Source organism: Morganella sp. HSTU-ASny43 (genome assembly GCF_022819185.1).
Lineage (GTDB): Bacteria > Pseudomonadota > Gammaproteobacteria > Enterobacterales > Enterobacteriaceae > Morganella > Morganella morganii.
The window spans coordinates 57,672-115,342 of sequence record NZ_WSPG01000011.1; the positions used below are offsets into that span (position 1 = coordinate 57,672).

Genomic DNA, 57,671 nt, shown 5'->3' on the forward strand with positions numbered 1-57,671 from the left:
ACACAGGCCCCGGCGGTTCCCCGGTAAATTTCACGGATTTCTGTTGTATTCACATGAATTTTTTCTATCGTTTTACCGATAAACGAAGACCCCTGAGGGCGGACATCATAAACCAGCCATTGGCTATCCGGCGTCCATACATTAATATTAGTAAGCTGATGATGACGGGGTGTTGTTGTTATCTGATATTCATTCATTAGAGTGATACTCTCTTTTTATACCATCAGTTCGGATAACCTCAGGTAATCCGATTGGGTCAGACTAAAAAAACTCAGTCGAGACTTTCGGCTGTGCTGACTATGCTAACCTTCCGATAAACCGGCAATGATAAGACTATGTTACTCAGTATCCTGTACATTATTGGTATTACCGCTGAAGCCATGACCGGAGCACTGGCCGCCGGCCGCCGGAAAATGGATGTTTTCGGCGTAATTATTATCGCCTCCGCCACTGCTATCGGCGGCGGATCTGTCCGCGATATGCTGCTGGGCCATTACCCGCTGGGCTGGGTAAAACATCCTGAATATATTATTACGGTTGCCTGTGCTGCCGTTATTACTATCTGGGTTGCGCCGATGATGAAGCATCTGCGCCGCCTTTTCCTGATCCTGGATGCTATCGGGCTGATGGTATTTTCCATTATCGGCGCTCAGATAGCACTCGATATGAACTACGGGCCGATCATTGCGGCTATTGCCGCCGTTATCACCGGTGTTTTCGGTGGTGTGCTGCGCGATATGCTGTGTAACACCATTCCGCTGGTTTTCCAGAAAGAATTATATGCCGGTATCTCCTTTGCCGCTGCCTGGCTCTATATGGGATTACTGTTTTACACGCCGCTGCCGCGCGATGCCGTCATTATTATTACCCTGGTGGCCGGCCTGACGTCCCGGTTAATTGCCATCCGCTACCGCCTCGGGTTACCGGTCTTTAATTACGAAAATCAGGATTAACGGCAATAACCGCTCACCCGGAACCGGACAATACCGGTTCCGGTTCTGCTTATCTGCCCTGTTTGTCTGTTTTTTCCTGTTGTCCCGCACTGTCATGTAACTGACGGGTATATGCATACATTTTTATTCCGCCGGTGCGGAAAAATGAAACATCCGTATTCATCTGCCCGGAAAAATAAGAAATTTTCAGCAGATAATCACCTGAACGCTGCATGTCGCTGCGCGTGTGTGTATACTATATGCGGGGATTTATTCCCCGAGGCTTTTTCAACCCCCAATCAGACAAGACATCAACAATGACCCAAGGTACGTTATATATTGTCTCTGCGCCGAGTGGTGCGGGAAAATCGAGTCTTATTCAGGCATTACTGAAAACACAGCCTTTATATGACACCCAGGTTTCTGTTTCGCACACCACCCGTGGTATCCGCCCGGGCGAAGTGCACGGAGAGCATTATTTCTTCACCACTGAAGATGAATTCAAAAGCATGATCGGCCGTAATGAGTTTCTCGAACATGCCTGTGTCTTCGGAAATTACTACGGTACCGCCCGTAAAACAGTGGAAGATATCCTGAACTCCGGTGTTGATGTATTTCTTGATATTGACTGGCAGGGAGCCCGCCAGATCCGGGAACAGATGCCGGCAGCCCGCAGTATCTTTATTCTGCCGCCGTCCCGTGAGGAATTGCTGCGCCGCCTGCGCGGCCGTGGTCAGGACACTGACGAAGTCATTGCCGGACGTATGGCACAGGCGGTCAGTGAAATGCAGCACTATGGCGAGTACGATTATCTGATTGTGAACGATGATTTTAATGTCGCGCTGACCGATTTACAGACGATTATCCGTGCGGAACGTCTGCGTTCAGGTCGCCAGGTTCAGCGACATGATGCTTTAATCGCCAAATTATTGGCACAGTGATACAACTTTCAGTATCATGCCGAGTCATTTATTTATCTGTGGAGTAGCACACCTATGGCACGCGTAACAGTCCAGGACGCAGTAGAAAAAATTGGTAACCGTTTTGACCTCGTATTAGTGGCAGCACGCCGTGCGCGTCAGTTACAGGCCGGCGGCAAAGAGCCTCTGGTTCCGGAAGAAAACGATAAAGTCACCGTGATCGCCCTGCGCGAAATCGAAGAAAATCTGATCAACGGCCAGATCCTTGACGCCCGTGAGCGCCAGGAACAACAGGAGCAGGAAGCTGCTGAAATGCAAGCGGTTTCTGCAATCGCCGAAGGACGTCGTTAAGTTAAGGTAGGTCTGCCTTGTACCTGTTTGAAAGCCTGAACCATATTGTTAAGGATTATCTGCCGAAAGAGCAGATTGATCTGTTAAAACAAGCCTATATCGTTGCGCGGGATGCTCACGAAGGGCAGACCCGCTCCAGTGGCGAACCGTATATTACCCATCCGGTCGCTGTTGCCTGTATCCTGGCCGAGATGCGTCTCGACCTCGAAACACTGATGGCAGCACTGCTGCACGACGTTATTGAAGATACGCCTGCCACCTTTCAGGATATTGAACAACTGTTCGGCACCACGGTTGCCGGGCTGGTGGAAGGGGTATCGAAGTTAGACAAACTGAACTTCCGCGATAAAAAAGAAGCTCAGGCTGAAAACTTCCGCAAAATGGTCATGGCGATGGTGAAAGACATCCGTGTCATTCTCATCAAGCTGGCAGACCGCACGCATAACATGCGCACGCTCGGGTCTCTGCGTCCCGATAAGCGTCGTCGTATTGCGCGCGAAACCCTTGAAATCTACAGTCCTCTGGCTCACCGTCTCGGTATTCACCATATCAAAACGGAGCTTGAGGAGCTGGGATTCGAAGCCCTTTACCCGAACCGCTACCGCGTCATCAAAGAAGTGGTGAAAGCCGCGCGCGGCAACCGTAAAGAGATGATCCAGAAGATTTTATCCGAAATCGAAGGGCGTCTGACGGAAGCCGGGATCAGCTGCAAAGTCAGCGGACGGGAAAAACATCTCTACTCCATCTACCGGAAAATGCACCTGAAAGAGCAGCGTTTTCACTCGATCATGGACATTTATGCATTCCGCGTGATTGTAAGCACTGTCGACACCTGTTACCGCGTATTAGGTCAGGTTCACGGCCTGTACAAACCGCGTCCCGGCCGCGTCAAAGATTATATCGCCATCCCGAAAGCCAACGGCTATCAGTCATTACACACCTCCCTTATCGGCCCTCACGGGGTGCCGGTGGAAGTGCAGATCCGGACCGAAGATATGGATCAGATGGCGGAAATGGGGGTGGCTGCACACTGGGCTTATAAAGAGCACGGTGAATCCGGCACCACCGCACAGGTGCGTGCCCACCGCTGGATGCAGAGCCTGATAGAACTTCAGCAAAGCACCGGCAACACCTTTGAATTTATTGAGAGCGTGAAATCCGATCTCTTCCCGGATGAGATTTATGTCTTCACGCCGGAAGGCCGGATTGTGGAACTGCCGACCGGCGCCACTCCGGTGGATTTCGCCTATGCCGTGCATACGGACATCGGCCACTCCTGTGTCGGCGCGCGCGTTGACCGCCAGCCGTATCCGCTCTCCCAGCAACTGACCAGCGGACAAACCGTTGAAATTATTACCGCACCGGGCGCACGGCCGAATGCCGCGTGGCTGAACTTTGTTGTCAGCTCAAAAGCCCGGGCGAAAATCCGTCAGTTACTGAAAAACCTCAAAAGGGATGATTCTGTCAACCTGGGCCGCCGTCTGCTCAACCATGCACTCGGTAACGGCCGTAAGATCACAGATATCCCTCAGGAAAATATCAGCCGTGAGCTGGTGCGGATGAAACTGGCGACTCTGGATGACCTGCTGGCGGAAATCGGCCTGGGGAATGCCATGAGTGTGGTGGTTGCCCGTAACCTGCTGAACGAGCCGGAAAGTAATACCGAAGAGAGCACCACCCGCAAGCTGCCGATCAAAGGCGCGGACGGAGTGCTTATCACCTTCGCCAAATGCTGCCGTCCGGTACCGGGTGACCCGATTATCGCCCATATCAGTCCGGGTAAAGGGCTGGTTATCCACCATGAATCCTGCCGTAATATCCGCGGATATGAAAAAGAACCGGAAAAATTCATGGCTGTTGAGTGGGATAATGATATCGACACCGATTTTATTGCTGAAATCAAAGTGGATATGTTTAACCACCAGGGCGCACTGGCTAACCTGACTGCCGCAATTAATGATGCCAACTCCAGTATTCAGAGCATGAATACCGAGGAGAAAGATGGCCGCGTTTACTGCGCCTTTATCCGCCTGACCGCAAAAGACCGTATCCAGCTTGCGAATATTATGCGTAAGATCCGCATTATGCCGGATGTCCTGCGCGTCAGCCGTAACCGGAATTAATCACACGGTATGAATTCCCAACGTTATGAGCGCATCTGCCGGATGATGGCGATGCGCCAGCCTGACCTCACCCTGTGTCTCGAGGAAGTGCATAAGCCGCACAATGTCTCGGCGGTGATCCGCAGCGCGGATGCTGTCGGTATCCATGATCTGCATGCGGTCTGGCCGGAAAAAATCAAAACCCTGGTCTCTTCCGCCGCCGGCAGCAACAGCTGGGTAAATGTGCATAACCACGACACACTCGCTGGTGCCGTGACCCTCCTGAAATCACAGGGTATGCAGATTCTTGCCACTCATCTGTCTGACAGCGCGGTGGATTTCCGGGCGATCGATTTTACCCGCCCGACCTGCATTATCATGGGCTCGGAGAAAACCGGCATATCTCAGGAAGCCATCCGGCTGGCAGATCAGCATATTATGATCCCGATGTCCGGCATGGTACAGTCACTGAATGTGTCTGTTGCCGCCGCCGTGATCCTCTATGAGGCACAACGCCAGCGTGAAGCTGCCGGTCTCTATGAGCATCCCCGTTGTGCCCTGGCACAGGATGAACAGCAGCGCCTGCTGTTTGAACGCGGTTATCCGGTGCTGGCCCAGGTCGCCCGCGAGAAAAAACTGCCCCGTCCGCAGATTGATGAACAGGGTCATATTATTGCGCCGGACAGCTGGTGGGCTGCCATGCAACAGAAGAAACCATCCGCCTGATACGAAACGGAGCAGAAAATGAAAGGTCAACTGCTTGATGCTATCCCACTCACGACTTTACACGGCGTCGGGGCCGGGCAGGCGGGCAAACTGGCCGGTATCGGTCTGCACACCCTTCAGGATCTGCTTTTCCATCTGCCGCTGCGTTATGAAGACCAGACCCGGCTTTATACCATTACCGATCTGTTACCCGGGATTTATGCCACCGTCAGCGGCGAAGTGCTGCGCACCGATGTGGTCTTTGGCCGCAAGCGGATGATGACCTGCCAGATAAGCGACGGTACCGGCATCTTAACCCTGCGTTTCTTTAACTTTTCAGCGGCGATGAAAAATGCGCTGGTGGCCGGAAAACAGGTCACCGCTTACGGTGAAATCCGGCGCGGCAAAAATGGCCCGGAGATTTTCCACCCCGAATACAAAGTCCGCCAGAGTGATACTTCCGTTGAATTACAGGAAACACTCACCCCTATCTACCCGACCACCGAAGGTGTCCGCCAGGCCACACTCCGCAAACTGCTCGATCAGGCGCTGGAGTTGCTCGATACCTGCGCCATTAATGAATTACTGCCGCCGGAACTGACCCGCTCTATGATGAGCCTGCCGCAGGCGCTGAAAACGCTGCACCGGCCACCGGCGGATACACAGCTTGCCGAACTGGAAAGCGGGCAGCATCCGGCACTGAAACGGATTGTGCTGGAAGAACTGCTGGCGCATCACCTCAGCATGCTGGCGGTCAGAGCAGGGGCACAGCGTTATCACGCACTGCCGCTGTCACCGCAGGAAACACTGAAAAATCAGTTTCTGGCACAACTTCCCTTCTCACCAACCAATGCCCAGCAGCGCGTGGTGGCGGAAATAGAGCAGGATCTGGAAAAACCGGTACCGATGATGCGCCTGATTCAGGGGGATGTCGGCTCAGGGAAAACGCTGGTCGCCGCGCTGGCGGCACTTCGCGCTATCGCACACGGCAGACAGGTGGCTCTGATGGCACCGACAGAATTGCTGGCTGAACAACACGCCAATACTTTCCGTCAGTGGCTGGAGCCGCTGGGTATCAGTGTCGGCTGGGTTGCCGGGAAACAGAAAGGCAAGGCACGACAGGCACAGGAAGACGCCATTGCTGCCGGTGATGTGGCCATGGTTATCGGCACACACGCCATTTTTCAGGAACATATCCGTTTTCATTCCCTGGCGCTGGTGATTATCGATGAACAACACCGCTTTGGTGTCCACCAGCGGCTGGCATTGTGGGAAAAAGGCGAACAGCAGGGATTCCATCCACATCAGCTGATCATGACCGCCACGCCGATCCCGCGTACTCTGGCCATGACTGCCTATGCAGATCTCGATACCTCGGTTATCGACGAACTGCCGCCCGGCAGAACCCCGGTGACCACGGTGGCGATTCCGGACAACCGCCGCCATGAGATTATTGAGCGGGTGCGCAATGCCTGTCAGGATGAAAAACGTCAGGCTTACTGGGTCTGTACCCTGATCGATGAATCGGATTTGCTGGAAGCCCAGGCGGCTCAGGTCACGTTTGATGAGCTGTCCGCCACGCTACCGGATCTGCGGGTCGGGATGGTTCACGGCCGCATGAAACCGGCAGAAAAACAGGCGGTAATGGCACAGTTTAAGGCCGGTGAGCTGGATCTGCTGGTTGCCACCACGGTGATTGAAGTCGGGGTGGATGTACCGAACGCCAGCCTGATGATTATCGAAAACCCGGAACGGCTCGGGCTGGCACAGCTGCATCAGCTGCGCGGCCGGGTCGGGCGCGGCTCTGCGGTCTCCCACTGTGTGCTGCTGTATAAAACCCCGCTCACCCAGACAGCAAAACTGCGTCTTCAGGTACTGCGGGACAGCAACGACGGCTTTGTTATCGCGCAGAAAGACCTGGAAATCCGCGGGCCGGGGGAACTGCTCGGCACACGCCAGACTGGCAATGCGGAATTTAAAGTGGCGGATTTACTGCGCGACCAGGGCATGCTGCCGGAAGTACAGCGCGTTGCACGGCATCTGCACCAAAACTATCCGGAACAGGCAAAAGCCCTGATAGAACGCTGGCTGCCGGAACGCACACAATACACCAACGTATAACGAAAAAAGCCACCCGGAGGGGTGGCTTGCCTGCTTTAAGAACTGTTCTGTTACCCGCCCGCAGCCGGGAAGATAGGTAACGCCAGGAAGAACGGAATAACCAGTGCGTTAATCAGATCCAGGAAGAACGCCCCCACCATCGGTACCACCAGGAAGGCCACATGGGAAGGACCGAAGCGATCAGTTACCGCCTGCATGTTGGCAATCGCGGTTGGTGTCGCGCCCATCCCGAAGCCACAGTGACCGGCAGCCAGTACCGCCGCATCATAGTTTTTCCCCATCACACGGTAAGTGACGAAGACGGCATACAGCGCCATCACCACGGTCTGTACCGCCAGAATCACCAGCATCGGTACCGCCAGAGAGGCGATTTCCCACAGTTTCAGGCTCATCAGTGCCATCGCCAGGAACAGTGACAGACTGACGTTACCCAGCACCGACACCGCCCGTTCAAACACACGGTAGAAGCCCATCAGTGACAGACTGTTGCTCAGGATAACCCCGATAAACAGCACACACACGAACGCCGGGATCTGGAACTTCCACTGCATCGACGTGAAGAAATCCGTCAGAACACCATACAGATACGTCCCTGCCAGCAAACAGATAGCAATCAGTGCAATTGTTTCAAGCAGAACCATTGAAGTGATCATGCGTCCGGCCTGCGGTTTTTCAAACGCGGTCGGTGCTTCATCATCCTGTAATTTCACATCGCTCATGGCTGTCTTTTTGATCAGGAAACGGGCCACCGGACCACCAATCAGGCCGCCGAGCACCAGACCAAATGTGGCACAGGCAATCGCAATTTCTGTTGCAGAGGTGAAACCATAGCTGTCGCTGAAAATTTTACCCCATGCCGCCCCGGTACCGTGACCACCGGAAAGTGTGATAGAACCGGCCAGCAGACCAATCAGCGGGTCAAGCCCCATCATTTTCGCCAGGGAAATACCGACACTGTTCTGCACAATCAGTAAGCCCACAACGGCAATCACAAAGATAAATAATGTTTTACCGCCCGCCTTCAGGCTGGCTAAGTTGGCGTTTAAGCCGATGGTGGCGAAGAACGCCAGCATCAGCGGGTCTTTCAGTGAATCATCAAATTTCACTTCCAGATCCATACCGGATTTGAGCCCCAATAATACAATCGCGACCAGAAGACCACCGGCCACAGGCTCAGGAATAGTATACTTTTCGAGGAATGGTACAGTTTTTACGAGTTTACGTCCCAGTAATAGGACGAGTGTGGCCGCAACCAGCGTGCCGTAAACGTCGAGTTGATACATTCACGTACCCCTTTTATTGTTGGTATTTGTTACATCAGTATCGCGTTAATAACGTCCTTATTACGCAAGAAAAAAAGCAGGTATCGGGATTAAAGAAAAAAAAGCGGATAAAGACAAGTTAAAATAAATAAAACTGTGATTATATTCCGCTATAAAAAATAACATCTCATCCGCGCAAACGATTGCTTTTGTGCCGCAGATCATTAAAATACGGAAATTGCTTATCCCGGACCTGTTGACATGAACTCTGCAATTTCTGACAAAACCAGTGTAACTCCCGCGACTAACACAAATAGTGAACTCATCTACCGTCTGGAAGATCGTCCGCCGCTGCCGCAGACCCTCTTTGCCGCCTGCCAGCATCTGCTGGCGATGTTTGTGGCGGTGATTACGCCGGGGTTGCTTATCGCTCAGGCGCTTGGCCTTTCCGCCCATGATACCCAGCGGATTATCAGTATGTCGCTGTTCGCTTCCGGGCTGGCCTCACTGCTGCAAATCCGTACCTGGGGGCCGGTCGGCTCAGGGCTGCTCTCTATCCAGGGCACCAGCTTTAACTTTGTTGCCCCGCTGATTATGGGGGGTATGGCACTGAAAAATAATGGTGTGGATACGGAAGGAATGATGGCGGCGCTGTTCGGCACACTGATGCTGGCGGCGATGACAGAAGTGATCCTCTCCCGTTTCCTGCATCTGGCTCGCCGTATTATCACACCGCTGGTCTCCGGTGTGGTGGTGATGATTATCGGCCTGTCATTAATTCAGGTCGGGCTGACCTCCATCGGCGGCGGTTATGGCGCAATGGCGGATAACACCTTCGGCTCTGCCGATAACCTGATCCTCGCCGGTATTGTGCTGGCGGTGATTGTGCTGCTGAACCGCCAGAAAAACCCGTATCTGCGCGTCGCTTCACTGGTACTGGCGATGACCGCGGGCTATCTGGCCGCCTGGTGGATGGGCATGCTGCCGGATAACCATGCAGAAATTCCAAAAGAAATGATTGTGATCCCGGCACCGCTCTATTACGGCTTATCCATTGACTGGAACCTGCTGCTGCCGCTGATCCTGATCTTTATGGTGACCTCGCTGGAAACCATCGGTGATATTACCGCGACGTCCGATGTCTCCGAACAACCGGTGTCCGGCCCGCTCTATATGAAGCGCCTGAAAGGCGGCGTGCTGGCAAACGGTCTCAATTCCGCCCTGTCTGCGGTCTTTAACACCTTCCCGAACTCCTGTTTCGGGCAGAATAATGGTGTGATCCAACTGACCGGCGTTGCCAGCCGTTATGTCGGTTATGTGGTGGCACTGATGCTGATCGTGCTGGGGCTGTTCCCGGCCGTAGCCGGTTTTGTGCAGCACATTCCGGAGCCGGTACTCGGCGGTGCAACCATTGTGATGTTCGGGACGATTGCGGCATCCGGGGTGCGGATTGTTTCCCGCGAAACCCTGAACCGCCGGGCAATTATGATTATTGCGCTGTCGCTGGCTGTCGGCATGGGGGTTTCCCAGCAGCCGCTGATCCTGCAGTTCGCACCGGACTGGCTGAAAACCCTGCTTTCTTCAGGAATTGCGGCGGGCGGTCTGACCGCGATAGCCCTGAACCTGATTTTTCCGCCGGAGAAATAATCATCTGTTTAACCGCGTGACCGGAAACGGTCACGCGGGCTGCTCTGTGCGGAAAAACCGCGATAATCCTTGTCACCATAAAGAGCCTCACGCTAGTATGCCCTCAGGATTATCTATCGGGGAGCGCATTATGAAATGGTTGGGACGGGCTGTTTTCTGGCTGATAACACTGGTCATTATTCTTATCGTTGCCACGGCCCTTGTGGTGCAGACATCATGGGGTACAAAACAGGTTTCAGCCCTTATCAGTGACAACACACGCTACAAAGTCTCGCTTTCCGCGATAAGTCACTCGCTCTCATCTCCCTCACTTATTTCACTCAGTGATGTCAGCATCAGCACGGTTTCCGGTGATTTTGCCCTGGAAGCGGCCAATGTTGAGCTGACCCTGGACTGGCGCAGTTTTTCTGAACCCGGCTGGTTTGCCCGTATCATTGTGCAGAAAGGGGATATCGAAATTTCTGATGCTGCTGACAGCAGCACCCTGCCGGTCAGTGCCGGGTTATTACAGCTCAATCAGACCGCACTCCGCCGCACCGACGGCAACCGGGTAATTGACGCGGAAGGTGTTACCGGCGGGATCACACCGTGGCAGCCGCAGGGCAGTGACCTGACCGGAAACGGCAAATACCAGTTTTCCGCCAACAGCCTGAATTACTACGGGCTGCCGCTGAAAAATATCCTGACACAGGGCGAGGTCAGCGGAAAACAATTCACGTTTGATAACCTGACCGCCACACTGGAAAACGGCCTGATCACCGCCACCGGACGCCGCAGCGCCGAAGGTCAGTGGCAGCTGGATAACCTGTTGCTTAATGATATCCGCTGGCAGACACCGCAAACACTGACACAGCTGGCAGACAGCACAGAAAACCTGCCGGATATTCAGGCCAGGAATATCACCGCCACCAATATCAAGCTCGAAGGTCATCAGTGGGCGGTAAACTATCTGGAAGGCACGGTCAAAAATCTGGCCTTTAAACAAGGGCGCTGGCAGACGGACAACGGACAGGCAGATATCGCCGCAGCAGATCTGACACTCAGCGGGCAGCATTTTTCTGACATTATCAGCACCCTGGAACTGCGCGGCGATCAGATTGCGGTCAACCGTCTGACCGGCCGCTATGACAAGAGTATTCTGCGCTTTACCGGGGAGTGGAACCGCGCCACCCGGACACTGGATATCACCAGCGGTGTCGCCGACAACCTGCTGTACAGCCTCCCGGAACAGTGGTTCGCCGCATTACAGGAAGCCGCCCCGCAGGGAATTGATGCTATCCGCCTGCAGGATATTAAAGTCTCCAATGCCCTGCTGATTGATACACAGCCGGTTTTCCCGTTCCAGCTCACCAATGTGAACGGCTACATCAAAACCATGCAGATCCTGAAATCCGGTCAGTGGGGATTATGGGACGGCGAGCTTTCTGTCAGTGCCGGCAATGCCACCTTTAACCGGGTCGAACTGCACCGCCCGTATCTGACTCTGACTGCCGGAACTGACAGCGCGGCAACCACACAATTTGCCGCCTCTGCCGAGGAAGGGTTGCTGAAAATGCAGTTTCAGGCCACGCCATCCGGTACTGTGCCTTTCAGTTTCACATTACAGGCAACCGGTGCGGACAGTCAGATCCTGTCACAATGGGGCTGGCAACCTGCTCCGCTGACCGGCAGCGCCAATTACACCCTGCGTCTGAACGGGCAGTTGCGGGCAGAGGATATCCGCAGCACACTGAGCGGCATGCTCTCCGGACAGGATAAACAGGGAAATCAGATAAACCGGGCTATCACGCAGGGACAGATGAGCAACACCCCGGGATCCGCAGAGCCGGTACCTTCTGCCCCGCCTGCACAGCGGGTGATCCCGGATAACAGCGAAACCGGAGAAATTCTGTAACCTTTGCTGATACAAAAACAGCGCCGTAAGGCGCTGTAGCGTCATCCATGACGCGCATGCTTTTCGTCCGCCTGCCCGTTATCACCGCCGTATCTGACCAATTGTCCTCTCTGTCAGCCACAGCGAAAGAAATGTGTTTTACCTCTCACTCCGCGCTGTGTTTCTGGCCGGGCAGCACCATATAGGTACCGGTAAAGACCGCGCCGACTTCATCCCCCTGCCCGACAGTCACTTCCAGCTTAATCCGCGCTTTACTGCCGCGTGCCAGACGATCCAGGTCGCCGCTGAGTTTATCGCGGGAAGCAATGGCTTCTGGTCTGCCTGCCACGGCCTTGCGGTAACGGATATTGGCATCCACCAGCACAATATCGCCGTCCAGGGAGTTTTCCTGTAACAGCAGCCAGATAAGTCCCCAGCCGGTCAGTGTCGCCATCGAGAACTGGCTGCCGGCAAAAATGGTCTGATGCAGGTTCTGGTTCGGGCCTTCCGGCATGGTGGTCATAAATTCCTGACCGGTGTACTGCGTAATGCGGATCCCCATTTTTTCGCTCAGGGGAATGGTTTCATACCATGCTTTCTGTAATTCAGCACACCAGTCAGGACGATGCAGGATCGCATCGAGGGTTTCAACGGATTTAATCATAAAAAAATGACGAACAGGCGTCGTTTGCGGGCCTGTAATCGGTCCTCTGTTTTCAAAACCTGATTTTTCAAAAAATGCGACCGCTTCCTCACGGGCACTGCAGACAATCCGCTTAACACCTTCCTGACGCGCCACGGACTCCAGTGCGCGTGCAATCAGTGTGCCCAGCCCGCGTCCCTGCATCTGCGGATCAACTGCCAGAAAGCGGATCGCGCCTTCATTTTCTGCATTGATATACAAACGGCCGACAGCCACAGGCTGCCCGGTTTCGTCCACCACCATCTGATGATGTGCATAGGTATCATAACCGTCCTTTTCCGATCCCTGCGGCTGATTCAGCGGCTTGCGCAGCATCGCCCAGCGGAAATGAAAATAGCTTTCCAGCTCCTGATCGGTTTTTGGTACACGTAAATGATACATCGCACTTTCTCCTGTCAGTGGTAACCGGTGACCGGCCTGAGACTGTTGTATCATACCTGCAGCCAGAAAGTGACCGGACCATCGTTTGTCAGACTGACCTGCATATCAGCCGCAAACCGGCCTGTTTCCGTCACCATTCCGGCTGCACGGCACTGCGCTACAAAGTGCTCATATAAGGCATTGGCTTTTTCCGGTGCCGCGCCGTTTGAAAATCCCGGGCGCATTCCTTTTTGTGTTTCCGCTGCTAAGGTGAACTGTGACACCACCAGCAGCTGACCGCCGGACTGCGCCACATTCAGGTTCATTTTTCCGTCCGCATCACTGAAAATGCGGTAACCCATCACTTTCTCACTCAGGCGTTTTGATTTTTGTTCGTCGTCATCCCGCTCAACACCCAGAAGAACCAGCAATCCGGGACCGATTTCACCGGCAATTTCCCCGGCGATCCGGACATCCGCGCGGGTCACACGCTGTATTAATGCAATCATGTCATATCCGTTTAAAAAACAATCACACCTGAATTACTCAGTCACTTCTGCTGAAAAATCATACTCTGCAAAATAACGGGAGACTGTGTCACGATCGGTGACCAACACGCCTTTGATACCGAGTGCCACTGCCGTATCCACGTTTTCGCGGACATCATCAAAGAACACGGCATCCTGCGGCTCAAACTCTTCGGTTTCAAGCACATACTGATAGATATCCGGGTCCGGCTTGCGCAGTCCCAGATCCTGGGAGAGATACAGGAAATCCGCAGAAGCGGCGATTTCCGGATAGTGCTGCGGCCAGTAATCCTGATGCAGACGGTTAGTGTTAGAGAGCACCACCACGCGGTGTCCCTGCTCACGCAGCCTGTTCATGATATCAATCACATCAGGGCGGACAGAGATAAAGATAGCCTGCCAGCCTTCGGCAAACTCATCAAAACTCAGCGACATATCCAGCTGGTCATTAATAGCTTCAGCAAATTCAACATCGGAAATTTTGCCGCATTCATGCTGTTTAAAGGTTTCACCGTGAATAAAATCACTACTCAGTTCGGACAGCGGCTTGCCGCTCAGATTACTCCAGACTGATAAAACACGTTTAAAATCAATATCAATAATGACATTACCCATGTCAAAAATATAAAGCATACCATCCCTCCGGGTTGATGAATTATTTTTACTCTACCCGCAGAGTCCCTTCCTGAACAGAGTGAAAACCATTTTCGGTGAGAAAAAATATCCGGGAGTGCGATCCCGCCCGTATTTCAGTGCGGTTATCAGCCTGTGACCGGTATGTAATCAGCACGCAGAAAAAGCTCAGGGCGCCCGGAGGCGCCCTGAGTGGCATGAATCAAAACAACCGGCAGAGATTAATCTTTGCTGCGGTGTGCGCGTTTGCGGTCGTTTTCAGTCAGGTGGCGTTTACGCAGACGGATAGACTTCGGCGTTACTTCCACTAATTCGTCGTCATCGATAAATTCTAACGCCTGTTCCAGGGTTTTCTCGATAAACGGAGTCAGTGTGGTCGCTTCATCAGTACCGGATGCACGCATGTTGGTCAGTTTCTTACCGGTCAGGCAGTTAACTGTCAGGTCGTTTGAACGTGAGTGAATACCGATCAGCTGGCCTTCATACACTTCAGTACCGTGACCGACAAACAGCTTACCGCGATCCTGCAGGCTGTACAGTGCGTATGCAACTGCTTTACCCTGACCGTTGGAAATCATCACACCGTTCTGACGGCGGCCGATTTCACCCTGTTTAACATCATCATAGTGACTGAATGTGGCATACAGTAAACCGGTACCGGAAGTCATGGTCATGAATTCAGTACGGAAACCAATCAGACCACGGCTCGGGATGCTGTAATCCAGACGTACGCGGCCTTTGCCATCCGGCATCATGTCACGCAGTTCGCCTTTACGCTCACCCAGTGCCATCATCACGTCACCCTGGTGCTGTTCTTCAATATCCAGAGTCACCTGCTCGAACGGCTCCTGTTTACGGCCGTCGATATCGCGGAAGATAACGCGCGGACGGGATACCGCCAGCTCAAAACCTTCACGGCGCATGTTTTCGATCAGAACAGATAAGTGCAGCTCACCACGGCCTGATACACGGAATGCATCCGGGTCTTCAGTTTCTTCAACGCGCAGTGCCACGTTGTGAACCAGCTCTTTCTTCAGACGGTCAAGGATCTGACGGGAAGTCACATATTTCCCTTCTTTACCGCAGAATGGTGAGGTGTTAACGCAGAAATACATGCTGACGGTCGGTTCATCAACGGCCAGTGGTTTTAATGCTTCAACACAGTTGGTGTCACAGATAGTATCTGAGATATTCAGTTCACCCAGACCGGTCAGCGCGATGATATCACCGGCTTCAGCAACTTCCGTTTCGATACGGTCCAGACCTAAATGTCCGAGAACCTTACCGATTTTACCGTTACGGGTTTTACCTTCCGCATCGATAACAGTAACCTGCTGGTTTGGTTTGACTTTACCGCGCTTGATGCGGCCAATCCCGATAACACCTAAATAGTTGTTGTAATCGAGCTGGGAGATCTGCATCTGGAACGGGCCGTCGAGGTCAACCTGAGGCGGCTCAACATACTTAACAATAGCTTCGTACAGCGGAGTCATATCATCCGCCATATCGTTATAATCGGTGCCCGCAATACCATTCAGCGCAGATGCATAAATGATAGGGAAGTCGAGCTGCTCGTCAGTTGCGCCGAGGTTGTCAAACAGGTCAAACACCTGGTCGATAACCCAGTCAGGACGTGCGCCCGGACGGTCAATTTTGTTGATAACGACGATTGGTTTCAGACCGTTTGCAAACGCTTTCTGCGTTACAAAGCGGGTCTGCGGCATAGGACCGTCCATCGCATCTACCAGCAGCAGTACGCTGTCAACCATGGACATCACACGTTCTACTTCACCACCGAAATCGGCGTGCCCCGGGGTGTCAACGATGTTGATGTGATAGTCGTTCCACGTAATCGCGGTATTTTTTGCAAGAATAGTAATGCCGCGCTCTCTTTCCAGATCGCCGGAGTCCATTACACGCTCTTCCGGTTTTGAACGCTCATCAAACGTACCGGACTGCTGTAATAATTTATCGACCAGCGTGGTCTTGCCATGGTCAACGTGAGCGATGATGGCAATATTTCTTAATTTCTCGATAGACAAAGACTTGTACCGTTTTCGTTAATGGATGGGAATTACGTCACAGATAGCATTCTTTTCAACAACGCCCATCTATGGTGTAGATGTTTGGTGGTATTTTACACGTTCTCTGAGGCAAGTGAAAGAAGTGTGATACATCTCACTTAAAAAATAAATGATTATAAAACATGGAGATAAAATTCATCCTGCCATTTTTTTACAAAATCAGCGGCGCATACCACGCTCAGCGACGAATTCAGAGGGGCATATCATAAACCTATTCAGGATAAAAGAGATACTTTTTTTGCGTTTGTGGCCGGGAAACGGTGCACTGATTTCATTGCACCATAACAGTGCATCGCGGATCTGCAAGCTGAATCAAAAATGCACCAATATGGTGCAATTCACCCTGTTTCCGCTATCCTTATCTGAGTAACCCGCAGCAGTAACGCGGCTTACCCCCTTTTAAAAAAGTTGGCACGCTTTTCGCTTTATGTTTATCAAGCAATGTGAGAACCGCAATCAGTGTCCCTCCGGGTGACCACCAGAGGATTGACGGAACATCCCAAACCAGGAGATCTGAATATGTCTGTTGAACATGTATTGACCATGATGGAAGAGTACAACGTTAAATTCGTGGACTTACGCTTTACCGATACCAAAGGCAAGGAACAGCATGTGTCGATCCCTGCTCATCAGGTAGATGAAGATTTCTTCGAAGACGGAAAAATGTTTGACGGTTCCTCAATGGCCGGCTGGAAAGGCATCAACGAATCTGACATGGTACTGATGCCGATTGCGGAATCCGCCCTGATCGACCCGTTCTTTGAAGTCCCGACACTGGTTCTGCGCTGTGATGTGTTAGAGCCGAACACCATGCAGGGTTATGACCGCGACCCGCGCTCTATCGCAAAACGTGCTGAAGATTTCCTGCGCACCAGCGGTATTGCGGATACCGTCCTGTTCGGGCCTGAACCTGAGTTTTTCCTGTTTGATGACATCCGTTTCGGTGCCGATATCTCCGGTGCTTACTATCATATCAATGATATTGAAGCTGCCTGGAACACCGGTACTGTCTATCCGGAAGGTAACAAAGGCCACCGTCCGCGCGTGAAAGGCGGCTACTTCCCGCTGCCGCCGGTCGATTCCTCACAGGATCTGCGTTCTGAAATGTGTCTGGTCATGGAAGAGATGGGTCTGGTCGTGGAAGCACATCACCACGAAGTCGGTACTGCCGGCCAGAACGAAATCGCTACCCGTTTCAATACCATGACGCTGAAAGCGGACGAAACCCAGATGTACAAATATGTGGTGCAGAATGTGGCGCACCGCTACGGCAAAACCGCGACCTTTATGCCAAAACCGCTGGTCGGCGATAACGGTTCCGGTATGCACTGCCATATGTCTCTGTCAAAAGACGGCGTTAACCTGTTCTCCGGGGATAAATATGCCGGTCTGTCAGAAATGGCGCTCTATTACATCGGCGGGATCATCAAACACGCCCGTGCCCTGAACGCCTTTACCAACCCGACCACCAACTCTTACAAACGTCTGGTGCCGGGCTACGAAGCACCGGTCATGCTGGCTTACTCTGCACGTAACCGTTCGGCCTCAATCCGTATTCCGATTGTGTCCAGCGCGAAAGCCCGCCGTATTGAAGTCCGCTTCCCGGACCCGGCTGCTAACCCGTATCTGGCCTTTGCCGCACAGCTGATGGCCGGTCTGGACGGCATCATCAATAAAATTCATCCGGGCGATGCCATGGATAAAAACCTGTATGACCTGCCGCCGGAAGAAGCGAAAGAAATCCCGACAGTTGCACCGTCTCTGGGCGATGCACTGGATGCGCTGGCAGCGGATCATGAGTTCCTGGTACGCGGCGGTGTGTTTACCGAAGATGCGATTAACACCTATATCGACCTGCTGCGTGCTGATGTTCAGCGCCTGAATATGACGCCGCATCCGGTTGAGTTTGATATGTATTACAGCGTGTGATTCTGATAGTGCCGCCGTTTGGCGGCACTCAGAGTGACAGGTTCCGGTTTATTTTGTTGCCGTGAAGCACTTGACCCGCCGTTGGGCGGGTCCTTTTCTCCTGCGGGGTAAATACGCTACAATGCACCAAATTGGTGCAAAGAGGTGGATAATATGAACCCGGATAACAAACCGCAGGCAGAGCAGCTCCTTGATTCACTGATCAACTGTGTCCTGCTGCTGGATAATGATTTGATTATCCGTTACGCCAATCAGTCGGCCATGCAGTTATTCGCCCAGAGTGCCCGTAAACTCACCGGCACACCGCTCCCTATTTTATACAGCTACCTTTCCCTCGATACCGCCACATTGCAGGCCACACTGGCAGAAGGCCACAGCTTTACTGACAACGATGTGACCCTGGTGGTAAATAACCAAATGCACGCTCTTTCGCTGAGTGCCCAGCCGGTATCCGGCGATTTTATTCTGCTGGAACTGACACCGCTGGACAGTCACCGGCGCATTACTCAGGAACAATTACAGCAGGCGCAGCAGGCCGCCGCCCGTGATCTGGTGCGCGGACTGGCGCACGAAATCAAAAATCCGCTCGGCGGGTTACGCGGTGCCGCACAGCTGTTATCCCGCGCGCTGCCGGACCCGGCACTGCAGGAATACACACAGGTGATTATCGAACAGGCCGATCGCCTGCGGGCGCTGGTTGATCGCCTTCTCGGCCCTCAGCATCCGGGGCAGAAAAGTATGCAGAGCATTCACCATGTGGCGGAGCGCGTTTTTCAGCTCATCAATCTGGAAAAACCGGACAATATCACGCTGGTTAAAGACTACGATCCCAGTTTGCCGGAGTTGTCGCATTATCCCGACCAGATCGAGCAGGTTATCCTCAATATTATGCGCAATGCCCTGGAAGCCCTGCATTCCGCAGGCGGCACCATTATTCTGCGCACCCGCACCGCATTCCAGGTAATGCTGCACGGTGAACGCTACCGGCTGGCCGCCAGGATTGATATTGAGGACAACGGCCCGGGTATTCCGCCGCATATCCTGGATACCCTGTTCTACCCGATGGTCAGCGGCCGCGAAGGCGGCTCCGGGCTGGGTTTATCCATTGCCCGCAATCTTATCGATCAGCATAACGGCAAAATTGAGTTCAGCAGCTGGCCGGGTCACACCTTATTTTCACTTTATCTGCCAATCCGTCAGTAAGCCTGTTGAGGAGGTCATATGCAGCCGGGAAAAATCTGGGTCGTTGATGATGACAGCGCGATCCGCTGGGTGCTTGAGCGCGCACTGAGCAGCGCCGGTTATGCCTGTGTCTGTTTTGACAGTGCTGAAAATGCCCTTGCGGCCCTGAACAGCGGACAGCCGGACGTGCTGATCTCCGATATCCGGATGCCGGGCATGGACGGCCTGTCTCTGCTGGCGGCGGTCAAACAGCATAACCCGTTACTGCCGGTGATTATTATGACCGCCCATTCCGACCTGGATGCCGCAGTGAATGCTTACCAGCAGGGCGCGTTTGATTATCTGCCGAAACCGTTTGATATAGATGATGCGGTCACACTGGTGGCCCGCGCCCTGGAACATTACCGCGAGCAGCATCTGCCGGTACGGCAGGAAGCGGCCGCCGATCCGGTGTCCGGCATTATCGGTGAATCCGCTGCCATGCAGGAGGTATACCGGGTGATAGGCCGGTTATCCCGTTCCTCCATCAGTGTGCTGATTAACGGCGAATCCGGGACCGGGAAGGAGCTGGTGGCTCACGCCCTGCACCATCACAGCCCGCGGGCGGATGCACCGTTTATTGCTCTCAATATGGCGGCGATCCCGAAAGATTTGATTGAATCGGAACTCTTCGGCCATGAAAAAGGGGCATTTACCGGGGCATCACAGGTGCGCCGGGGGCGTTTTGAGCAGGCGGACGGCGGCTCGCTGTTTCTTGATGAAATCGGCGATATGCCGCTCGATATTCAGACACGGCTGCTGCGTGTGCTGGCGGAAGGCCAGTTTTACCGCGTCGGCGGTTACGCACCGGTGAAAGTGGATGTGAGGATTATTGCCGCCACCCATCAGGATCTGGAGCGGCTGGTGGCGGAAGGTAAATTCCGTGAAGACCTGTTCCACCGCCTGAATGTGATCCGCATGCAGCTGCCGCCGCTGCGGGAACGGCCGGGGGACATTCCGCGTCTGACACGCCATTTTCTGCAGAAAACCGCAAAAGAGCTGGGAACAGAAGCGAAAAGCCTGCATCCGGATACCGAAGCACTGCTGATGCAGTTGCCGTGGTCCGGCAACGTCCGCCAGCTGGAAAACGTCTGCCGCTGGCTGACCGTGATGTCCGCCACCCAGGAAGTGCTGCCGCAGGATCTGCCTGCCGACCTGACCATGACCGCCGCCGGAGAACATATCCGCAGTGAGCACAGCCATAATCCGGCAGCCGGAAACTGGGATCAGCAGCTGGCGCAGTGGGCGGATGCACAGTTACGGGCCGGGAAAACCGATCTGCTGGCGGATGCTCTGCCGCTGTTTGAACGCACCCTGTTACAGTGCGCACTGAATTACAGCAACGGACACAAGCAGGACGCGGCCCGCCTGCTGGGCTGGGGGCGCAATACGCTGACGCGGAAACTGAAAGAAGCCGGGATTGATGACACTGCATCAACCCCGGAAACAGATTAAATCACGCGGGAGAACTGACGCTGACGCATCTGGTTGCGCAGATAAGTATCGAAACACATACAGATATTACGGATAAGCAGCCGTCCGCGCGGTGTAACCACCAGAGCATCGTCGCGGATCTCAACCAGCCCGTCATCCGCCATCGGCTGCAATAATTGCAAATCTTCGGCGAAATGGGTTTTAAAATCCAGGTTATACTGCTTTTCAATCTGCGGATAATCCAGCCGGAAGTTGCAGATCAGCGCCTTAATCACATCGCGGCGCAGGCAATCTTCCTCAGTCAGCACCAGACCGCGGCACAACCCGTTGCCGCGCTCTTCCACCTGTGCATACCAGGTTTTCAGGTCTTTCTGGTTCTGGGCATAGTGATCACCCAGCATGCTGATCGCAGAGACACCAAAGCCCAGCAAATCGCACTCCTCATGAGTGGTGTACCCCTGGAAATTACGGTGCAGGATGCCGTTATTCTGTGCGACCGCCAGCTCATCATCCGGTTTGGCGAAGTGATCCATCCCGATAAACTGATAACCGCTGCCGGTCAGGTTTTCAATCGTCTGCTGTAAAATTGTCAGTTTCTGCTCTGCGGAAGGCAGGTCTTCATCTTTGATTTTCCGCTGGGCGGCAAACAGGTCCGGCAGATGGGCATAGTTAAAGACACTCAGGCGATCCGGTGACAGTTCCGCCACCCGTTTCAGGGTAAAAGCAAAACTTTCCGGCGTCTGTTTCGGCAGCCCGTATATCAGGTCGATACTGACGGATTCAAACCCGGTTGCACGGGCACGCTCCACCAGCGCAAAAATCGTCGCTTCATCCTGCTCGCGGTTGACCAGGCGCTGCACTTCTTTGTTGAAATCCTGCACCCCCATGCTCAGGCGGTTAAATCCTTCCGCCCGCAGATGGTCGATAACGTCCAATTCTATTTCACGCGGGTCGATTTCAATGGAAAGCTCGGCATCCGGCGCAAAGCGGAAATGCTGACGCAGCATACCGGTCAGACGGCTGATCTGTGCTTTATCGAGATAGGTCGGCGTACCGCCGCCCCAGTGCATCTGATGCACTTCGCGTCCGGCAAACAACGGGGCACGGGCGGCGATTTCTTTCTCCAGCACGGCCAGGTATTCATCCGCCTTATGCTTCTGACGGGTGACTAATTTATTACAGCCGCAGAAGTAACATAATTTATGGCAGAACGGGATATGCACATATAACGACAGCGGGCGCTCCGGATAACGGTTTGCTGAGGCGATAAAATCACTGTCACTGTACTGCTGATTAAATTCCAGTGCGGTCGGATACGAAGTGTATCGCGGACCGGAATAGTTATATTTCCGGATCAATGCCAGATCCCAGATGATCGCGTCAGACATGCTCTCCCCTTTGCCTCACCATTGCAGAATTAATGTATTTCCGTTCTCTGACGGTTTTGTGTGCCGCACAGTTTATCGGATCTGCCGCCCGATTAATATGATCGTGCCACAGACGGATAATCAGACGGATCACTATAATGCAGTCAGCATCGCCGCCAGCCCGAACAGGACACCGGGGGCATTGGCGACCGCAACCGGCAGATCTTTCACTTTAAGGCCGTAAATCACCCAAAGTGTACAGTTAAATGCGGCAGCCAGCGGCTGCAGCGGTGACGTTTTATGTCCCGCCAGATTATCCATAATCTGTGGAATATAGGAGACATACATACAAAATGCCGTAAAGGTTGCCACCCAGCCGAGGCAGCGGATAAAGCGGCTGTGATCGTGCGGCGGACGTTTTGTATCACTCATTGGTTTCTCCCGGTGAACAGCATCAGCATAATCCCGTATTACTCTTCAGAATTATTTATTATTCTCAGTAAGATATCTGCCATAACTGTCACAGAAAAACCGCCGCACGGCGCTGTTTAATCCTCTGTTAAGGCAGATAACACGGCAAACACGTAGGCTTAAAATAAGAAAACCGGCATAACAGTCGCCCGTTACGCCGGTTTTGATGCAGTACCGCCGGTTTCAGTAAAATAACTGAGGATCAGCGCCCTTTCAGCAGTTGCATGATGTCGTCGGTTTTCTCTTCATCATCATCTTCATCAAGAGAAATACCGAGTTTTTCCATCAGCGCGTCGATACGTTCCAGCATGGTATCAACGTAGGTGTTTTCTTCTGCGGTCAGGGTTTCGTTGTTCTCCAGGCGCAGCAACAGTGCATCGAGACGCTCGTCATTCTCGAGTTTTGCCAGTTCCTCTTCAGGAGACAGTCTGGCTTTGACCGGCTCAGCCGGTTTTTTTACCGCCGGTTTGACGGAGGTTTTACCTTCCGCAAACAGCGGAACCGGTTTTTTACTGCCGATACGCGGATCAGCAACCGCATTCTCCGCACCACGGCCGGTCTTGCGGGCATCATCCTGCTGACGGGCACCGGACGGATTACCGCGGTGTTTTTTCTGCCGTTTGCGTTCACGGCCTTCCGCGTTGAGCTCCTCACGGCTTTTCTTTGGTGTCCGTGACCGGGCTGGTTTTTTTGAAATAGCGGCCATATACCTTACTCGCTTAAAAATAACTGATTAATTTGTGTTAACATTTACCACGTAAATGAACAGTACAAAACTATATTCATGGCTTCCGGGCTGCCCGCAGCCATGACAATGATTCGCTGGCGGCTAGTTTACCCTGATTTCCGTCAAAACGATCTATCATTTCGCCTCCGGGTGAATAATGAACACAGCCATTATTTTAACCAAGATATAGAATTATGCACTTTTCACAACAAACGTCGCACCGCCCTGTCTGGTTTTGGGTCGCTGCTTATGTCACGCTCTGGATTATTGTCAGCTACGGATTGGATCCGACGGTGCCCTACGATGCCGTGGAAGCCCTGAACTGGGGCAAAACCGGTGAATGGGGTGCACCGAAAAATCCGTGGCTGGTCGGTATGCTGATGTACCCGGTCATCGCCTTCCCTGACCTGATTGCTGCCGATTTTTACTGGTACTTCATTCATTTTACCGGCATCGGTATTGGTATGTGCGGGGTGTGGTATCTGACACACCGCCTCACACAGCGTTCTGATTACGCCTGGCTGGCACTGTTGTCACTGAATCTGTCGGGGATCATTAATTTCGATTTAATCCCTTATAATGATAACTATATCCTGGTCACCTTCTGGCCGTGGATGCTGTACTTTTTTGTCCGCGCCGTTTATGACAACCCGGCCTGGTGGATTGGTTTTGCACTGACATCCGGGCTGGCGACCATGGGGAAATATTCCACGCTCGCACTCACCGGGATGGTCTTTATCTTCACCCTGTTTGTGCCGAAAGCGCGGGAAAGTTACCGTTCCCCCTGGTTTTATGCTGCGATAGCCATCTGGTTTGCACTGGTCATTCCGAATGTTATCTGGCTGATGAATAATGATTTTGCCGCCTTTAAATGGGTCGATTCACAGATTAAAACCGGCCTGACCCTGAAAACCACCGGTTCACTGTTTACGGTGTTCTATCCGCTGATCATTATTGCCGTCATTATCCGCCTGAAAGGCGGCCGTTTCGGCTGGCCGGAAGAGCAGGCAAAACGGCTTATCAATATTATGATTCTGGCACCACTCGCGGTGATTTATGTCTGGTTCACCTTCCATCAGGGCGGACGTATTACCGAGTGGCTGCAGCCTTTTGTTCTGCTGTGTATTCCGGCACTGATCTGCTCTGTGGTCACACCGCCGGTAAAACCGCTGAAAAACGTGATGAACGGGCTGATAGTCTTTGCCGTCATTGTGATTACGGGCTATGCCGCAGTGATGGGATTCAACATCCGTGACGCCGGACAAAAAAATATCGGGATGAAAACCTTTACGGCGGAGGCAGAAAGCTGGTGGGAACAGGAAACCGGAAAACCGCTGAAATACACCGGCGGGGAATATCTGCATGAATGGGTAACGTTTTACGGTAAACATCAGCCGGAAACACTTCAGCCGTGGATCAATGAGTTCGGCCATGATTACCGGGCAACCAATATTTATAATCTGCATGTCACCCGGGATGATATCCGCCGTCACGGTGCGCTGCTGATCGGCAAAATAAACCGGACCTGTGCCGATGAGCCGTTTACCGGTGCCCTGGAAGACTGGCCGGATCTGGTTATCGTGAAGCGTAAACAGGTGGTCTATCAGTCACAGCCGGGCGCAAAAGAAGAGGCGGTCTGCCTGGGGATTGTCCGGCCGGAACAATAAAGCAGACACAAAAAACCCCCGGCAGCGGGTTGCCACCGGGGGTATGTTCAGTAAATTGCCGCGATTACTCTGTCACTTCATCCTGCCCGGTGGCACGGCGCTGTTTCATCGCCCGGTAGAGCCACAACGCGATAATCACAATAAAGACGGCAGAAAAGTAGTTTGATCCGGCTTCCGGATATTCTGCGCGCATCAGGGCGTTATAGGAGAACAGACCCAGGAAGAACGTACCGGTTACCAGTTTCGGCATGCCTTCCGGCAGCATCTGGTTGAGGTAACGCTGATGGAAACAATAGACCGCAAGGCACAATGCCAGAACCGGAAAAACCGAAAAATGGACTGCGGAATTAAAAAGTGCTGAAAAAGTACCGTGTACTGAAAGCCCGACAATAAAAGCGAGCAGTAAGGTTCCTTTGTCACGGCGATGTTGTTCCGTCATAACGTTCTCCTTGGTGATAAGTGTCAGATTAATGGGGTGTAATCGGAGTCATGCATTTTCTCTTGTTCGCGGCGGTACCAGTAATACGCGCCTCTGGCGATCATCCGCAGCTGTAATACCAGCCGCTCTTCCAGGTGCGCCCGCTTTTCCAAATCAATATCCAGTGCTTCCGCACCGGCGCTGAAAACGATGGTCACCATCGATTCTGCCTGCAATTCAGTAAACTGACGCGGCATTTTACTTTCCAGTTCCAGATAGTCTGCCAGTTCTGCAATAAAATGCTGGATTTCCCGTGCGACCGCTGCACGGAATTCCGCGGATGTGCCGGAGCGCTCACGCAATAATAACCTGAAAGCGTTGGGGTTATTACCGATAAACTCCATAAATGTCGCAACTGATGTCCGGATCACACTCCCGCCTTTGGCGATACGCTGACGCGCCTGACGCATCAGCTGGCGCAGCATCAGCCCGCTCTCATCCACCATCGTCAGCCCCAGTTCATCCACATCTTTGAAATGGCGATAAAAAGAGGTCGGGGCGATCCCGGCTTCACGGGCAACCTCGCGCAGGCTCAGACTGGTGAAGCTGCGCTCAGCGCTGAGCTGACTGAAGGCAGCTTCAATCAGGGCCCGGCGGGTTTTTTCTTTCTGTTTTGCTCTTACACCAATCACGTTACTCACGGAATTCAGACTCTCAATTTATTCAGACGGATCAATATAACAAACTTAATACTTTTTTCAGTGATGATTAGCTTATGGCCGGTGAAATTCCTGAAAAAAAGATTTCCTGAAGTGTGACCTGTAAACCTTACTAATCATAGGTTGATTTTCCATCTGATGTTAAGATGATGTTGTTAACTTATGTATAAACAGGTTACTTCTCATATGCAACAGAACCAGTTTGATGCCATTGTCATCGGCTCCGGCCCGGGTGGTGAAGGTGTGGCAATGGGACTTGTGAAGCAGGGAAAACGGGTTGCCGTAATTGAGCGTTATGATGACGTCGGCGGCGGCTGTACCCACTGGGGAACGATTCCTTCCAAAGCGCTGCGCCACGCGGTCAGCCGTATTATCGAATTTAACCAGAATCCGCTGTACAGTGATAACTCCCGGGTTCTGAAATCTTCATTTTCCGAAATCCTGGCTCACGCCGGCCGGGTTATTACCCAGCAGACCGGCATGCGCCGTGGTTTTTACGAGCGCAACGGCTGTACCATGTTCTGCGGCGAAGCTAAATTCACCGAGGAGGGTGATGTCCGTGTGCGCTACAGTGACGGCAGCTGCGATATTCTCCGTGCGGAGAATGTGGTTATCGCCACCGGTTCGCGCCCGTACTGCCCGCCGGATGTGGATTTCAGCCACTCCCGCATCTATAACAGCGACACCATTCTGTCACTGACACACGAACCGCGCCATGTGATCATTTATGGTGCCGGGGTTATCGGCTGTGAATATGCCTCTATTTTCCGTGGTCTGAGTGTGAAGGTGGATCTGATCAACACCCGCGACCGCCTGCTGGCGTTTCTCGACCAGGAGATGTCAGACGCACTTACCTATCATTTCTGGAACAACGGCGTGGTTATCCGCCAGAATGAAGAGTATGAGCGGATTGAGGGCACGGATGACGGTGTGATTATTCACTTCCGTTCAGGGAAAAAAGTGAAGGCGGACTGCCTGCTCTTTGCCAACGGCCGCACCGGTAACACCGATAATCTCGGTCTTGAGCATGTCGGGATCACCGCTGACAGCCGGGGACTCATCAGTGTCAATGATACCTACCAGACCAGCAATCCGGCGATTTATGCAGTCGGGGATGTTATCGGCTACCCGAGCCTCGCCTCGGCGGCCTATGACCAGGGGCGGATTGCCGCCCGCGCTATCACTCATGACGGCAATGCACCGCTGCATCTGATAGAGGATATCCCGACCGGGATTTATACCATTCCGGAAATCAGCTCGGTCGGTAAAACAGAGCAGCAGCTGACGGCGATGAAGATCCCGTATGAAGTGGGCCGGGCACAGTTCAAACATCTGGCACGGGCGCAAATTGCCGGGCTGGATGCAGGCAGCCTGAAAATTCTGTTCCACCGCGAAACCCGGCAGATTCTGGGGATCCACTGCTTCGGCGAGCGTGCGGCTGAGATTATCCACATCGGCCAGGCGATTATGGAACAGAAAGGTGAAGGTAATACCATCGATTATTTCGTCAATACCACCTTCAACTACCCGACAATGGCGGAAGCCTACCGGGTTGCCGCACTGAACGGACTTAACCGCTTATTTTAAGCCGCAGGCTCCTGCTGGTAATAAGCACACATTTTTGCACGGATAGCCTCTGCCAGCTGGCTGTAACGGCTGCGCAGCGGCGACCCCGGACGGTAAACCAGGATCACTTCACGGAAAGGCTCCGGATTGGTGCAGGAGAGATAACACACGCCGTCGCGTTTGTGCTCCGGCGGAATCGCCAGATCCGGCAGTAACGTGATACCGCTGCCTGCCGCCACCATATTGCGCAGGGTTTCCATACTTGTCGCCCGGAAGTGGGTATCTTCCCGCGCACCGGCCTGGAAACAGAATCCCATCGCCTGATCACGCAGACAGTGCCCGTCTTCCAGCATCAGCAGTTTTTCCCCGGCCAGCTCATGCATTTCCACTTCCTGACGGGATGCCCACGGATGCTCATCATAAATCGCCAGTTTCATCGGCTCATTAAACAGCGGCTCTTCAATAAAGCTGCCGGTTTCTTTTACCCGCGCCAGAATCGCGCAGTCGAGTTTCCCGCTGTCCAGTTGTGCCAGCAGCTGATGAGTCTGGGCTTCATGCAGATACATCTCGAGCTTCGGCCACAGCCGGTGCAGTTCCGGAATGATATGCGGCAACAGATACGGGGCGATGGTCGGGATCAGCCCGATATGCAGCGGCCCTGCCATGCTTTCTCCCTGAAGGGAGGCCATTTCCTCAAGAATTTTCACTTCCCGCAGAATGGTCCGGGCCTGATCCACCAGCAGCATTCCCTGCTGGGTAAACAGGACTTTGCGGCTGGTGCGCTCCAGCAGCATCACACCCAGTTCATCCTCGAGCTTGCGGATCTGTCCGCTCAGTGTCGGCTGGCTGACATGACAGGCATCTGCCGCGCGGCGAAAGTGATTATGCTCAGAAAGTGCCACCAGATATTCCAAATCCCGGATATTCATGCCTGTGTCTCCGTCTGCGATTAATAGATAAAATCAATTGATAACTATCATAACGCAACTGCATTGTTAGTCGAGCTTAAATCACAGGACGGAAACAGACAGAAAATCCATAGCGTTACCGGTAAGAAAGCATAACTGTCAGACCGGATCGGGAAATACCGGCAACACTGATAGCAGTGTGCAGGAAATGCAGGATACCTTAATGGTCAGAATACAGCAGAGCCCGGTACGGTCATCAGGAAAACCCATAATGCCCTTACCCGGCGCTGGCCGAAAGGCGAAAAGATTATTGCGGATTTCCTGAAGGTATCACCGGCCGGAATCCGGCTTTCGCGTTATAGGCAAAAATATACTGATGGCAATAATTACCCCCGGCTCACAGGAAAAGAGGGTGAGCCGGGGACAATACATTACGTCACACCAGTTTCAGCCGGATTTTGGCTTCACTGATAGCCGCAGCCACCTGCTCCGGTGAAACACCGCCTTTCGCACAGCGTTTCTCCAGACAGGACTGAAGTGACAGTATGTCATACACATCCAGGGCAATCGCCGGGCTGAATTCCTGCAGTTCTGTCAGCGGCATTTCTTCCAGCGCCACGCCTTTTGCTATCGCGCCGACCACCACTTCACCGACAATATGATGCGCCTCGCGGAACGGAACGCCTTTTGCCACCAGGTAATCCGCCAGTTCTGTCGCGTTGGCATAACCCTGTTTGGCCGCTTCCTCGCAGCGCGGACGTTTCACCTGAATGCCTTCCAGCACCAGTGCCGCCATATGCAGGCAGTCCAGCCAGCTGTCGAGTGCATCAAACAGCCCTTCTTTGTCTTCCTGCATATCCTTGTTATAGGCGAGCGGCAGACCTTTGAGGGTCATCATCATACCGGTCAGTGCGCCCTGCACCCGGCCGCATTTGCCACGGATAAGCTCGAGAGCATCCGGGTTCTTTTTCTGCGGCATCAGGGAAGAGCCGGAGGTGACACGGTCAGATAATTCAATAAACGCTGCTTCGCCGCTGTTGAAGAAAATCATATCTTCAGCAAAGCGGGAGAGATGCACCATGCTGATCGCCGCATCACTGAGCAGTTCCAGTACATGGTCACGATCAGACACACTGTCGAGGCTGTTGCGGGTTGCACCGGCGAATCCCAGCCAGCCGGCCAGCTGTTCCCGGTCGATGGCATACGCGGTTCCGGCCAGCGCACCCGAGCCGAGCGGGCTGTAATCAAAACGCGCCAGGGCATCGCGGACACGGCTTTCATCCCGCGCCAGCATTTCACTGTACGCCAGGCACCAGTGAGCAAATGTCACCGGCTGCGCCCGCTGTAAGTGGGTGTAACCCGGCATCACCGAATCCTGATTCTGCTCCGCCGTCAGCACCAGCGCCTGCTGTAATTCCTGTAATGCCGCGAGGATCTGACTGACCGCCTCTTTGCACCACAGTTTTAAATCCGTCGCCACCTGGTCGTTACGGCTGCGTCCGGTGTGGAGTTTTTTTCCCAGATCGCCGACTTTGCCGATCAGTTTGCCTTCCACCCAGCTGTGGATATCTTCCGCATCACTGCGCAGAATGGCACGCGGATCGGCCTGCACTTCCGCCAGCAGCTCATTCAGTGCCTGCTCCAGCGCCGCCTGCTCCTGTGCAGTCAGCACATTGACAGTCACCAGTGCTTTCGACCAGGCCACAGAGCCGGTGATATCCTGCTCCGCCAGACGATAGTCGAATCTCAGCGAGTCGTTGAATTGTTTGAACCGTTGATCTGCTTCCTGACTGAAGCGTCCGCCCCACAGTGCCATACTTTTTCCCTTTCTGTTTTTAATGATAAATCAGTCTGATGCACGTCCCTGTGCATAATCTCCCTGTCTCCCGCCGGTTATTTCTGCGCTTTCAGCGCACGGATCCGCGAGGAGAGTGAATACAGGCGGATAAAGCCGCCCGCATGGCTGTGGTCATACACGTCATCTTCGCCGAAAGTGGCGAACTCTTCGGAATAGAGGCTGTTGGCGGACTGTTTCTGGATCGCCGTGACCTGTCCTTTATAGAGTTTCAGCACCACTTCACCGCTGACCTCTTCCGCCAGGGAATCCGCAGCTGCCTGAATGGATTTACGCAGCGGGGCAAACCAGCGGCCGTCATACACCACATAGGACATTTCCAGGCCAATCTGCTGACGCCATTTGAAGCTGTCGCGGTCGAGGATGATCTCTTCCAGTCCGCGCAGTGCCGCCATCATGATGGTGCCCCCCGGGGTTTCATAACAACCGCGGGATTTCATGCCCACCAGCCGGTTTTCAATAATATCGATCCGGCCGATACCGTGTTTCGCACCCAGTTCATTCAGGGCATTCAGGCAGTTATACGGAGACAGCGCTTTGCCGTTCACCCCGGTGACTTCACCGGCCTTAATGGTGACAGTAACCAGCTCCGGCTGATCCGGGGCTTCCTGCGGATCTGCGGTCCATACCCAGCAATCAGCATTCGACTGATTCCACGGACTTTCCAGCACGCCGCCTTCGGTAGAGATATGCCATGCGTTTTCATCACGGCTGTAGATTTTTTCCAGGGACGCGGTGGTCGGGATATTACGGACTTTCAGGTAATCCAGCAGCGCCTCACGGGAACGCAGCTCCCACTCACGCCACGGTGCAATGACTTTCAGCTGTGGCGCCAGGGCGGTGTAGGTTCCCTCAAAACGTACCTGGTCATTCCCTTTGCCGGTCGCACCGTGTGCCAGCGCATCCGCGCCGACTTTCAGTGCCAGCTCCACCTGAGCTTTGGCGATAATCGGCCGCGCCATCGATGTACCGAGCAGATATTTACCTTCATACAGTGCGCCGCTTTTCAGCACCGGATAGACAAAATCTTTGATAAATTCTTCACGCAGATCGACGACATAGCAGGAAGACGCCCCGGAGTTCAGTGCTTTCTGCTCGACACCGTCGAGATCTTCCGCGCTCTGGCCGATATTGGCGACAAATGCCACCACTTCGCAGTTATCATAATGCTCTTTCAGCCACGGAATAATCGCCGATGTATCCAGACCGCCGGAGTAAGCCAGTACGATTTTTTTAATGCCTGTTTTTTTTGCCTCTGTCATAACCCTGTCCTTTCAGTAAATGTTATCCGCTGCTGCGGAGTGATTCTGCCAATGTGCTGATAATCCGGATTACGCGGAAATCCGCGTGCCGATGGCTTCGCCATCAAATAATAAATGCAGCTGATCCGCATGACGCCAGGAGGCGATATCCACCGGCCGCCCCAGTGTGGCCGCCGCTTCCAGCGCCGCGTTCACTTTCACAATCATGCCGTCGGTGATAATGCCGTCGTCGATCATTTTCTGTGCATGTACACCATCGAGTGCTTTGATTTTCTGCCCTTTGCCGTCCAGGATGCCGCTGACATCCGACAGCAGGACCAGATCTGCGCCCAGCGTTTCCGCAATGGCGGTAGCCGCCTGATCCGCATTCACATTCATCAGCAGTCCGTCTTCCGTGATGCCGATGGAACTGATGACCGGCAGAAAACCGTTGTTCAGTAACAGATTCAGCAGAGCCGGGTTGCCCGGTGCCGCTTTACCTACATGGCCCAGTTCGTCACTTAGTGGTGTGACTTTGACACTCTGACCATCCCCGAGACACAAGCCGGTACCGTTGAGCTGATAACGGGTCGCCCACGCCAGCAGTGTTTTGTTGGCACTGCCCGCCAGCGCTCCGGTGATAATGTCTATCTGATCCGCCGGGGTGACCCGCAGCCCCTGCTTTTTCACCACCGGTAACTGTAATTTCGCCATCAGTTCATCCACTACGCAGCCGCCGCCGTGAACGATGACAATGCGGCGGTCATTTGACGCCCGGTATGCGGCCAGTGCGGTGAATAAACGCCCGAGGGCTTCTTCGCTGTCCAGTAACACACCGCCTAATTTGATGACTAATGGTTCCATTTCCGTTTTCCGTCAGATAAAAGAGTGAGCCGGGCTGTCTGCTTACTGTGGCAGCAGGGACAGCGTTTCATTAAAGCCAAAACGAATATTCATGCACTGAACCGCCTGAGCAGCCGCCCCTTTGAGCAGGTTATCCTCTGCACCAGCGACAATCAGATGCTCTCCCTGCACGGCAAAGCCCAGGTCGCAGAACGGCTGACCAACAACAGCATTCAGTGCCGGTACGCCGTGGTCATACACCCGCACCAGCGGTTTATCGTCATAGGCCTTGTGATAGGCCGCGCTGACCTGCTCTGCGGTGACGCCGCTTTTCAGTCTGCAGGTGATGGTTGCCAGGATCCCGCGTTTAAAGTTGCCGAGATGCGGGGTAAAAATTACCGGAGTGCCGAGATGTGCGGCAATTTCCGGCTGATGCCGGTGAGTAAACAGCCCGTAGGGTTGCAGACTCACCTCACAAAAACTGTTATTCAGCGCGGCTTTACGCCCCGCACCGCTCACGCCGCTGGTGGCATTGATAACCGGCCATTGGGTCAGATCCAGCAGGTCATTATCCAGCAGCGGTTTCAGCGCCAGCTGGGAGACCGTCGGATAACAGCCCGGCACCGCAATCAGTTGCGCGGTACGGATGTTGTCATGCTGCCATTCCGCCAGGCCGTACACGGCCTGCGCCAATAAGGCGGTATGTTTGTGTTCAAATCCGTAGTATTGTGGGTAAAAATTATCCTGCTGAACGCGGTAAGCGCCTGAAAGATCAAACACCGTGCAACCCGCCGCAAGGAAAACCGGCACGAAGTCATGGCTGACCTCATGGGCGGTTGCCAGGAACACCACATCGGTATTTTGTGCAACGGCGGCCGGGTCTGTCAGCGGCTCCAGCGGCAGATCCACCAGGCCCCGGAACTGCGGATGCAGATCCGAAAAGCATTTTCCGGCATCCGCACTGTTGGCAGAAACCATCAGGCCGGTCAGTTCCGTCTGCGGGTGGCGTTGGATATAAGCAGCGAGCTCTGCACCGGTATATCCGCTGGCACCGATAATCAGCGTTTTCAACATAAGTTATCTTCACCTTGTACCTGAAACACAAACAATGTATTTTTATTCACATAAACTGCATGAATATTGATACTATTATGACTAAAGGCTGTCAACAGTGAATATTAAATTACCTGCATTTATTGAGATTTATCGTCAGCTCATCGCGGCACCTTCCATCAGTTCCACGGAAGCGGAATCTGATCAGAGCAATGAAACTGTTATCAATCTGCTGGCGACCTGGTTTGAAACCCTGGGGTTTGATGTCGAGGTGCAACCCGTTCCGGAAACGCGCGGCAAGTTCAATCTGCTCGCGAGTCTCGGGGATGGCGACGGCGGTCTGCTGCTGTGCGGCCACACCGATACCGTCCCGTTTGATGAAGGCCGCTGGAGCAAAGATCCCTTCACCCTGACAGAGCAGAACAACAAGCTGTACGGGCTGGGAACAGCGGATATGAAGGGCTTTTTCGCCTTTATCCTCGACGCGCTGCGCGATATCAGTGTGAAGGATTTGCAGCACCCGCTCTATATCCTCGCCACCGCAGATGAAGAAACCACCATGGCCGGGGCGCGCTATTTTGCCGCCAATGCAGCTATCCGCCCGTCCTTTGCCATTATCGGCGAACCCACGTCGTTACAGCCGGTGCGGGCGCACAAAGGCCACCTCTCCAATGCTATCCGCATTACCGGTCAGTCCGGTCATTCCAGTGATCCGGAGCGCGGCGTCAATGCGATTGAGCTGATGAATGAATCCATCACGCACCTGATGTCACTGCGTAACGAGCTGAAAGAAAAATTCAATAACCCGGCGTTTGTCATTCCGTATCCGACCATGAATTTCGGTCATATTCACGGCGGTGATGCGGCAAACCGTATCTGCGGCTGCTGTGAATTGCATATGGATATCCGGCCGCTGCCGGGCATGACTCTCAGTGATATTGACGACATGCTCAATACCACGCTGGAGCCGGTGAAGCAGCGCTGGCCGGGACGGCTGGCGATTGAGGAGCTGCATGCGCCGATCCCGGGTTACGCCTGCCCGACAGATCATAAAATGGTCGGTGTGATTGAAAACCTGCTCGGCGAAAAAGCGCAGACGGTGAATTACTGCACCGAAGCACCGTTTATTCAGGATCTGTGCCCGACCCTGGTGCTCGGCCCCGGGTCGATTGAACAGGCGCATCAGCCGGATGAATTTCTCGAAACCCACTTTATTGAGCCGACCCGTGAACTGCTGACCCAGCTTGTCACCCATTTCTGCTGTAAAACCCCCGAATAATTCTTCTCAGCGGACAGCCCGTCTGTCCGCGCTTTTCCCCTCATCATGACAATCTTTCATACAGCGTGTGAGAAAACCTCACCCGCACTGTGACAATTAGTGGTTGACGTTTAACCAATTCATCCCGTAATCTACATCCAGACGTCTAAACGTATAGACATTCAAATAATCACGGACGGATAACTGCGGGGGCAGCGATGAGTTTTTTACATATAGACCAGCACGAAGCACTGAATCAGAACCTGGCAGAACTGGCCGGTCGTGTGGCCGTATCTTTTGAATTCTTTCCGCCGGGCACACCGGAAATGGAAAAAACCCTGTGGCAGTCCATCGAACGTCTCAGTGTGCTGAAGCCGAAATTTGTTTCCGTCACTTACGGGGCGAACTCCGGCGAGCGGGACCGCACCCATTCGGTGATTAAAAGTATCAAAGAGAAAACCGGGCTGATTGCTGTTCCGCACCTGACCTGTATTGATGCCACCCGTGATGAGCTGAAAACTATCGCCAGAGATTACTGGGATAACGGTATCCGCCATATTGTGGCGCTGCGCGGCGATCTGCCGGACAGCAGCAGCAAACCGGATATGTATGCCGCTGACCTGGTCGGTTTGTTAAAATCGGTCGCCGATTTTGATATTTCCGTCGCCGCTTACCCGGAAGTGCATCCGGAAGCGCGCAGTGCGCAGTCAGACCTGATTAACCTGAAAAAGAAAATTGATGCCGGTGCAGACCGCGCTATCACGCAGTTTTTCTTTGATGTCAGCACCTATCTGCGTTTCCGTGACCGCTGTGCGGCGGCCGGTATTGATGTGGAGATTGTGCCGGGCATTCTTCCGGTCTCTAACTTCAAACAGTTACAGCGCTTTGCAGGAATGACTAACGTCCGCATCCCGGGCTGGCTCGGCACCATGTTTGAAGGCCTGGATGATGACCCGGAATCCCGCAAGCTGGTCGGGGCTTCCGTGGCAATGGAGATGGTGAAACTGCTCAGCCGTGAAGGCGTGAAAGATTTCCATTTTTACACCCTGAACCGCGCGGAACTGACTTACGCTATCTGCCATACTCTGGGTGTCCGCCCGGCCGCCTGCGTGGCATAATTTATCACGATCCGGGCACATACATCAGTATGTCGCCGGATCGTGAGCATCCGTCACAGCGAAAGGTAAGGCGTTTATGAGAACTCTTTAAATGCCTTAATCGTATTTGCCGCGTACATCACAGACGGACCGCCACCCATAGCAACAGCCACACCCAGTGCTTCCGCCAGCTCCTGCTCCGTTACCCCCGCATCAACCAATTTTTTGGTATGAAAACCAATACAACCATCACAACGGTTTGCCACCGCAACCGCGATAAAAATCAGTTCTTTTGTTTTTTTATCTAATACACCATCCGCCGAGCTGCTGCTGACCAGCTCTGAGAAAGCGGTCATAACATCCGGGATAAATTTACCCAGTTCCTGCATGTTTACGGCGATTTCTTTAGTGACATCTTTGTAATATGACATTTCCGATCCTTAGTGAGAGTAACAGTTACATACAATATATATTTTAATATTATATAAATTTACAGATTATTCAATATCATTATTCATATATTCCCGCCATTATTTTGAGATATCTCCGGCAAACTGCCGTTTTCTGCAATTAATTTATGGCATATACGGTAAGATAAATATTTAATTATCTCATGAATAATAAGGAAATAATTGATGCTTCAAATTCGGTTACATGGTGCGCCATGTAATGTCCGGCTGGATAATGGCAAGGTTATGTCAGGCAAAAAAGCAGCAGATCATCTGGCAAAAACAATTAAAGCCACAGGAAATTCACCAATTAATTTTGTTAGTTGCTACGGGGCTGCAGGAGGCGCGATTTCGAATGCACAGATGCTGGCTAATAAAACAGGTTGCCCGGTTAAAGGATACACAAAAAAAATCTCACCGGTACAGGAGGGTAATAACAGTCATGCAGGAAAAAGCCGGGTATTCCACCCGCAAAGCCCTCTGAAAGCGAAAGTTTGCGGCATCACTAACCAGACAGCAGGTTCATTGATACAACCCGGTATGCATGCTTACAATTTTCTGAGAACACATTTGCATCCCTGAATAAAAAATGGCCGCAACTGCGGCCATCCGGGGCCGCCGGCCAACCCGCAGGGGTTGGCAGCGACCGTCAGTGATTGTAAAAATAACGTTATTAACCGGTATTACGCATACCTGCCGCAATGCCTGCAATAGTCACCATCAGGGCCTGCTCTACCTGCGGATCTGACTGATCGCATTCACGTGAGCGGTGCAGCAGTTCGGCCTGCAGGACGTTCAGTGGGTCGGTGTACACGTTACGCAGAGCGATAGATTCCGCAATCCACGGCAGATCCGCCATTAACTGCTCATCTTTGGAAATCATCAGGACACTCTTAATATCCTGTGATAACTGTTCGCGCAGTTTTGCCCCCAGCGGCCACAGGCGCGGCTCCACCAGGCGCTGGTCATAGTATTCCGCCAGCCATAAATCGACTTTGGCAAACACCATTTCCAGCATACCGATGCGGGTTCTGAAGAATGGCCACTGGTAATACATCACTTCCAGCATTGCCCGGTTGCCTTCATCCACGGCGGTTTTCAGTGCCGCACCCGCACCCAGCCAGGCCGGCAGCATCAGACGGTTTTGCGACCAGGCAAAAATCCACGGAATCGCACGAAGCGTTTCCACACCACCGGTCGGACGGCGTTTTGCCGGACGGGATCCCAGCGGCAGTTTACCCAGCTCCTGCTCCGGCGTGGCCGCGCGGAAATACGGGACAAAATCCGGCTGTTCGCGGACATAGTCGCGGTACATCTCACAGGAGATATCAGAGAGGCGATCCATAATCGCGGCCCACTCCGGTTTCGGCTCCGGCGGCGGCAGCAGATTGGCTTCCAGGCTGGCGCTGGCGTACATCGCCAGGCTGCTGATAGTGACCTGCGGCAGACCAAATTTAAAGCGGATCATCTCACCCTGCTCTGTCACACGCAGGCCGCCTTTCAGGCTTCCCGGCGGCTGTGAGAGCAGTGCGGCGTGTGCCGGTGCACCGCCGCGGCCGATGGTGCCCCCGCGTCCGTGGAACAGCGTCAGTGTCACGCCTTCACGGGCGCAGACTTTAATCAGTGCATCCTGAGCGCGGTATTGTGCCCAGGACGCCGCCATTACCCCGGCGTCTTTGGCAGAGTCGGAGTAACCGATCATCACCATCTGGCGGTCATTAATCAGATTGCGGTACCAGTCGATACTCAGCAGGCGGGTGATAACACTCTCTGCGTTATTAAGGTCATCGAGGGTTTCAAACAGCGGCGCGACCGGCAATGTGACCGGGCTGCCGGATTCTTTGAGCAGCAGTTTGACCGCCAGAACATCCGACGGCACTTTTGCCATCGAAATCACATAGGAAGCGACAGAATTTTCCGGTGATTCGGCAATCACCCGGCAGGTATCAAAAACTTCGCGGGTTTCATTACTGCACTCCCAGTTCTGCGGCACCAGCGGACGTTTTGACTGGAGTTCACGCAGCAGGAATTCCTGTTTTTCCTCTTCCGGCCAGGCGGCGTAATCCCCGAGGCCGAGATACTGTGTCAGTTCAGACAGCGCTTCGGTATGACGGGTACTTTCCTGGCGCACATCAATACGCACCAGCTGCAGACCGAAGCAGCGGATACGGCGCAGCGTATCCAGCAGTTGGCCGTTGGCAATAATCTTCATGCCGCACTCAACCAGCGAGCGGTAGCAGAGATACAGCGGCTCCCATAACTCTTCGTTATCGGTCAGCAGGTTATCCGGTTTGATAGCCGGTTCACCGGCCAGGCAGCGCTCCAGATAGTCCAGTGTGCTTTTCAGACGGGCGCGCAGCTGTTTGGTGATGACGCGGTACGGCTCGGCGGCATCCTCACCCACGCGCTCACGCAGCTCCGGCGTGCATTCGCTCATGGAGAGCTCGGAGACCAGCACCTGAATATCATTATAGAAAAGATCAGCAGCCTTCCAGCGGCTGAGGGTCAGCACGCGCCGGGTGATATCTGCCGTGACATTCGGGTTACCGTCGCGGTCACCACCCATCCATGAGGTAAAGCGGATCGGTGTGGCTTCCACGGACAGGTTGTAATCCAGTGATGCCTCGAGCTGCTCATTAAACTCGCGCAGGAACGCCGGAACCCCTTCCCACAGACTGTTTTCCACCACGGCAAAGCCCCACTTCGCTTCATCAAGCGGTGTCGGACGGTCTTTGCGGATTTCATCAGTATGCCAGGCCTGTGCCACCAGTTGGCGCAGACGGCGCATAATACGATCGTGCTCATAATCAGCCAAGTCATCATGATCCAGCTGTGCCAGGCAGGTATTCACCGCCACCAGTTTGTGGATCAGGGTACGGCGGGCAATTTCGGTCGGATGCGCGGTCAGCACCAGCTCAATGGAGAGTTCATCCACGGCCTTGCGCATCTCTTCATTGGTAAAATTTTTGGCTTTCAGCTGATCAAACAGCGCCGCCAGGGCAACCGGATTACTGGCCGCCTCACCGTGCGGCGAAATGCTGTGATACTGCTCCGCCACGTTGGTTAAATTCAGGAACTGGTTAAATGCGCGGGCAACCGGCAGCAGTTCTTCATTGGATAGATTTTGCAGTGTCATCAGCAGCTTCTGCCGCTGAATTTCATTACCGGCCTGTGACGCTTTGGATAACTTACGGATGGATTCTACTTTCTCGAGAATATGTTCACCCTGGGCCTCTTTGATCGTGTCTCCGAGTAGTTTCCCGAGCATACTGACGTTACTGCGCATTGCGGAATATTGTTGATTCATACGACCCCTGACCCTTATTGACGGCAGAATCCTATGACCGCCGGTGAGGAACTTTCAGCCGGCAGTTCTCTGTCCTGTACATCTTAGTGATTTCATACGACGGATTAATTCTTATTTTGTGACGCCGTTCCCTTGCATTTATCTCTGCCCTATATTCATATCAAAAAAAACGCGCTTTGAAAGGACTTTATCAGATTTAATTACCGTGCCGCCATCATGTTGCGCACAGGCAGGTGCCGGATTATCGGGTAAAAATCCGTCCCGCCAGCATAATGAAAGGGAAAAACAAACGTCACAGACAGATATCGCGAATTAAGGCAAAAATAGTAACGATTCAGCCTGAGCGAAAATCCTCAGTCCGGCGGGGAAAAATTCAGCAGGAAAGTGTAACGGGAAACCGTCAGCAGAAAAACAGCGGGAAGTGAAAATAGTAACGGGATGCAATTAAATCCGTTAATCGCATCCCGCCGGGATTGTTTCTGTCCTTAGCCTGGCTTCCTGTCAGAAGAAGCACGTCCGGTGCATATCCTTACCATGACATCCTGTCACAGCCATCATCCATAATAATTATATGTCCATCTTGAAACATCACCATGCGCTATTTATACCAACCCTGTACTATAAACGTAATAAGACAATTCCCGTTATCGTCATTTTTTGTCCCGTATAGTGACTTTTTAAGACTATTTAACCCCGGCGATAGTCAGAATCCGATGAATTACAGCAATTGTGCCAGACGGTTTAAATCTGACTGAATCGCCCCTGCGGTGACATCACGACCGGCACCCGGCCCGCGGATCACCAGCGGATTATCGCGGTACCAGCGGCTTTCCACGGCAAAGAGATTATCCCCCGGCTGCAATGCGGCCAGCGGATGATCAGGCCGGACCGCTTCCACCCCGACCCGCGCTTTGCCGTTGGCATCAAAACGGGCCACGTAGCGCAGCACCATGCCCATTTCACGGGCAGCTTCCAGGCGGCAGGCCATCTGTTCATTCAGCGCAGTGACATTCTCGAAGAAGTGATCCGGTGTGCCTTCCTGTGCCGCTTCCGGCACCAGGGATTCCACACGGACATCTTCCGGCTCAATTTCATACCCGGCTTCACGGGCGAGGATAATCAGCTTGCGCATCACATCCTGGCCGGATAAATCAATACGCGGATCCGGCTCGGTCAGCCCCTGCTGCCAGGCCTGTTCCACCAGCTCACTAAACGGTACGGTGCCGTCGAATTGCAGGAACAGCCAGGAAAGTGTGCCGGAGAAGATCCCGCTGATCGCAATAATGCTGTCTCCGCTTTCATGCAGATCACGCACACAGTGGTTGATCGGCAGTCCCGCACCGACAGTGGCGTTGTACAGCCAGTGACGCCCGGTTTTGCGGAACGCATCGCGGATCTGGCGGTAATCGCGGGTTTTTGCCGCCCCGGCAATTTTGTTGGCGCTGATGACATGGAAACCGTACGCGGCAAAATCGGCGTAGCTTTCCGCCAGGGTTTGACTGGCAGTCAGGTCGATAATCACCAGGTCATCAAACGGATGGTTGCGCATCCACAGATACAGGGTGTCCTCATCGGCGATCGGCTCTGCTTCCTCATTGAAGAAAGCCAGTGCGCGGCTCGGATCCAGCCCGTCGTAACTGAGCAGCGCTCTTTCGCTGTCCGCCACCCCGGCGAGAACAAATTCAAACCCGCTGCGGGCAGAGAGATTACTCTGCTCACGCGCAAACAGTTCCAGCCAGCGGCTGCCGATATTGCCTTTGCCGAACACCATCAGGCCGATCTGCTTTTCCGCACGGAACAGGCTCTGGTGCAGACCCTGAATCACATGCCCGGTCTGACGGGTGCGCAGAATGGCCACGAGACTGATACCGTCCTCGGCCTGCCAGATAAACTCCACCGGCTGATCTTTGAGCTGCTGATAAAAACGGTGGTAATGCAGGAGGTTTTTACAGACCCCCGCCCCGACCAGCGCCACCAGCGAGAAGCCGTCACGCAGTGTCAGTGTGCCCGGCAGTCCGGCGCTTTCCAGCACATGCAGGGCGCTGTCTGCCACTTCGGCGGTATAACTGAGCTGAATAAGATTGTCATCATTATGCAGGCCGACCGCCAGCGGGCGGATCTGGCTGCGTTTAAGCAGCAGATCAATACTTTTATAACGCGCTCTGGCGTCATCCCCGGCCGGCAGGCGGATATCAATCAGACAAACCTCATCATGGTTGGTCACGATCTTCGCCCCGGTGCCGGATGCCAGCACACGCTCAATTTTTGTCGAGCCCTGTTCCGGCTGGTAACTGCAGCGCAGCTGTAAATCGATATCACTGACGGACACCGGCTGTAATGTGCGGGTATGCAGTACCGGTGCGGCGAGACGTGCCAGTTCACTGGCTTCATCCAGACGCAGCAGCGGCAGCAGACAGGCATCTTTGACTTTGCGCGGGTCAGAGCTGTAAACCCCCGCGACATCACTCCAGATGGTGACTTTTTTCACCCCGGCCAGCGCGCCGACCTGGGTGGCGGAATAGTCACTGCCGTTACGGCCGAGCAGCACGGTTTCCCCGGCAGCGTTGCGGGAGATAAACCCGGTCACCACCAGACGTTTACCCGGATGCAGCGCCAGCAGTTCTGCAAGCAGCGGCTGCGACCGCGCGGTATCCACTTCCGGCTGCGCCGCCCGCTCCGCACACAGGAATGTCCGGGCATCCAGCCACTGTGCGGCCATACCCTGCTCCTGAAGTACCTGAGCCATCAGACGGGCAGACCAGATTTCCCCGTGGCCGGTCACTTCCGCGTAAATCACATCATTCAGCGGATTTTCCAGCAGTTTCGCCAGGCGCTGAATATCATCATTAAACTGAAAGATCAGGACATTGGCCTGAACTTCCGGCAGTAAGTCACTGATAAGGGTTGTCTGATAGCGTTGCAGGGTCTGCCGCGCCTGTTCTGCGGCAGCACGATCACTCTGACTCAGTTTGACCCAGTTAATCAGCTGGTTGGTGGTGCTGCCGGCGGCAGACACGACCATCAGGTCATCCGGCTCACTGTAGTTCGCCATAATATTCGCCACCCGCAGATAACATTTTGCATCTGCCAGGCTGCTGCCGCCGAATTTATGTAACTGACGCCCTTTTACTGATTCATCAATCGCCAACGCACTCATGATTACCCTTACCCCTTAGTCACTGACTGAAATGCGCGATCCAGATCAGCAATCAAATCACTGCTGTCCTCAATCCCCGCAGAAATACGTAATAAGCTGTCTGAAATTCCCGCTGCATGCCGTGCCTGCTCCGGCATTCCCGCGTGTGTCATGGTCGCGGCATGGGAAATCAGCGTTTCCACCCCGCCCAATGACTCTGCTAGTGTAAAGAGAGACAGGTGAGATAAAAAGCGGGAAATTGCAGCTTCATCACCATTAATGTCAAAACTGAGCATTGCGCCGAATCCTTTCTGCTGCTTTGCGGCCAGTTCATGCCCGGGATGCGTCGCCAGTCCCGGATAATACACTTTTTTCACCAGCGGCTGGCGCACCAGATAATCCGCCAGAGTACGGGCATTTTTTTCCTGTAAGGTGATCCTCGGGATCAGGGTGCGGATACCGCGCAGCAGCAGATAGCTGTCAAACGCCCCCAGCGTCACACCGATATTATTCGCCCACCACGCCAGAGTTTCACAATGTTCCGCATCTGCGGCGATCACCACACCGGCGACCACATCGGAATGCCCGTTCAGGTATTTGGTACAGGAATGAATAACAAAATCCGCGCCCAGTGCCAGCGGCTGCTGTAATACCGGGCTGAGAAACGTGTTATCCGCCGCCACCAGTGCTCCGGCCTGATGCGCCTTCTCACTGACTGCCGCGATATCCGTGATACGCAGCAGCGGGTTACCCGGCGTTTCAATCAGCACCAGCTTCGGTTTCTCCGCCAGCGCGGCACTGAGTGACGCCTCATCATTCATATCCGCAAAGCGGACGGTAAAATGGCCGCGCTGCTGACAACTGTCGAGCAGCCGGTAAGTGCCGCCGTAGCAGTCGTGCGGGGCAACAATCACATCCCCGGGTGATAAAAACACGGTAAACAGCAGATGCAGAGCAGACATCCCGCTGCTGGTCACCACCGCCCCGGCACCGCCTTCCAGCTCCGCCAGCGTGCGCCCGGTGATATCCCGCCCGGGATTGCCGCGCCGTGAATAATCATGTTCACGCGGGCTGTTGAAGGCCGGAAAATTATAGGTTGATGAGAGATACACCGGCGGTATGACACAGCCGAATTGGGTCTCTTCATTGAGTCCGTTATGAATTGCCGCTGTCGCGGGTTTGCGTGCCATACCTCTTTCCCTATCAGTAACTGAACGAGTTATCAGCATATCCGCGGTTCATTTAGACGTCAATATGTCTGGACATCCATCCTGCTTTACGGTTATATATACAAGTGGGATAATACCGATATCAGTCAGGTACTTTTCTGTGCCCGGCTCCTCCTCAAACTGACTAAGATAACAAGGTAATCCATGGCTGAATGGAACGGCGAATATATCAGCCCTTATGCTGAGCATGGCAAAAAAAGTGAGCAGGTAAAGAAGATTACAGTTTCTATCCCGTTGAAAGTGCTTAAAATTTTAACGGATGAGCGCACACGCCGCCAGGTGAATAACCTGCGTCATGCCACCAATAGCGAACTGTTATGTGAAGCATTTCTGCATGCTTTTACCGGACAGCCACTGCCCGATGATGATGATCTGCGCAAAGAACGCAGTGATGAAATCCCGGAAGTGGCGAAAGAAATTATGCGCCAGCATGGGGTCGACCCGGATACGTGGGAATATTGAGTTTTATCCGCGTGTTATACGACTTCTCAACCCGGAAACAGACATAAAAAAACGCCCTGTGAAATATTTTCATTCAGGGCGTTTTTTATGGAACAGAGCGCGGCATGCCGCGCAGTGCCATTATTTCTTCGCAGAAGGAACGCTGAAGCGTTTGTTGAAGCGATCAACACGGCCGCCGCTTGCAACGTCACGCTGTTTACCGGTGTAGAACGGGTGGCATTCGCCGCACACGTCCAGGTTCAGGTTGTGACCTGCGGTAGAGTTAATTTTCATTACGTTGCCGCAAGAGCAGGTTGCAGTGATTTCTGCGTAGTTAGGATGAATACCTTTTTTCATGGGAAAACCTCGGTTAAGGCCGTGTCGCTATCCGGGCCTTTTTGCCGGACACCACACGTCGTGTTGATGATAAGTTATCGGTGGTATTTTAATTACCAAAGGCGGCGGATCATACAGAAATTCCCTGAACCATGCAATGAAATCCGCTGTCTTTTCGTGGTATTCTGGATCCTGTTTTACGGATAATTTCCCTGTTTTTACCGGGGAAAAACTGAAATCCGGTGATTATTCAGACACTTTTGCGCCTTTTCCGCCGCTGTGTATTTTTTACACGCCGGCGCTCTGCCGATGATGGACATTATAATGACAGTCGTCCGGGTGATATTACCAGTACCTCTGACACAAACATTTGACTATTTACTGCCTGATGATATGCCCCGCCCGGTACCGGGGGCACGGGTGATTGTGCCGTTCGGACGACAGAAACAGGCAGTCGGCATTGTGGCTGAACTGGCGGAAACCAGCACCTTCAGCCCGGAGAAACTCAAGCCGGTCATTGCCTGCCCGGATGATGACACGCTGTTTCCCGGGGATCTGTGGCCGCTGCTGAACTGGGCGGCGCAGTATTATCACTATCCGTTAGGGGAAGTGCTGTTTCATGCCATGCCGATTTTGCTGCGTCAGGGCAAAGAAGCCGCCTTTGCACCGCTGTGGTGCTGGGAAGTGACGCCGGAAGGACGTGAGATTGATATCCATACCCTCAAACGCTCCCCGAAACAGCAGCAGGCACTGGCCTGTCTGCGCCGCCAGCCGGTTTACCGCCATCAGACTCCGGAATATGAACTCAGCGACAGTGCATTGCAGGGACTGAAAAAGAAAAACCTGATCACCCTGAACGATGTGCAGCCGGAGAGCAAACCCTGGCAGCCGGGATTTGCCGTCACCGGCGAACGCCTGAAACTCAATACCGAGCAGGCCACCGCTGTGGGGGCGATCCGCGCAGAGCAGCATCAGTTTTCTCCCTGGCTGCTGGACGGCGTCACCGGCTCCGGGAAAACCGAGGTGTATCTCAGTGTGCTGGAAAATGTGCTGACCGAAGGCCGCCAGGCCCTGGTTCTGGTACCGGAAATCGGCCTGACCCCCCAGACCATCGCCCGCTTCCGCGCCCGTTTTCAGGCGCCGGTGGATATTCTCCATTCCGGCATGAATGACAGCGAGCGTCTGGCTGTCTGGCTGCGGGCAAAGCGCGGGGAGACCGCCATTGTTATCGGTACCCGCTCCGCGCTGTTCACGCCGTTTACCTCTCTCGGCATCATTATTATCGATGAGGAGCACGACGGCTCCTATAAACAGCAGGACGGCTGGCGTTATCACGCCCGTGATCTGGCCGTGTTCCGTGCCAAGAAAAATGATATTCCGATTGTGATGGGCACGGCGACCCCGTCACTGGAAACCCTGTTTAATGTCCAGCAGAAAAAATACAAAGTCCTGCCGCTGACACAGCGGGCGGGAAATGCACAGCTTGCCGACCAGCATCTGCTCGACCTGAAAGGGCTGCCGCTGACTTCCGGGTTGTCACAACCGCTGATCAAACGCATCCGCCACCATCTGGCCGCAGATAATCAGGTTATTCTGTTCCTCAACCGGCGCGGCTTTGCCCCGGCAATGCTGTGCCACGAGTGCGGCTGGATAGCGGAATGCCCGCGCTGCGACCATTTTTATACTCTGCACCAGAACCACCGCATGCTGCGCTGCCATCAGTGTGACAGCCAGCGCCCGGTACCGAAACAGTGCCCGCAGTGCGGCTCCACACAGCTGGTGCCGGTCGGGCTGGGCACCGAACAGCTGGAGGAGAGCATCACCCCGCTGTTCCCGGATGTTCCGGTCACGCGGCTGGATCGCGATACCACCAGCCGCAAAGGCGAGCTGGAGCAGCATCTGGCGGATGTGCATCAGGGCGGCGCACGCATCCTGATCGGTACCCAGATGCTGGCCAAAGGGCATCACTTTCCGGATGTCACCCTTGTGGCACTGCTGGATGTCGACGGCGCGCTGTTCTCCGGTGATTTCCGTGCGGCAGAGCGCTTTGCACAGCTCTACACCCAGGTCTCCGGCAGGGCGGGACGCGCCGGGAAACGCGGCGAGGTCATTTTGCAGACTCACCATCCGGAACATCCGCTGCTGACCGTGCTGCTGGAAAAAGGCTATGCCGCCTTCGCCGCACAGGCACTGAATGAGCGGCAGAGTGTCTGTCTGCCGCCTTATACCAGCCAGGTGATGATCCGCGCCGAAGATCAGAATAACCAGCGGGCGAATGCATTCCTGCAGACGGTACGCCAGTTATTCGAATCCCATCCGCTGCGGGATGAGCATTTCTGGCTGATGGGGCCGCTGCCAGCTATCCAGGCCAAACGCGGCGGACGTTTCCGCTGGCAGTTGCTGTTACAGCATCCGTCCCGCAGTCAGCTGCAGAAAATTGTCGCGCAGGCCATTCCGTATATTCAGCAGATGCCGGAAAGCCGGAAAGTCCGCTGGAATGTGGATGTCGATCCGACCGACGGCTGAGACTGACGTCTCACGGAAAGTGCGCGTTGTCTCAAAAAATTGAGATAACTCACAGTTTTATGCAAACCAGGTAACAGATTAATTTTACAAAGGGCTTAGAATAGCCGTTAATAGAACGATTAATAAACCGTCTGAATTTCACTTAAGAAGCTCAGGCGGTTTTTCACAGGCATGTGAAAAGTACAGCGGACCATAATGATCACAAAAACCGCGCAATCGATACACTTACAGGGTAACCAAAGGAATTAATGATGGAACCACGCCGCAACGATACCGGCGCGACAATGAAAGATGTCGCCAGAGCCGCAGGCGTCTCAACCGCGACCGTGTCGCGGACACTGATGAATCCGGAGAAAGTGTCTGTGCAGACACGGCAGAAAGTGGAAAATGCTGTCCTGGAAGTGGGGTATTACCCGCATAATCTGTCCCGGGGGATGAAACGTAATGAATCCCGCACCATTCTGGTGATTGTGCCGGATATCGGTGATCCGTTTTTTACCGATATTATTGTTGGTATCGAGGAAATTGCTGCCAAACACGGCTATCTGGTTCTGATCGGTGACTGCCGTTATCAGCACAAGCCGGAACACACTTTTGTGAATCTGATTGTCACCAAACAAATTGACGGCATGGTGCTGCTTGGCTCCGATGTGCCGTTTGACAGCCGCCATGATGAACAGCGCCACTTCCCGCCGATGGTGATGGCTAACGAATTTGCCCCGGAGCTGGAGCTGCCGACGGTGAATATTGATAACCTGACCGCCGCCTTTAATGCCACCCATTACTTACAGTCACTCGGACACACCCGCATCGCCTGTATTTCCGGGCCGGAAGAGCTGCCGTTGTGTCAGTACCGTGTCGAAGGGTATATTCAGGCCATGCGCCGTATGGGAATGCCGGTACGGGACGAGTATCTGGTGCGCGGGGATTTCACCCACGAAAGCGGCGCGGAATGTGCCGCACAGCTGCTGGCACTGCCGGAACCGCCGACCGCGATTTTCTGCCACAACGATATTATGGCGATCGGCGTTCTCTGGGCGGCCAGAAAACAGGGGCTGACACTGCCGCAGGATCTCTCGGTTGTCGGTTTCGATGATTTACCGGCCGCACAATACTGTTCGCCGACCCTGACGACTATCGCACAGCCCCGTTATGAAATCGGCCGTCAGTCTTTCTTACTGCTGCTGGAACAGTTGCAGGGACACACCGTGGCAAAAGGTTCGCGCCTGCTGGATTCTGATTTAATCATCAGAGAAAGTGCCTGCGCGCCTAAAAGCTAGGCAAAATCCATAAGGTTAAGTAACATGTAACGCTGAATAATATGTTCCCTTAACCGACTCATTAGTGAATTGAAACAGTGGCACAACGAGATTATGTGGGACGCGGACGCTCTGCGCCGCGTAAAAAAAGTAAATCACGGAAGAAAAGTCAGGCGAAAGGCCTGCCGTTCACCACATTGGTGATCGCCGTGGCACTGGTGGTCGTTTTTGTCGGCGGCCTGTTCTATCTGGTCCATAACAAAAAAAGTCAGACCGCTTCTGACAGCATCATTCCGCCTGCGCATCAGCAGAGTACCGGTAACGGGCTCCCGCCGATCCCGGAGGAGCGCTGGCGTTATATCAAAGAGCTGGAAAACCGCGAAGCCGGGGTACCGGAGCAGTATTACTCCAACCCGCAGGCACCGGCCAACCGCATTGATCCGAATGCCAAACTGACCCAGGAACAGCGGCAGCTGCTGGAGCAGATGCAGTCTGATATGCAGCAGGCACCGGTTCAGTTACAGGAAGTACCGGCAAACGGCACGGTTCCGCGCTCTCAGGTCGTGGTTACCGGCCAGGATCCGCAGCTGCGTATGCAGCCGGAAACCCGTCCGGCACCGCAGCCGGCCGAAAAACCGGCTGAGAAACCAAAACCGGTGCAGGAAAAACCACAGGCTGCGCCTGAGCGCTGGTTAATCCAGTGCGGATCATTCCGTGAGAGTGGTCAGGCAGAAGAAGTTCGCGCCGGTCTCGCCTTCTCCGGTATCGAAAGCCGGGTGTCCCAGGGCGGCGGCTGGTATCGTGTGATGCTTGGCCCGTATGAGAAATCCGCCGCGCAGTCGGTGAAAAGCCGTGCCGCTGATGCCGGCGTAACAAATTGTATTCTTCGCTCCGCCGGGGGTTGAAATCCTTCAGCCCTCCCCCCATATCTCTAGTTAATTCTGTGCCGCCGGGAATATACCCGGCGGCCTCTCTCCATCCTTTAGCACAACCAGGGGCTGACTCATGACAACAATCGTAAGTGTTCGCCGTAATGGCCAGGTCGTAATTGGTGGTGATGGGCAGGCGACAATGGGTAATACCGTCATGAAAGGTAATGTCCGCAAAGTCCGCCGCCTCTATCACGACAAAGTCATTGCCGGTTTCGCCGGCGGCACCGCGGATGCCTTTACCCTCTTCGAACTGTTTGAACGCAAACTTGAACTCCATCAGGGACACCTGACAAAAGCCGCCGTTGAGCTCGCCAAAGACTGGCGTACCGACCGCATGCTGCGCAAACTGGAAGCCCTGCTGGCCGTTGCCGATGAAACCGCATCGCTGATTATCACCGGCCAGGGGGATGTCGTTCAGCCTGAAAATGATCTGATTGCCATTGGTTCCGGCGGCCCGTACGCCCAGGCAGCAGCCCGCGCCATGCTGGAAACCACCGATCTGAGTGCCCGTGAAATCGCGGAGCGCGCACTGACTATTGCCGGTGATATCTGTATCTACACCAACCACAATCTGAATTTTGAAGAATTACCTTCAAAAGCATAAGGATCGACGTTATGTCCGAAATGACTCCACGCGAAATTGTCAGCGAACTCGATAACCATATTATCGGCCAGGATAAAGCCAAACGTGCTGTTGCCATCGCGCTGCGTAACCGCTGGCGCCGTATGCAGCTCAATGAGGAGCTGCGTCACGAAGTCACCCCGAAAAATATTCTGATGATTGGCCCGACCGGTGTCGGTAAAACCGAAATTGCCCGTCGTCTTGCCAAACTGGCCAATGCGCCGTTTATCAAAGTCGAAGCCACTAAATTCACCGAAGTCGGTTATGTCGGTAAAGAAGTGGATTCCATCATCCGTGATCTGACTGATTCCGCTGTGAAAATGGTGCGCCTGCAGTCTATCGAGAAAAACCGTTTCCGTGCTGAGGAAATGGCCGAAGAACGCATTCTCGATGTGCTGATCCCGCCGGCAAAAAATAACTGGGGTCAGACTGATACCCAGGCAGAGCCGTCAGCTGCCCGCCAGGCATTCCGCAAAAAACTGCGCGAAGGCCAGCTGGATGACAAAGACATTGAAATTGAAGTCTCTGCCGCACCAATGGGTGTGGAAATCATGGCACCTCCGGGCATGGAAGAGATGACCAGCCAGTTACAGTCCATGTTCCAGAACCTGGCCGGACAAAAACAAAAACCACGCAAAATGAAGATAAAAGAAGCCTTCAAACTGCTGGTTGAGGAAGAAGCCGCCAAACTGGTCAATCCGGAAGAGCTGAAAGAGCAGGCCATTGAAGCGGTTGAACAGCACGGTATCGTGTTTATCGATGAGTTCGATAAAATCTGTAAGCGCGGCGGCCAGTCCTCCGGGCCGGATGTGTCCCGCGAAGGGGTTCAGCGTGACCTGCTGCCGCTGATTGAAGGCTGTACTGTCTCCACCAAGCACGGCATGGTCAAAACCGACCACATCCTGTTTATCGCCTCCGGTGCGTTCCAGGTTTCCAGCCCGTCTGACCTGATCCCGGAATTACAGGGCCGTCTGCCTATCCGTGTGGAATTACAGGCACTGACCACGGAAGATTTCGAGCGCATTCTGACCGAACCTAACGCCTCACTGACCGTTCAGTACAAAGCACTGATGGCCACCGAAGGTGTGGATATCACCTTTACAGCCGACGGCATCCGTAAAATTGCTGAATCTGCATGGCAGGTCAACGAAACCACCGAAAATATCGGTGCCCGTCGTTTACATACGGTGCTGGAACGATTAATGGAAGAAATTTCCTACGATGCCAGTGAAAAACAGGGTCAATCCATTGAGATCAATGCGGAATATGTGAAAGATCATCTGGATCAGCTCGTGGCGGATGAAGATTTAAGTCGCTTTATTCTGTAATTTGATAATAATCAGACATAATAGTATTCAGACTGTACGGGTATAATCTGCCCGGCAGTCTGCGTTATTATTTTTGTCGTTATTATTTCATTCTGAAAAGTAAGCGAGTTTCAATGTCAGTCACCCCTTCACCGGCCATCAGCCGTACCCAAGCCTGGCTGGAAAGCCTGCGGCCCAAAACATTACCTCTCGGGGTGATCGCGATTATTACCGGTTCCGCTCTGGCTTACTGGACCGGCCACTTTAAATTCCCTGTTGCCCTGCTCGCCCTTATCACCACCGGCATTCTGCAGATTTTGTCGAATCTGGCCAATGACTACGGCGATGCGGTAAAAGGCACCGATACCGAAGCACGCCTCGGGCCGCTGCGCGGTATGCAGAAAGGTGTTATCACCGCCGCTCAGATGAAAAAGGCGCTGATTCTGACCGTCACCCTCGCCTGTCTGTCCGGGCTGGCCCTGATTATTGTCGCCTGTGAGAAACCGGAAGATATTATCGGCTTCCTGGGGTTAGGTGTGGCCGCGATTATCGCCGCAATCACCTATACAGTCGGGAAAAAACCCTACGGCTACCTCGGACTGGGTGATATTTCTGTTCTGATCTTTTTCGGCTGGCTGAGTGTGATAGGCACCTATTACCTGCAGGCCGGTTTTTTCAGTCCGCTGACCATTCTGCCGGCGACCGCCTGCGGACTGCTGTCTGTTGCAGTGCTGAATATCAATAATATGCGCGATATCGAAAATGATATCCTGGCCGGGAAAAACACCCTGGCCGTCCGCCTCGGCCCGCTGAAATCCCGCTATTACCATGCCACCGTGATTACCGTGGCATTCCTGTGCCTGGTGCTCTTTACCCTTCTCTATCTGCACGGCTGGTACAGCTGGCTGTTCCTGCTCTCTGCACCGGTACTGTTTATGCATATCAGACGCGTGCTGGGGGATATGACCGCCACCGGAATGCGCCCGCTGCTGGAACAGATGGTGAAAGCCGCACTTCTGGTCAATATCCTGTTTTCCGCAGGACTTATCTGCCAGCGTCTGTAACCAGAATTTACGCCGAAATCTGCCGCTTTCTTGATTCAGATCGGAAAGCGGCCGCTGTTGATTTTGCAAACAACCGTGTGAAGGGGCTATACTGACTGTATCCGGCAGCAACCAGACGTAAAATCCTATGAAAAATGATACCTTCGACACCTCCGAGCTTTGTGACATTTACCAGGAAAATGTGAATGTCGTTGAACCCCTGTTTTCCAACTTCGGGGGTTGTTCATCGTTTGCGGGGCAAATCACCACCGTAAAATGCTTTGAAGATAACGGACTGCTCTTTGATCTCCTGGAAGAAGAGGGAGAGGGCCGTATTCTCCTCGTTGACGGGGGCGGATCTGTCCGTCGTGCACTGGTTGACGCGGAACTCGCGGCACTGGCTGTGCAGAACGGCTGGGAAGGTATTGTGGTGTACGGCGCGGTGCGTCAGGTGGATGATCTGGCTGAAATGGATATCGGTATCCAGGCGATGGCCGCAATTCCGGCAGGCTGTGGTTCAGAAGGTATCGGTGACAGTGACATCCGCGTGAATTTCGGCGGTGTGACCTTCTTCTCCGGCGATTATCTGTATGCGGATAACACCGGGATTATCCTGTCAGATATCCCGCTGACGCTTCCGGAAGAAAATGATGATGATGAAGATGAGCTGACCGAAGCGTAATCCTCATAAGATACACAGACAACAAAAAGGGCGGATATCCGCCCTTTTGTCGTTATGACACAAGATAAAAACCGCATCACACTCAATTATTCGTTTTGCAGCAATACCGCGATTACACTAAATCATTCGTTCTGTGGCAAGACAGTGAAGCGAAGAGCCCCGGGAGCATACACCAGTATGTGACCGGGGAGCTGAGCGAAACCAACACAGCCACAGCATCAAAACCGCGATTACACTAAATCATTCGTTTTGCAGCAAGGCGGCGAAGTGAGGACGTCCCCGGGAGCATACATCAGTATGTGACCGGGGCGGACGAACGAAGCCAACGCCGCTGCGGAACGAAGGATGACGTGTAATTTACTGGACGTCGTCCATCTTACCCAGCAAAGCCCGCAGACGCTCCTGCCAGCCTGCCTGCTCCTGCTTCAGCTGCTCGTTTTCACGCACCAGTGACTCACGGGCACCGGCTGCATTCTGCACTTCGCGGTTCAGGTTGTTGTTCGTTTCTTTTAATTCGTCGATTTCCATCTGTAACAGGGTGATGGTGTCGATAGCCTGCTGGACTTTTGCTTCCAGCTTTTCAAATACTTCAAATGACATCTTGCGTCCTCCTTGTAAGCGATGCTCTGATTGTAAGTAGGTGTTATCAATGTGTCCAGTCACATCCCGTGTATTCCCCATAATGCAGCAGAATAAAATCCGGCTGATATTCGCCTGAATGTTGCTCGCTTGTTATAAAATAAGCGAAATCGCTCAATTTGTTGACGAGATCCACAGTTTTTGATTTCGTTATTTCTCGTTTCCGCTCATTAACGATAAATTCACACTAAGACATACGTCTGATACACGAAGAACATTATTTGTTAATAATTTGCACTTATTTCACCCTAATTTTGCACTATCAGGATTGATACTATGAGTCTAATGAAATCTCCGACCCTCTTCGGACAATGTCTCTCCGAATTCCTGGGTACAGCACTGCTGGTCTTCTTTGGTTTAGGCTGTGTGGCCGCGGTTCGTATCGCCGGTGCACAACTGGGATTATGGGAAATCAGTATCATCTGGGGTCTGGGTGTGGCACTGGCGGTGTATCTGACAGCCGGGATCTCCGGCGCACATCTTAACCCGGCTGTCACACTCGCGCTCTGGCTGTTTGCCTGCTTTGAGCGCCGCAAAGTGATTCCGTATATTGTGGCCCAGTTCCTCGGCGGGTTTGCCGCTGCAGCGCTGGTTTATGCCATGTATTACAATGTGTTCCTCGATTATGACCAGGTGCATCATATTGTCCGCGGCTCACAGGAAAGCCTCTTTACCGCCGGGGTTTTCTCCACCTATCCGGCAGCACCGGTCAGCGTGGGTCAGGCGTTCTTTATCGAAGTGGTGATCGCCGCTATCCTCGTCTGTCTTATCCTGGCACTGACCGATGACGGCAACGGTGTACCGCGCGGCCCGCTGGCACCACTGCTGATTGGTCTGCTGATTGCGGTTATCGGCGGCTCCTTCGGTCCGCTGACCGGCTTCGCCCTTAACCCTGCCCGTGACTTCGGCCCGAAAGTGGTTGCATACCTTGCAGGCTGGGGAGATATTGCCTTCACCGGCGGGCGTGATATCCCGTATTTCCTGGTACCGATGTTTGCGCCGATCGTCGGCGGGTTACTCGGTGCATTCGGTTACCGCAAGCTGATCGGCCGCCATCTGCCGTGCGAAGTGTGTAATACCGGGGACGAAAAATAATACCGCAGCGAATCACGTACTCTGACGTTATCGCGTGTTTGTTCACTCAGAAATAAAACAGGTTTAATTATGACAACAGAAACAATCACCCGTGAGAAAAAGTATATCGTCGCGCTGGATCAGGGAACCACCAGTTCACGGGCGGTACTTTTTGATCGTAATGCCAATATTATCGATATCGCGCAGCGCGAATTCACTCAAATCTACCCGAAACCGGGCTGGGTGGAACATGACCCGATGGAAATCTGGGCCACACAGAGCTCAGTCTTAACAGAAGTCCTCGCCAAAACTGACGTGCATCCGGACGAAGTCGCAGCTATCGGTATCACCAACCAGCGCGAAACCACCATCGTCTGGGAAAAAGAGACCGGCAAACCGGTTTATAATGCGATTGTCTGGCAGTGCCGCCGGACAGCAGATTACTGCACCGGTCTCAAACAGAATGAAGAGATGGTCCGCTATATCCGGGAAAATACCGGCCTGGTGATTGACCCGTATTTCTCCTGCACCAAAGTGAAGTGGATCCTCGACAATGTCGAAGGTGCGCGGGAGAAGGCGGAGAAAGGAGAACTACTGTTCGGGACTGTCGATACCTGGCTGGTCTGGCGCATGACCCAGGGACGTGTACATGTCACCGATCACACCAACGCCTCGCGCACCATGCTGTATAACATCCGTTCACTGGAGTGGGATCAGAAAATCCTCGACCTGTTCGGTATTCCGCGCGCCATGCTGCCGGAAGTGAAAGCGTCCTCTGAAATCTACGGCAAAACCAATATCGGCGGGAAAGGCGGCACCCGTATTCCTATCTCCGGTATCGCCGGTGACCAGCAGGCGGCGCTGTTCGGCCAGATGTGTGTTCAGCCGGGTATGGCGAAAAACACCTACGGCACCGGCTGCTTCCTGCTGATGAACACCGGTAACGAAGCGGTACTGTCCGAACACGGTCTTCTGACCACTATCGCCTGCGGCCCGCGCGGTGAAGTGAATTATGCCCTTGAAGGCGCGGTATTTGTGGCCGGTGCCTCCATCCAGTGGCTGCGCGATGAGATGAAAATCATTGCCGATGCCACCGATTCCGAATATTTCGCCACCAAAGTCAAAGACAGCAACGGTGTGTATGTGGTGCCTGCCTTTACCGGCCTGGGCGCACCTTACTGGGATCCGTATGCGCGCGGTGCTATTTTCGGTCTGACCCGGGGTGTGAACAGCAATCACCTGATCCGTGCCACCCTGGAATCTATCGCCTATCAGACCCGCGACGTGCTGGAAGCCATGCAGGCCGATGCCGGAACCCGTCTGAAGGCGCTGCGTGTCGATGGCGGTGCGGTGGCAAACAATTTCCTGATGCAGTTCCAGTCCGATATCCTGGGGACATCCGTGGAACGCCCGCTGATCCGCGAAAGTACTGCACTGGGTGCGGCACTGCTGGCCGGGTTATCCACCGGGTTCTGGCAGGATTTAGAGGAAATCAAAGCCAAATCCACCATCGAGAAAACCTTCCGTCCGGGCATTGAAACCACGGAACGGAATGTCCGCTACAGCGGCTGGAAAAAAGCCGTTGCCCGCACACAGGACTGGGAAGATCACAGCTAATCCCCTTTCTGTTTTTTATCTCTCTGCCGCCGGTTAATACCGGCGGTTTTTTATGCGCGAAAACAACAATCACCACCAGAACAAAAACCCGCCTCACCCGGTAAAAGCACATATCCGCAGACCAAACTCCCGGATACCCGTCAGAGATCACAAAAAACAACCAACTGTAATCAGTATGTAACCGTATGTGCTGACATTCACAGTAATAACGAATTAAATCGAATATTCTGTGAGCGAAAAGGAAAATATATGAAGAAAACCGCTGCTGTTCCGGTAAACTTCACCACCAAATACTGACAAATACTTAGCGAGGGAGATGTCTATGCTAAGCCTGTTTAAACCTGCACCGCACATTCAGAGGCTCAGTGCTGATCGCATTGATCCGGTATACCGCCGTCTGCGCTGGCAAATTTTTATAGGTATCTTTTTTGGCTATGCTGCCTATTATCTGGTCCGGAAAAATTTCGCCCTCGCCTTCCCCAGCCTGATGGAGCAGGGATTTTCCAAAGGCGAACTGGGGACGGCATTGTCTGCGATCTCCATTGCTTATGGTCTTTCCAAATTTATCATGGGATCGTTTTCTGACCGGGCTAACCCGCGCTATTTTCTCCCGACCGGGCTTATCCTTGCCTCGGCTGTCATGCTTATCATGGGCTTTTGCGACTGGGCAACCTCTTCCGTCTGGATTATGGCTATTCTGCTGTTTCTCTGCGGATGGTTCCAGGGGATGGGCTGGCCTCCGTGCGGACGTACTATGGTGCACTGGTGGTCACAGAAAGAGCGCGGCGGAATTGTATCAATCTGGAACTGTGCCCATAACGTCGGCGGCGGCTTACCGCCGATGCTGATGCTGCTGGGGATGTATTGGTTCGGTGACTGGAAAGCGGCGTTTTACATGCCGGCATTTGCGGCCATTCTGGTGGCACTCATCGCATTTGCCCTGATGCGGGATACCCCGCAATCCTGCGGCTTACCGCCAATCGAAGAGTACAAAAACGACTATCCTGATGACTATACAGAGAACAGTGAAGTTGAACTGACGGCAAAACAGATCTTCATGCAATACATTTTGCCGAAT

At 53.5% G+C, this 57,671-nt stretch carries 49 protein-coding genes and 1 pseudogene (2 of these 50 cut by a window edge); 28 read left to right on the forward strand and 22 right to left on the reverse strand.

Translation table 11 applies throughout. From position 1 onward, the window contains the following. A protein-coding gene (locus tag GN208_RS07985) for a DUF3748 domain-containing protein (RefSeq protein ID WP_004236559.1) crosses the window boundary here: on the reverse strand, window positions 1–197 show its beginning. Its footprint begins 1,084 nt before the window's first position; only the first 197 of its 1,281 coding nucleotides appear in the window; the start codon lies at window positions 195–197; its stop codon lies beyond the left edge, outside the window. A gap of 138 nt (window positions 198–335) precedes the next feature. On the opposite strand from GN208_RS07985, the gene GN208_RS07990 reads away from it, so the two are divergent. The 6 genes from GN208_RS07990 to recG all read left to right on the forward strand — a co-directional run bounded on the left by GN208_RS07990 (window position 336) and on the right by recG (window position 7,131). After that, a complete protein-coding gene (locus GN208_RS07990; protein WP_004236560.1) occupies window positions 336–953 on the forward strand; it encodes a trimeric intracellular cation channel family protein in 618 nt (205 codons plus the stop codon). A gap of 296 nt (window positions 954–1,249) precedes the next feature. Beyond that, on the forward strand, window positions 1,250–1,873 hold the full coding sequence (gene gmk / locus GN208_RS07995) for a guanylate kinase (protein ID WP_004236564.1): 624 nt from the start codon (window positions 1,250–1,252) through the stop codon (window positions 1,871–1,873). Between the two features lie 54 nt (window positions 1,874–1,927). Continuing rightward, entirely contained in the window at window positions 1,928–2,203 is a 276-nt protein-coding gene (gene rpoZ, locus GN208_RS08000; RefSeq protein WP_004236565.1) for a DNA-directed RNA polymerase subunit omega, read from the forward strand. A gap of 17 nt (window positions 2,204–2,220) precedes the next feature. Continuing rightward, window positions 2,221–4,326, forward strand: coding sequence for a bifunctional GTP diphosphokinase/guanosine-3',5'-bis pyrophosphate 3'-pyrophosphohydrolase (gene spoT, locus GN208_RS08005; RefSeq protein ID WP_004236566.1), 2,106 nt, complete (start codon window positions 2,221–2,223; stop codon window positions 4,324–4,326). 9 nt (window positions 4,327–4,335) lie between these two features. After that, window positions 4,336–5,031: a tRNA (guanosine(18)-2'-O)-methyltransferase TrmH gene (trmH, locus tag GN208_RS08010; protein ID WP_004236567.1), complete on the forward strand. Its 696-nt coding sequence runs from the start codon at window positions 4,336–4,338 to the stop codon at window positions 5,029–5,031. An 18-nt stretch (window positions 5,032–5,049) separates the two neighbouring features. Then, window positions 5,050–7,131: an ATP-dependent DNA helicase RecG gene (recG, locus tag GN208_RS08015; RefSeq protein ID WP_004236568.1), complete on the forward strand. Its 2,082-nt coding sequence runs from the start codon at window positions 5,050–5,052 to the stop codon at window positions 7,129–7,131. Between the two features lie 50 nt (window positions 7,132–7,181). Here the strand turns inward: recG and gltS are convergent, their stop codons facing one another. Then, window positions 7,182–8,414, reverse strand: a complete 1,233-nt coding sequence (gltS, locus tag GN208_RS08020; RefSeq protein WP_004236569.1) for a sodium/glutamate symporter — start codon at window positions 8,412–8,414, stop codon at window positions 7,182–7,184. 240 nt (window positions 8,415–8,654) lie between these two features. On the opposite strand from gltS, the gene GN208_RS08025 reads away from it, so the two are divergent. Next, window positions 8,655–10,040 carry a uracil-xanthine permease family protein gene (locus GN208_RS08025; protein WP_004236571.1) on the forward strand — a complete coding sequence of 462 codons (1,386 nt, stop codon included), beginning with the start codon at window positions 8,655–8,657 and terminating at the stop codon, window positions 10,038–10,040. Window positions 10,041–10,170: 130 nt separating this feature from the next. After that, window positions 10,171–11,934 carry a hypothetical protein gene (locus tag GN208_RS08030; RefSeq protein ID WP_015422400.1) on the forward strand — a complete coding sequence of 588 codons (1,764 nt, stop codon included), beginning with the start codon at window positions 10,171–10,173 and terminating at the stop codon, window positions 11,932–11,934. 145 nt (window positions 11,935–12,079) lie between these two features. Here GN208_RS08030 and fabY read toward each other — a convergent pair whose 3' ends face one another. The 4 genes from fabY to typA all read right to left on the reverse strand — a co-directional run bounded on the left by fabY (window position 12,080) and on the right by typA (window position 16,178). After that, window positions 12,080–12,997 carry a fatty acid biosynthesis protein FabY gene (gene fabY, locus GN208_RS08035; protein WP_015422399.1) on the reverse strand — a complete coding sequence of 306 codons (918 nt, stop codon included), beginning with the start codon at window positions 12,995–12,997 and terminating at the stop codon, window positions 12,080–12,082. 50 nt (window positions 12,998–13,047) lie between these two features. Beyond that, window positions 13,048–13,485 carry a D-aminoacyl-tRNA deacylase gene (gene dtd, locus GN208_RS08040; protein ID WP_004236576.1) on the reverse strand — a complete coding sequence of 146 codons (438 nt, stop codon included), beginning with the start codon at window positions 13,483–13,485 and terminating at the stop codon, window positions 13,048–13,050. Between the two features lie 33 nt (window positions 13,486–13,518). Next, the gene (yihX, locus tag GN208_RS08045; protein WP_004236577.1) at window positions 13,519–14,136 is read right to left on the reverse strand and encodes a glucose-1-phosphatase; all 618 of its coding nucleotides are present in this window, start codon (window positions 14,134–14,136) and stop codon (window positions 13,519–13,521) included. Window positions 14,137–14,357: 221 nt separating this feature from the next. Then, entirely contained in the window at window positions 14,358–16,178 is a 1,821-nt protein-coding gene (gene typA / locus GN208_RS08050) for a ribosome-dependent GTPase TypA (protein WP_004236578.1), read from the reverse strand. Window positions 16,179–16,739: 561 nt separating this feature from the next. Between typA and glnA the strand changes: the two genes are divergently transcribed. The 3 genes from glnA to glnG all read left to right on the forward strand — a co-directional run bounded on the left by glnA (window position 16,740) and on the right by glnG (window position 20,825). After that, window positions 16,740–18,149, forward strand: coding sequence for a glutamate--ammonia ligase (gene glnA / locus GN208_RS08055; RefSeq protein ID WP_004236580.1), 1,410 nt, complete (start codon window positions 16,740–16,742; stop codon window positions 18,147–18,149). Between the two features lie 153 nt (window positions 18,150–18,302). Further along, on the forward strand, window positions 18,303–19,352 hold the full coding sequence (glnL, locus tag GN208_RS08060; RefSeq protein ID WP_004236581.1) for a nitrogen regulation protein NR(II): 1,050 nt from the start codon (window positions 18,303–18,305) through the stop codon (window positions 19,350–19,352). A gap of 18 nt (window positions 19,353–19,370) precedes the next feature. Continuing rightward, the gene (glnG, locus tag GN208_RS08065; protein ID WP_004236582.1) at window positions 19,371–20,825 is read left to right on the forward strand and encodes a nitrogen regulation protein NR(I); all 1,455 of its coding nucleotides are present in this window, start codon (window positions 19,371–19,373) and stop codon (window positions 20,823–20,825) included. On the opposite strand, the gene hemN is transcribed toward glnG, so the two are convergent. From hemN to yihI, 3 genes are all read right to left on the reverse strand, one after another. Then, on the reverse strand, window positions 20,822–22,192 hold the full coding sequence (gene hemN, locus GN208_RS08070) for an oxygen-independent coproporphyrinogen III oxidase (protein ID WP_004236583.1): 1,371 nt from the start codon (window positions 22,190–22,192) through the stop codon (window positions 20,822–20,824). The genes glnG and hemN overlap by 4 nt on opposite strands. A 132-nt stretch (window positions 22,193–22,324) precedes the next feature. Beyond that, window positions 22,325–22,603: a SemiSWEET family transporter gene (locus tag GN208_RS08075; RefSeq protein WP_004236584.1), complete on the reverse strand. Its 279-nt coding sequence runs from the start codon at window positions 22,601–22,603 to the stop codon at window positions 22,325–22,327. 241 nt (window positions 22,604–22,844) lie between these two features. Continuing rightward, complete coding sequence (yihI, locus tag GN208_RS08080; protein ID WP_004236585.1) at window positions 22,845–23,348, reverse strand: Der GTPase-activating protein YihI; 504 nt, start codon at window positions 23,346–23,348, stop codon at window positions 22,845–22,847. Between the two features lie 215 nt (window positions 23,349–23,563). Between yihI and GN208_RS08085 the strand changes: the two genes are divergently transcribed. Beyond that, window positions 23,564–25,036: a glycosyltransferase family 39 protein gene (locus GN208_RS08085; RefSeq protein WP_004236586.1), complete on the forward strand. Its 1,473-nt coding sequence runs from the start codon at window positions 23,564–23,566 to the stop codon at window positions 25,034–25,036. 64 nt (window positions 25,037–25,100) lie between these two features. On the opposite strand, the gene GN208_RS08090 is transcribed toward GN208_RS08085, so the two are convergent. Beyond that, window positions 25,101–25,475 (reverse strand): YijD family membrane protein, encoded by a 375-nt coding sequence (locus GN208_RS08090; RefSeq protein ID WP_004236587.1) that lies wholly within the window; start codon window positions 25,473–25,475, stop codon window positions 25,101–25,103. A 23-nt stretch (window positions 25,476–25,498) separates the two neighbouring features. Beyond that, complete coding sequence (gene fabR, locus GN208_RS08095) at window positions 25,499–26,155, reverse strand: HTH-type transcriptional repressor FabR (protein ID WP_004240776.1); 657 nt, start codon at window positions 26,153–26,155, stop codon at window positions 25,499–25,501. Window positions 26,156–26,359: 204 nt separating this feature from the next. Between fabR and sthA the strand changes: the two genes are divergently transcribed. Next, on the forward strand, window positions 26,360–27,760 hold the full coding sequence (gene sthA / locus GN208_RS08100) for a Si-specific NAD(P)(+) transhydrogenase (RefSeq protein WP_015422398.1): 1,401 nt from the start codon (window positions 26,360–26,362) through the stop codon (window positions 27,758–27,760). On the opposite strand, the gene oxyR is transcribed toward sthA, so the two are convergent. Further along, window positions 27,757–28,668, reverse strand: coding sequence for a DNA-binding transcriptional regulator OxyR (oxyR, locus tag GN208_RS08105; RefSeq protein ID WP_004236590.1), 912 nt, complete (start codon window positions 28,666–28,668; stop codon window positions 27,757–27,759). The genes sthA and oxyR overlap by 4 nt on opposite strands. Window positions 28,669–28,917: 249 nt before the next feature. Between oxyR and GN208_RS08110 the strand changes: the two are divergent. Continuing rightward, window positions 28,918–29,118 (forward strand): annotated as a pseudogene (locus tag GN208_RS08110) (helix-turn-helix domain-containing protein); the annotation flags it as partial. Here the strand turns inward: GN208_RS08110 and argH are convergent. From argH to argC, 4 genes are all read right to left on the reverse strand, one after another. Then, on the reverse strand, window positions 29,084–30,463 hold the full coding sequence (gene argH / locus GN208_RS08115; RefSeq protein ID WP_004236591.1) for an argininosuccinate lyase: 1,380 nt from the start codon (window positions 30,461–30,463) through the stop codon (window positions 29,084–29,086). The pseudogene GN208_RS08110 and the gene argH sit on opposite strands and share 35 nt — an antisense overlap. Before the next feature lie 77 nt (window positions 30,464–30,540). Further along, window positions 30,541–31,764 (reverse strand): argininosuccinate synthase, encoded by a 1,224-nt coding sequence (locus GN208_RS08120; protein WP_004236592.1) that lies wholly within the window; start codon window positions 31,762–31,764, stop codon window positions 30,541–30,543. A gap of 69 nt (window positions 31,765–31,833) precedes the next feature. Then, window positions 31,834–32,607 (reverse strand): acetylglutamate kinase, encoded by a 774-nt coding sequence (gene argB / locus GN208_RS08125; protein WP_004236593.1) that lies wholly within the window; start codon window positions 32,605–32,607, stop codon window positions 31,834–31,836. Between the two features lie 42 nt (window positions 32,608–32,649). Then, on the reverse strand, window positions 32,650–33,660 hold the full coding sequence (gene argC, locus GN208_RS08130) for an N-acetyl-gamma-glutamyl-phosphate reductase (RefSeq protein ID WP_004236594.1): 1,011 nt from the start codon (window positions 33,658–33,660) through the stop codon (window positions 32,650–32,652). Between the two features lie 97 nt (window positions 33,661–33,757). On the opposite strand from argC, the gene argE reads away from it, so the two are divergent. Both argE and metF read left to right on the forward strand, forming a co-directional pair. Continuing rightward, window positions 33,758–34,918 carry an acetylornithine deacetylase gene (argE, locus tag GN208_RS08135; protein WP_015422397.1) on the forward strand — a complete coding sequence of 387 codons (1,161 nt, stop codon included), beginning with the start codon at window positions 33,758–33,760 and terminating at the stop codon, window positions 34,916–34,918. A gap of 197 nt (window positions 34,919–35,115) precedes the next feature. After that, the gene (metF, locus tag GN208_RS08140) at window positions 35,116–36,015 is read left to right on the forward strand and encodes a methylenetetrahydrofolate reductase (protein WP_004236596.1); all 900 of its coding nucleotides are present in this window, start codon (window positions 35,116–35,118) and stop codon (window positions 36,013–36,015) included. 74 nt (window positions 36,016–36,089) lie between these two features. Here metF and GN208_RS08145 read toward each other — a convergent pair whose 3' ends face one another. Next, complete coding sequence (locus GN208_RS08145; protein ID WP_004236597.1) at window positions 36,090–36,425, reverse strand: carboxymuconolactone decarboxylase family protein; 336 nt, start codon at window positions 36,423–36,425, stop codon at window positions 36,090–36,092. Between the two features lie 204 nt (window positions 36,426–36,629). On the opposite strand from GN208_RS08145, the gene GN208_RS08150 reads away from it, so the two are divergent. Next, entirely contained in the window at window positions 36,630–37,025 is a 396-nt protein-coding gene (locus tag GN208_RS08150; RefSeq protein ID WP_015422396.1) for a hypothetical protein, read from the forward strand. Between the two features lie 91 nt (window positions 37,026–37,116). Here GN208_RS08150 and ppc read toward each other — a convergent pair whose 3' ends face one another. The 3 genes from ppc to metB form a co-directional block, all read right to left on the reverse strand. Further along, entirely contained in the window at window positions 37,117–39,750 is a 2,634-nt protein-coding gene (gene ppc / locus GN208_RS08155; RefSeq protein WP_004236599.1) for a phosphoenolpyruvate carboxylase, read from the reverse strand. Between the two features lie 718 nt (window positions 39,751–40,468). Beyond that, window positions 40,469–42,907 (reverse strand): bifunctional aspartate kinase/homoserine dehydrogenase II, encoded by a 2,439-nt coding sequence (locus GN208_RS08160; RefSeq protein ID WP_015422395.1) that lies wholly within the window; start codon window positions 42,905–42,907, stop codon window positions 40,469–40,471. An 8-nt stretch (window positions 42,908–42,915) separates the two neighbouring features. Further along, entirely contained in the window at window positions 42,916–44,076 is a 1,161-nt protein-coding gene (metB, locus tag GN208_RS08165) for a cystathionine gamma-synthase (protein ID WP_004236601.1), read from the reverse strand. 183 nt (window positions 44,077–44,259) lie between these two features. On the opposite strand from metB, the gene metJ reads away from it, so the two are divergent. Beyond that, window positions 44,260–44,577 (forward strand): met regulon transcriptional regulator MetJ, encoded by a 318-nt coding sequence (gene metJ / locus GN208_RS08170; protein ID WP_004236602.1) that lies wholly within the window; start codon window positions 44,260–44,262, stop codon window positions 44,575–44,577. A gap of 120 nt (window positions 44,578–44,697) precedes the next feature. Here the strand turns inward: metJ and rpmE are convergent, their stop codons facing one another. Next, window positions 44,698–44,913 (reverse strand): 50S ribosomal protein L31, encoded by a 216-nt coding sequence (gene rpmE / locus GN208_RS08175; protein WP_015422394.1) that lies wholly within the window; start codon window positions 44,911–44,913, stop codon window positions 44,698–44,700. A gap of 303 nt (window positions 44,914–45,216) precedes the next feature. On the opposite strand from rpmE, the gene priA reads away from it, so the two are divergent. From priA to rraA, 7 genes are all read left to right on the forward strand, one after another. Continuing rightward, complete coding sequence (gene priA, locus GN208_RS08180) at window positions 45,217–47,418, forward strand: primosomal protein N' (RefSeq protein WP_243828326.1); 2,202 nt, start codon at window positions 45,217–45,219, stop codon at window positions 47,416–47,418. A 251-nt stretch (window positions 47,419–47,669) separates the two neighbouring features. After that, a complete protein-coding gene (gene cytR / locus GN208_RS08185) occupies window positions 47,670–48,698 on the forward strand; it encodes a DNA-binding transcriptional regulator CytR (protein WP_004236605.1) in 1,029 nt (342 codons plus the stop codon). A gap of 77 nt (window positions 48,699–48,775) precedes the next feature. Continuing rightward, window positions 48,776–49,582 (forward strand): cell division protein FtsN, encoded by an 807-nt coding sequence (gene ftsN / locus GN208_RS08190; RefSeq protein ID WP_036413503.1) that lies wholly within the window; start codon window positions 48,776–48,778, stop codon window positions 49,580–49,582. 100 nt (window positions 49,583–49,682) lie between these two features. After that, window positions 49,683–50,213 (forward strand): ATP-dependent protease subunit HslV, encoded by a 531-nt coding sequence (gene hslV / locus GN208_RS08195; RefSeq protein ID WP_015422392.1) that lies wholly within the window; start codon window positions 49,683–49,685, stop codon window positions 50,211–50,213. Between the two features lie 11 nt (window positions 50,214–50,224). Beyond that, window positions 50,225–51,559, forward strand: a complete 1,335-nt coding sequence (gene hslU, locus GN208_RS08200; RefSeq protein ID WP_004236608.1) for an HslU--HslV peptidase ATPase subunit — start codon at window positions 50,225–50,227, stop codon at window positions 51,557–51,559. A 113-nt stretch (window positions 51,560–51,672) separates the two neighbouring features. Continuing rightward, complete coding sequence (locus GN208_RS08205) at window positions 51,673–52,602, forward strand: 1,4-dihydroxy-2-naphthoate polyprenyltransferase (protein ID WP_004236609.1); 930 nt, start codon at window positions 51,673–51,675, stop codon at window positions 52,600–52,602. A 127-nt stretch (window positions 52,603–52,729) separates the two neighbouring features. After that, window positions 52,730–53,263, forward strand: a complete 534-nt coding sequence (gene rraA, locus GN208_RS08210) for a ribonuclease E activity regulator RraA (protein WP_004236610.1) — start codon at window positions 52,730–52,732, stop codon at window positions 53,261–53,263. Between the two features lie 357 nt (window positions 53,264–53,620). Here rraA and zapB read toward each other — a convergent pair whose 3' ends face one another. Then, on the reverse strand, window positions 53,621–53,863 hold the full coding sequence (zapB, locus tag GN208_RS08215; protein ID WP_004236611.1) for a cell division protein ZapB: 243 nt from the start codon (window positions 53,861–53,863) through the stop codon (window positions 53,621–53,623). A 315-nt stretch (window positions 53,864–54,178) separates the two neighbouring features. Between zapB and GN208_RS08220 the strand changes: the two genes are divergently transcribed. The 3 genes from GN208_RS08220 to glpT form a co-directional block, all read left to right on the forward strand. Continuing rightward, window positions 54,179–54,997 carry an MIP/aquaporin family protein gene (locus GN208_RS08220; protein WP_015422391.1) on the forward strand — a complete coding sequence of 273 codons (819 nt, stop codon included), beginning with the start codon at window positions 54,179–54,181 and terminating at the stop codon, window positions 54,995–54,997. 69 nt (window positions 54,998–55,066) lie between these two features. After that, window positions 55,067–56,593 carry a glycerol kinase GlpK gene (glpK, locus tag GN208_RS08225; protein WP_004236613.1) on the forward strand — a complete coding sequence of 509 codons (1,527 nt, stop codon included), beginning with the start codon at window positions 55,067–55,069 and terminating at the stop codon, window positions 56,591–56,593. A 322-nt stretch (window positions 56,594–56,915) separates the two neighbouring features. Beyond that, a protein-coding gene (gene glpT / locus GN208_RS08230; RefSeq protein ID WP_004236614.1) for a glycerol-3-phosphate transporter crosses the window boundary here: on the forward strand, window positions 56,916–57,671 show its 5' portion. Its footprint extends 597 nt past the window's final position; only the first 756 of its 1,353 coding nucleotides appear in the window; the start codon lies at window positions 56,916–56,918; its stop codon lies beyond the right edge, outside the window.

What these genes read in the sequence shown, in the direction of transcription:
- GN208_RS07990 (WP_004236560.1), top strand. Translation starts at nt 336, where the DNA reads ATGTTACTCAGTATCCTGTACATTATTGGTATTACCGCTGAAGCCATG.
- gmk (WP_004236564.1), top strand. Translation starts at nt 1,250, where the DNA reads ATGACCCAAGGTACGTTATATATTGTCTCTGCGCCGAGTGGTGCGGGA.
- rpoZ (WP_004236565.1), top strand. Translation starts at nt 1,928, where the DNA reads ATGGCACGCGTAACAGTCCAGGACGCAGTAGAAAAAATTGGTAACCGT.
- trmH (WP_004236567.1), top strand. Translation starts at nt 4,336, where the DNA reads ATGAATTCCCAACGTTATGAGCGCATCTGCCGGATGATGGCGATGCGC.
- recG (WP_004236568.1), top strand. Translation starts at nt 5,050, where the DNA reads ATGAAAGGTCAACTGCTTGATGCTATCCCACTCACGACTTTACACGGC.
- gltS (WP_004236569.1), bottom strand. Translation starts at nt 8,414, where the DNA reads ATGTATCAACTCGACGTTTACGGCACGCTGGTTGCGGCCACACTCGTC.
- GN208_RS08025 (WP_004236571.1), top strand. Translation starts at nt 8,655, where the DNA reads ATGAACTCTGCAATTTCTGACAAAACCAGTGTAACTCCCGCGACTAAC.
- GN208_RS08030 (WP_015422400.1), top strand. Translation starts at nt 10,171, where the DNA reads ATGAAATGGTTGGGACGGGCTGTTTTCTGGCTGATAACACTGGTCATT.
- fabY (WP_015422399.1), bottom strand. Translation starts at nt 12,997, where the DNA reads ATGTATCATTTACGTGTACCAAAAACCGATCAGGAGCTGGAAAGCTAT.
- dtd (WP_004236576.1), bottom strand. Translation starts at nt 13,485, where the DNA reads ATGATTGCATTAATACAGCGTGTGACCCGCGCGGATGTCCGGATCGCC.
- yihX (WP_004236577.1), bottom strand. Translation starts at nt 14,136, where the DNA reads ATGCTTTATATTTTTGACATGGGTAATGTCATTATTGATATTGATTTT.
- glnA (WP_004236580.1), top strand. Translation starts at nt 16,740, where the DNA reads ATGTCTGTTGAACATGTATTGACCATGATGGAAGAGTACAACGTTAAA.
- glnL (WP_004236581.1), top strand. Translation starts at nt 18,303, where the DNA reads ATGAACCCGGATAACAAACCGCAGGCAGAGCAGCTCCTTGATTCACTG.
- glnG (WP_004236582.1), top strand. Translation starts at nt 19,371, where the DNA reads ATGCAGCCGGGAAAAATCTGGGTCGTTGATGATGACAGCGCGATCCGC.
- hemN (WP_004236583.1), bottom strand. Translation starts at nt 22,192, where the DNA reads ATGTCTGACGCGATCATCTGGGATCTGGCATTGATCCGGAAATATAAC.
- GN208_RS08075 (WP_004236584.1), bottom strand. Translation starts at nt 22,603, where the DNA reads ATGAGTGATACAAAACGTCCGCCGCACGATCACAGCCGCTTTATCCGC.
- yihI (WP_004236585.1), bottom strand. Translation starts at nt 23,348, where the DNA reads ATGGCCGCTATTTCAAAAAAACCAGCCCGGTCACGGACACCAAAGAAA.
- GN208_RS08085 (WP_004236586.1), top strand. Translation starts at nt 23,564, where the DNA reads ATGCACTTTTCACAACAAACGTCGCACCGCCCTGTCTGGTTTTGGGTC.
- GN208_RS08090 (WP_004236587.1), bottom strand. Translation starts at nt 25,475, where the DNA reads ATGACGGAACAACATCGCCGTGACAAAGGAACCTTACTGCTCGCTTTT.
- sthA (WP_015422398.1), top strand. Translation starts at nt 26,360, where the DNA reads ATGCAACAGAACCAGTTTGATGCCATTGTCATCGGCTCCGGCCCGGGT.
- oxyR (WP_004236590.1), bottom strand. Translation starts at nt 28,668, where the DNA reads ATGAATATCCGGGATTTGGAATATCTGGTGGCACTTTCTGAGCATAAT.
- argH (WP_004236591.1), bottom strand. Translation starts at nt 30,463, where the DNA reads ATGGCACTGTGGGGCGGACGCTTCAGTCAGGAAGCAGATCAACGGTTC.
- GN208_RS08120 (WP_004236592.1), bottom strand. Translation starts at nt 31,764, where the DNA reads ATGACAGAGGCAAAAAAAACAGGCATTAAAAAAATCGTACTGGCTTAC.
- argB (WP_004236593.1), bottom strand. Translation starts at nt 32,607, where the DNA reads ATGGAACCATTAGTCATCAAATTAGGCGGTGTGTTACTGGACAGCGAA.
- argC (WP_004236594.1), bottom strand. Translation starts at nt 33,660, where the DNA reads ATGTTGAAAACGCTGATTATCGGTGCCAGCGGATATACCGGTGCAGAG.
- metF (WP_004236596.1), top strand. Translation starts at nt 35,116, where the DNA reads ATGAGTTTTTTACATATAGACCAGCACGAAGCACTGAATCAGAACCTG.
- GN208_RS08145 (WP_004236597.1), bottom strand. Translation starts at nt 36,425, where the DNA reads ATGTCATATTACAAAGATGTCACTAAAGAAATCGCCGTAAACATGCAG.
- GN208_RS08150 (WP_015422396.1), top strand. Translation starts at nt 36,630, where the DNA reads ATGCTTCAAATTCGGTTACATGGTGCGCCATGTAATGTCCGGCTGGAT.
- ppc (WP_004236599.1), bottom strand. Translation starts at nt 39,750, where the DNA reads ATGAATCAACAATATTCCGCAATGCGCAGTAACGTCAGTATGCTCGGG.
- GN208_RS08160 (WP_015422395.1), bottom strand. Translation starts at nt 42,907, where the DNA reads ATGAGTGCGTTGGCGATTGATGAATCAGTAAAAGGGCGTCAGTTACAT.
- metB (WP_004236601.1), bottom strand. Translation starts at nt 44,076, where the DNA reads ATGGCACGCAAACCCGCGACAGCGGCAATTCATAACGGACTCAATGAA.
- metJ (WP_004236602.1), top strand. Translation starts at nt 44,260, where the DNA reads ATGGCTGAATGGAACGGCGAATATATCAGCCCTTATGCTGAGCATGGC.
- rpmE (WP_015422394.1), bottom strand. Translation starts at nt 44,913, where the DNA reads ATGAAAAAAGGTATTCATCCTAACTACGCAGAAATCACTGCAACCTGC.
- priA (WP_243828326.1), top strand. Translation starts at nt 45,217, where the DNA reads ATGACAGTCGTCCGGGTGATATTACCAGTACCTCTGACACAAACATTT.
- cytR (WP_004236605.1), top strand. Translation starts at nt 47,670, where the DNA reads ATGGAACCACGCCGCAACGATACCGGCGCGACAATGAAAGATGTCGCC.
- hslV (WP_015422392.1), top strand. Translation starts at nt 49,683, where the DNA reads ATGACAACAATCGTAAGTGTTCGCCGTAATGGCCAGGTCGTAATTGGT.
- hslU (WP_004236608.1), top strand. Translation starts at nt 50,225, where the DNA reads ATGTCCGAAATGACTCCACGCGAAATTGTCAGCGAACTCGATAACCAT.
- GN208_RS08205 (WP_004236609.1), top strand. Translation starts at nt 51,673, where the DNA reads ATGTCAGTCACCCCTTCACCGGCCATCAGCCGTACCCAAGCCTGGCTG.
- rraA (WP_004236610.1), top strand. Translation starts at nt 52,730, where the DNA reads ATGAAAAATGATACCTTCGACACCTCCGAGCTTTGTGACATTTACCAG.
- zapB (WP_004236611.1), bottom strand. Translation starts at nt 53,863, where the DNA reads ATGTCATTTGAAGTATTTGAAAAGCTGGAAGCAAAAGTCCAGCAGGCT.
- GN208_RS08220 (WP_015422391.1), top strand. Translation starts at nt 54,179, where the DNA reads ATGAGTCTAATGAAATCTCCGACCCTCTTCGGACAATGTCTCTCCGAA.
- glpK (WP_004236613.1), top strand. Translation starts at nt 55,067, where the DNA reads ATGACAACAGAAACAATCACCCGTGAGAAAAAGTATATCGTCGCGCTG.